49 protein-coding genes (2 of these 49 cut by a window edge) are annotated in these 57,017 nt (G+C 64.9%); 18 read left to right on the top strand and 31 right to left on the bottom strand.

Going from position 1 to position 57,017, the window contains the following annotated elements; all coding sequences use genetic code 11:
• The 3 genes from frr to ACXJ1Z_RS12620 all read right to left on the bottom strand — a co-directional run.
• A protein-coding gene (gene frr / locus ACXJ1Z_RS12630) for a ribosome recycling factor (RefSeq protein ID WP_463777072.1) crosses the window boundary here: on the bottom strand, positions 1-473 show its 5' portion. It extends 85 nt beyond the left edge of the window; the window shows 473 of its 558 coding nt (coding positions 1-473); its start codon is at positions 471-473; its stop codon lies off the left edge, out of view.
• A gap of 2 nt (positions 474-475) precedes the next feature.
• A complete protein-coding gene (pyrH, locus tag ACXJ1Z_RS12625; protein WP_463777070.1) occupies positions 476-1,195 on the bottom strand; it encodes a UMP kinase in 720 nt (239 codons plus the stop codon).
• A gap of 194 nt (positions 1,196-1,389) precedes the next feature.
• Positions 1,390-2,391, bottom strand: a complete 1,002-nt coding sequence (locus ACXJ1Z_RS12620) for an acyltransferase family protein (protein ID WP_463781247.1) — start codon at positions 2,389-2,391, stop codon at positions 1,390-1,392.
• Positions 2,392-2,675: 284 nt separating this feature from the next.
• Here ACXJ1Z_RS12620 and rplO point away from each other — a divergent pair, with 284 nt between their 5' ends.
• From rplO to ACXJ1Z_RS12600, 4 genes are all read left to right on the top strand, one after another.
• Positions 2,676-3,206, top strand: a complete 531-nt coding sequence (gene rplO / locus ACXJ1Z_RS12615) for a 50S ribosomal protein L15 (RefSeq protein ID WP_463777069.1) — start codon at positions 2,676-2,678, stop codon at positions 3,204-3,206.
• A gap of 208 nt (positions 3,207-3,414) precedes the next feature.
• Positions 3,415-4,782, top strand: coding sequence for a preprotein translocase subunit SecY (secY, locus tag ACXJ1Z_RS12610; protein ID WP_463777068.1), 1,368 nt, complete (start codon positions 3,415-3,417; stop codon positions 4,780-4,782).
• A gap of 53 nt (positions 4,783-4,835) precedes the next feature.
• Positions 4,836-5,483 carry an adenylate kinase gene (locus ACXJ1Z_RS12605; protein WP_463777067.1) on the top strand — a complete coding sequence of 216 codons (648 nt, stop codon included), beginning with the start codon at positions 4,836-4,838 and terminating at the stop codon, positions 5,481-5,483.
• A gap of 146 nt (positions 5,484-5,629) precedes the next feature.
• The gene (locus ACXJ1Z_RS12600) at positions 5,630-6,130 is read left to right on the top strand and encodes a CHAP domain-containing protein (protein ID WP_463777065.1); all 501 of its coding nucleotides are present in this window, start codon (positions 5,630-5,632) and stop codon (positions 6,128-6,130) included.
• Between the two features lie 138 nt (positions 6,131-6,268).
• Here ACXJ1Z_RS12600 and ACXJ1Z_RS12595 read toward each other — a convergent pair whose 3' ends face one another.
• Together ACXJ1Z_RS12595 and ACXJ1Z_RS12590 are read right to left on the bottom strand one after the other, a co-directional pair.
• A complete protein-coding gene (locus ACXJ1Z_RS12595) occupies positions 6,269-8,812 on the bottom strand; it encodes a penicillin-binding protein 1A (RefSeq protein WP_463777064.1) in 2,544 nt (847 codons plus the stop codon).
• A 49-nt stretch (positions 8,813-8,861) separates the two neighbouring features.
• Entirely contained in the window at positions 8,862-9,698 is an 837-nt protein-coding gene (locus ACXJ1Z_RS12590; protein ID WP_463777062.1) for an N-acetylmuramoyl-L-alanine amidase family protein, read from the bottom strand.
• Between the two features lie 574 nt (positions 9,699-10,272).
• Between ACXJ1Z_RS12590 and ACXJ1Z_RS12585 the strand changes: the two genes are divergently transcribed.
• Positions 10,273-13,107, top strand: coding sequence for a ribonuclease E/G (locus ACXJ1Z_RS12585; RefSeq protein ID WP_463777061.1), 2,835 nt, complete (start codon positions 10,273-10,275; stop codon positions 13,105-13,107).
• Positions 13,108-13,190: 83 nt separating this feature from the next.
• Here the strand turns inward: ACXJ1Z_RS12585 and ACXJ1Z_RS12580 are convergent, their stop codons facing one another.
• Complete coding sequence (locus ACXJ1Z_RS12580; RefSeq protein ID WP_463777060.1) at positions 13,191-14,345, bottom strand: acyltransferase family protein; 1,155 nt, start codon at positions 14,343-14,345, stop codon at positions 13,191-13,193.
• A 128-nt stretch (positions 14,346-14,473) separates the two neighbouring features.
• The gene (locus ACXJ1Z_RS12575) at positions 14,474-15,202 is read right to left on the bottom strand and encodes an SDR family NAD(P)-dependent oxidoreductase (RefSeq protein ID WP_463777059.1); all 729 of its coding nucleotides are present in this window, start codon (positions 15,200-15,202) and stop codon (positions 14,474-14,476) included.
• A 216-nt stretch (positions 15,203-15,418) separates the two neighbouring features.
• Between ACXJ1Z_RS12575 and ACXJ1Z_RS12570 the strand changes: the two genes are divergently transcribed.
• The 3 genes from ACXJ1Z_RS12570 to zapE are packed head-to-tail and all read left to right on the top strand — an operon-like array spanning position 15,419 to position 17,796.
• Positions 15,419-16,201 (top strand): succinate dehydrogenase iron-sulfur subunit, encoded by a 783-nt coding sequence (locus ACXJ1Z_RS12570; RefSeq protein ID WP_463777057.1) that lies wholly within the window; start codon positions 15,419-15,421, stop codon positions 16,199-16,201.
• Positions 16,202-16,211: 10 nt separating this feature from the next.
• On the top strand, positions 16,212-16,670 hold the full coding sequence (locus ACXJ1Z_RS12565; protein WP_463777056.1) for a PaaI family thioesterase: 459 nt from the start codon (positions 16,212-16,214) through the stop codon (positions 16,668-16,670).
• 10 nt (positions 16,671-16,680) lie between these two features.
• Positions 16,681-17,796 carry a cell division protein ZapE gene (gene zapE / locus ACXJ1Z_RS12560; RefSeq protein ID WP_463777055.1) on the top strand — a complete coding sequence of 372 codons (1,116 nt, stop codon included), beginning with the start codon at positions 16,681-16,683 and terminating at the stop codon, positions 17,794-17,796.
• A 379-nt stretch (positions 17,797-18,175) separates the two neighbouring features.
• Here the strand turns inward: zapE and ACXJ1Z_RS12555 are convergent, their stop codons facing one another.
• The 13 genes from ACXJ1Z_RS12555 to ACXJ1Z_RS12495 form a co-directional block, all read right to left on the bottom strand.
• A complete protein-coding gene (locus ACXJ1Z_RS12555) occupies positions 18,176-20,473 on the bottom strand; it encodes an EAL domain-containing protein (RefSeq protein WP_463777054.1) in 2,298 nt (765 codons plus the stop codon).
• A 247-nt stretch (positions 20,474-20,720) separates the two neighbouring features.
• A complete protein-coding gene (locus tag ACXJ1Z_RS12550; RefSeq protein WP_463777052.1) occupies positions 20,721-22,616 on the bottom strand; it encodes an XrtA/PEP-CTERM system amidotransferase in 1,896 nt (631 codons plus the stop codon).
• An 11-nt stretch (positions 22,617-22,627) separates the two neighbouring features.
• Positions 22,628-24,190 (bottom strand): exosortase A, encoded by a 1,563-nt coding sequence (gene xrtA, locus ACXJ1Z_RS12545; RefSeq protein ID WP_463777051.1) that lies wholly within the window; start codon positions 24,188-24,190, stop codon positions 22,628-22,630.
• A complete protein-coding gene (locus ACXJ1Z_RS12540; protein WP_463777050.1) occupies positions 24,180-25,415 on the bottom strand; it encodes a TIGR03087 family PEP-CTERM/XrtA system glycosyltransferase in 1,236 nt (411 codons plus the stop codon). The genes xrtA and ACXJ1Z_RS12540 overlap by 11 nt, the downstream gene beginning before the upstream one ends.
• Positions 25,416-26,492, bottom strand: a complete 1,077-nt coding sequence (locus tag ACXJ1Z_RS12535) for a FemAB family XrtA/PEP-CTERM system-associated protein (RefSeq protein ID WP_463777049.1) — start codon at positions 26,490-26,492, stop codon at positions 25,416-25,418.
• Positions 26,489-27,358, bottom strand: a complete 870-nt coding sequence (locus tag ACXJ1Z_RS12530; RefSeq protein ID WP_463777048.1) for an XrtA system polysaccharide deacetylase — start codon at positions 27,356-27,358, stop codon at positions 26,489-26,491. Before ACXJ1Z_RS12530 ends, ACXJ1Z_RS12535 begins: the two co-directional genes overlap by 4 nt.
• Before the next feature lie 24 nt (positions 27,359-27,382).
• Positions 27,383-28,558: an XrtA/PEP-CTERM system-associated ATPase gene (locus ACXJ1Z_RS12525; protein ID WP_463777047.1), complete on the bottom strand. Its 1,176-nt coding sequence runs from the start codon at positions 28,556-28,558 to the stop codon at positions 27,383-27,385.
• 19 nt (positions 28,559-28,577) lie between these two features.
• Positions 28,578-30,296, bottom strand: coding sequence for a preprotein translocase subunit YajC (locus tag ACXJ1Z_RS12520; protein WP_463777045.1), 1,719 nt, complete (start codon positions 30,294-30,296; stop codon positions 28,578-28,580).
• 5 nt (positions 30,297-30,301) lie between these two features.
• Positions 30,302-31,348, bottom strand: a complete 1,047-nt coding sequence (locus tag ACXJ1Z_RS12515; RefSeq protein ID WP_463777044.1) for a P-loop NTPase family protein — start codon at positions 31,346-31,348, stop codon at positions 30,302-30,304.
• Between the two features lie 11 nt (positions 31,349-31,359).
• A complete protein-coding gene (locus ACXJ1Z_RS12510) occupies positions 31,360-32,877 on the bottom strand; it encodes an XrtA system polysaccharide chain length determinant (protein WP_463777043.1) in 1,518 nt (505 codons plus the stop codon).
• Positions 32,878-32,896: 19 nt separating this feature from the next.
• Positions 32,897-33,538 carry an XrtA/PEP-CTERM system exopolysaccharide export protein gene (locus ACXJ1Z_RS12505; protein ID WP_463777042.1) on the bottom strand — a complete coding sequence of 214 codons (642 nt, stop codon included), beginning with the start codon at positions 33,536-33,538 and terminating at the stop codon, positions 32,897-32,899.
• 175 nt (positions 33,539-33,713) lie between these two features.
• Entirely contained in the window at positions 33,714-34,940 is a 1,227-nt protein-coding gene (locus tag ACXJ1Z_RS12500) for a pyridoxal-dependent decarboxylase, exosortase A system-associated (RefSeq protein WP_463777041.1), read from the bottom strand.
• Positions 34,937-36,475, bottom strand: coding sequence for an acyl-CoA ligase (AMP-forming), exosortase A system-associated (locus ACXJ1Z_RS12495; protein WP_463777039.1), 1,539 nt, complete (start codon positions 36,473-36,475; stop codon positions 34,937-34,939). Before ACXJ1Z_RS12495 ends, ACXJ1Z_RS12500 begins: the two co-directional genes overlap by 4 nt.
• A gap of 30 nt (positions 36,476-36,505) precedes the next feature.
• Between ACXJ1Z_RS12495 and ACXJ1Z_RS12490 the strand changes: the two genes are divergently transcribed.
• The 5 genes from ACXJ1Z_RS12490 to ACXJ1Z_RS12470 all read left to right on the top strand — a co-directional run bounded on the left by ACXJ1Z_RS12490 (position 36,506) and on the right by ACXJ1Z_RS12470 (position 40,184).
• Positions 36,506-37,525 (top strand): GNAT family N-acetyltransferase, encoded by a 1,020-nt coding sequence (locus ACXJ1Z_RS12490; protein WP_463777038.1) that lies wholly within the window; start codon positions 36,506-36,508, stop codon positions 37,523-37,525.
• A 39-nt stretch (positions 37,526-37,564) separates the two neighbouring features.
• Entirely contained in the window at positions 37,565-37,828 is a 264-nt protein-coding gene (locus ACXJ1Z_RS12485; RefSeq protein ID WP_463777037.1) for a phosphopantetheine-binding protein, read from the top strand.
• Positions 37,825-38,496, top strand: coding sequence for an alpha/beta hydrolase family protein (locus ACXJ1Z_RS12480; protein ID WP_463777036.1), 672 nt, complete (start codon positions 37,825-37,827; stop codon positions 38,494-38,496). The genes ACXJ1Z_RS12485 and ACXJ1Z_RS12480 overlap by 4 nt, the downstream gene beginning before the upstream one ends.
• Positions 38,493-39,308: a hydrolase 1, exosortase A system-associated gene (locus ACXJ1Z_RS12475; RefSeq protein ID WP_463777034.1), complete on the top strand. Its 816-nt coding sequence runs from the start codon at positions 38,493-38,495 to the stop codon at positions 39,306-39,308. Before ACXJ1Z_RS12480 ends, ACXJ1Z_RS12475 begins: the two co-directional genes overlap by 4 nt.
• 315 nt (positions 39,309-39,623) lie before the next feature.
• The gene (locus ACXJ1Z_RS12470; protein ID WP_463777033.1) at positions 39,624-40,184 is read left to right on the top strand and encodes an opacity protein; all 561 of its coding nucleotides are present in this window, start codon (positions 39,624-39,626) and stop codon (positions 40,182-40,184) included.
• 196 nt (positions 40,185-40,380) lie between these two features.
• Here ACXJ1Z_RS12470 and trxB read toward each other — a convergent pair whose 3' ends face one another.
• Positions 40,381-41,352 carry a thioredoxin-disulfide reductase gene (gene trxB, locus ACXJ1Z_RS12465; protein WP_463777031.1) on the bottom strand — a complete coding sequence of 324 codons (972 nt, stop codon included), beginning with the start codon at positions 41,350-41,352 and terminating at the stop codon, positions 40,381-40,383.
• Positions 41,353-41,534: 182 nt separating this feature from the next.
• On the opposite strand from trxB, the gene ACXJ1Z_RS12460 reads away from it, so the two are divergent.
• The gene (locus ACXJ1Z_RS12460) at positions 41,535-42,407 is read left to right on the top strand and encodes an alpha/beta fold hydrolase (protein WP_463777030.1); all 873 of its coding nucleotides are present in this window, start codon (positions 41,535-41,537) and stop codon (positions 42,405-42,407) included.
• A gap of 128 nt (positions 42,408-42,535) precedes the next feature.
• Here the strand turns inward: ACXJ1Z_RS12460 and ACXJ1Z_RS12455 are convergent, their stop codons facing one another.
• Positions 42,536-42,727, bottom strand: coding sequence for a hypothetical protein (locus ACXJ1Z_RS12455; protein WP_463777029.1), 192 nt, complete (start codon positions 42,725-42,727; stop codon positions 42,536-42,538).
• A gap of 199 nt (positions 42,728-42,926) precedes the next feature.
• Here ACXJ1Z_RS12455 and ACXJ1Z_RS12450 point away from each other — a divergent pair, with 199 nt between their 5' ends.
• Positions 42,927-43,310, top strand: coding sequence for a winged helix-turn-helix domain-containing protein (locus ACXJ1Z_RS12450; protein ID WP_463777028.1), 384 nt, complete (start codon positions 42,927-42,929; stop codon positions 43,308-43,310).
• A 97-nt stretch (positions 43,311-43,407) separates the two neighbouring features.
• On the opposite strand, the gene ACXJ1Z_RS12445 is transcribed toward ACXJ1Z_RS12450, so the two are convergent.
• Entirely contained in the window at positions 43,408-44,181 is a 774-nt protein-coding gene (locus tag ACXJ1Z_RS12445) for an enoyl-CoA hydratase/isomerase family protein (protein WP_463777026.1), read from the bottom strand.
• A gap of 290 nt (positions 44,182-44,471) precedes the next feature.
• On the opposite strand from ACXJ1Z_RS12445, the gene ACXJ1Z_RS12440 reads away from it, so the two are divergent.
• Positions 44,472-46,184, top strand: a complete 1,713-nt coding sequence (locus ACXJ1Z_RS12440) for a putative bifunctional diguanylate cyclase/phosphodiesterase (protein ID WP_463777025.1) — start codon at positions 44,472-44,474, stop codon at positions 46,182-46,184.
• 95 nt (positions 46,185-46,279) lie between these two features.
• Entirely contained in the window at positions 46,280-47,206 is a 927-nt protein-coding gene (locus ACXJ1Z_RS12435; protein ID WP_463777024.1) for a hypothetical protein, read from the top strand.
• A 43-nt stretch (positions 47,207-47,249) separates the two neighbouring features.
• Here ACXJ1Z_RS12435 and ACXJ1Z_RS12430 read toward each other — a convergent pair whose 3' ends face one another.
• From ACXJ1Z_RS12430 to ACXJ1Z_RS12400, 7 genes are all read right to left on the bottom strand, one after another.
• The gene (locus tag ACXJ1Z_RS12430; RefSeq protein WP_463777023.1) at positions 47,250-48,197 is read right to left on the bottom strand and encodes a retron St85 family RNA-directed DNA polymerase; all 948 of its coding nucleotides are present in this window, start codon (positions 48,195-48,197) and stop codon (positions 47,250-47,252) included.
• A complete protein-coding gene (locus ACXJ1Z_RS12425; protein WP_463777022.1) occupies positions 48,194-49,141 on the bottom strand; it encodes a retron St85 family effector protein in 948 nt (315 codons plus the stop codon). The genes ACXJ1Z_RS12430 and ACXJ1Z_RS12425 overlap by 4 nt, the downstream gene beginning before the upstream one ends.
• A gap of 393 nt (positions 49,142-49,534) precedes the next feature.
• Positions 49,535-49,750 carry a DUF2283 domain-containing protein gene (locus ACXJ1Z_RS12420; protein WP_463777021.1) on the bottom strand — a complete coding sequence of 72 codons (216 nt, stop codon included), beginning with the start codon at positions 49,748-49,750 and terminating at the stop codon, positions 49,535-49,537.
• Entirely contained in the window at positions 49,750-49,998 is a 249-nt protein-coding gene (locus ACXJ1Z_RS12415) for a hypothetical protein (protein ID WP_463777020.1), read from the bottom strand. Before ACXJ1Z_RS12415 ends, ACXJ1Z_RS12420 begins: the two co-directional genes overlap by 1 nt.
• Positions 49,995-50,162, bottom strand: a complete 168-nt coding sequence (gene relB, locus ACXJ1Z_RS12410) for a type II toxin-antitoxin system RelB family antitoxin (protein WP_463777018.1) — start codon at positions 50,160-50,162, stop codon at positions 49,995-49,997. Before relB ends, ACXJ1Z_RS12415 begins: the two co-directional genes overlap by 4 nt.
• Before the next feature lie 217 nt (positions 50,163-50,379).
• On the bottom strand, positions 50,380-52,182 hold the full coding sequence (lepA, locus tag ACXJ1Z_RS12405; RefSeq protein ID WP_463777017.1) for a translation elongation factor 4: 1,803 nt from the start codon (positions 52,180-52,182) through the stop codon (positions 50,380-50,382).
• Positions 52,183-52,213: 31 nt separating this feature from the next.
• Entirely contained in the window at positions 52,214-54,943 is a 2,730-nt protein-coding gene (locus ACXJ1Z_RS12400; protein ID WP_463777016.1) for an EAL domain-containing protein, read from the bottom strand.
• 202 nt (positions 54,944-55,145) lie between these two features.
• Here ACXJ1Z_RS12400 and ACXJ1Z_RS12395 point away from each other — a divergent pair, with 202 nt between their 5' ends.
• Positions 55,146-56,453, top strand: coding sequence for an FAD-dependent oxidoreductase (locus tag ACXJ1Z_RS12395; protein WP_463777014.1), 1,308 nt, complete (start codon positions 55,146-55,148; stop codon positions 56,451-56,453).
• Between the two features lie 9 nt (positions 56,454-56,462).
• On the opposite strand, the gene uvrC is transcribed toward ACXJ1Z_RS12395, so the two are convergent.
• Positions 56,463-57,017: the 3' end of an excinuclease ABC subunit UvrC gene (gene uvrC / locus ACXJ1Z_RS12390; RefSeq protein WP_463777013.1), read on the bottom strand. Its footprint extends 1,389 nt past the window's final position; only the last 555 of its 1,944 coding nucleotides appear in the window; the start codon falls outside the window, past its right edge; its stop codon occupies positions 56,463-56,465.

The raw sequence follows: 57,017 nt of genomic DNA, 5'->3' as shown, positions 1-57,017 counted from the left end.
GTCTCGGACCGCTTGCGATCGTCCTCGGAGATTTCCTTCTTGCTCTCGTCGGTCTTGAGGTTGTCCATGCCGTCGCGCCGCACGTTGCGCACGGCCACGCGCGCCTTTTCGGCATAGGAGCTGGCCAGCTTGGCAAGTTCCTTGCGGCGTTCCTCGGTCAGGTCCGGGATCGGCAGCCGCAGCGTGGTGCCGTCGTTGATCGGGTTGAGGCCGAGCCCCGCCGAGCGGATCGCCTTTTCCACCGGGCCGACGTTCATCTTGTCCCACACCTGCACCGAGATCATCCGCGGCTCGGGTACCGAGACCGAGGCCACCTGGTTCAACGGCATCTGGCTGCCATAGACGGTCACGGTTACAGGATCGAGCAGGTTGGCGCTGGCGCGTCCGGTACGCAGACCTGCGAGATCTCCGGAAAGTGCCTCCACGGCACCCTTCATGCGACGCTCGAGATCGGCCTTGTCGAACTTGGCCATAGTCAGGCTCCTTTTTGTACGATCGTACGGGTGCCCTGTCCGGCGAGCACGCGGGCAAGATTGCCACGCTCGCGGATCGAGAACACCACGATCGGAATCGCGTTGTCGCGGCACAGCGCCACGGCGGATGCATCCATCACCTTCAGGTTCTGGGCGAGGACGGTGTCGTAGTCTACGTGGTCGTAACGCTGGGCGTCCGGGTTGGACTTTGGATCGCTGTCATAGACGCCATCGACGCTCGTGCCCTTGAACAGCGCATCACACTGCATCTCCGCCGCGCGCAAGGCGGCGCCAGAATCTGTGGTGAAGTAAGGCGCGCCCACTCCGGCGGCGAAGATCACCACCCTGCCCTTTTCGAGGTGCCGTTCCGCCCGACGGCGAATCACCGGCTCGCAGACCTGATCCATCTGCACTGCGGACTGCACGCGCGTATCGACGCCGAGTTGCTCCAGCGCGTTCTGCATCGCCAGCGCGTTCATCACCGTCGCCAGCATGCCCATGTAGTCGGCCTGCGCGCGGTCCATGCCGCGCGCCGCCCCGGCCATCCCGCGAAAGATGTTGCCGCCACCGATAACGAGGCAGACTTCGAGGCCGGTCTCCTTGGCCGACTTCACCTCCTGAGCCAGCTCGGCGACGAAATCGGGATCGATGCCAAACTGCTGGCTTCCCATCAGCACTTCGCCCGAGAGTTTCAGGAGGACGCGCTTGTAGGGGGATGCCATGGAAAGGAGTTCTCGCTTGGGGGGGTCGGCTGCGGCTTTAGAAGCGCGTGCATCGATTGCCAAGGGCGCAGGTTAGGTAAAGGGATCGCGCCAATACCTGGAACAGCACTGACCTTGGACCGAATATCTTGGCAGGCGCATGACTGAGAGCCTCCTCCGCCTATGCGCGATTACAAAGTGCTACAGGACGCTCGTCAAGCAGAGAAGGTGGGTTGAGGAGGTTGGGTCCACGCCATTTTGAATACAGGTCGCCCCAGCAAGAACGCGCCGAGAATGGACGTCACGATTGCAAAAACGAAAGGCACGGGACCCTTGTCGAAATGCGCAAATAACTCGAGAATCGGTAGGTGGATCGCGTAAAGCGGAAAAGACAATGCACCGATCCTTTTTAGCCATTTTTCGGCGCCCGGTGGGACTACCGCGCAAGCTGCCACCCAAAAAAGTGTCGGCATTAGCACGATCGTAGCAAGCATGTCTCCGATGCCCAAAGTTAGCGGTAAGCTTGGCAACACGACTACGCATGTCACCGGCAGTATGAGCGCTGACCTCCAATTAAGGATGGCGACCGGCGGTCGGGCCATCCAGCGGCGAGCGAACCACATCCCGAAAAGGTATGAAAAGGCCACACGAGGAAGCGCCCATTGCCAATTGAAGGCGAAGGGGCCCACTGTATTTGATCCAAAGCGCATGATCATCAAGCCAAGGCCAAGCGCTGACGCTAAGAGCGCTAGTCGCAACTGCGGATCGTTAAGCCGCCGTAAGACCATAGCGTGCAAAACATTGATCATAAGCTCGAAAAACAAGGACCATTGTGGGCCATTGAGTGGGAACAATTGACCTTGACCGATGAAGGCGGGAATCATCAACAGTCCAAGTGCTATGTGGTAAGCCCCGCCCTCAGGCCCGCTCAGGATCAGGCTAATTGCCGCACCCAACGAGGTTCCGACTGCCGACAAAGGCCACAGGCGTTTCATTCGCTCAAACACGAACTTAGTGGCTTCACCGCGCACACAAAACCTATCTCGCGTCGCAAGCGTGAGAACGAAGCCGCTTAGCAAAAAGAAGAAGTCAACGAACAGATAACCACGCGAAAAGGGGCCTTGGATCTCAAAAATTACTTTGGCATGATAAAGCATGACAACCACTGCGGCTATGCCCCGCAATCCGTCAAAAATAGGTAGCCGGTGCGCCGTCATTGCAAATTGCCTGAGGAAATTCGTAGAGGTATTCTCCAATGCTACCCGCGTTTTATTAAGGGGTCGCGAATACCAAATGCGATTTTCATAATCGGGCTGCCACATCCTCACGCTTCGATCGGCCTACAGGCCTCACTGCGACGAAGTCTCACCGATGGTAAAAGTGACAATTTCGGAAAGTGGGTGCAGTTCGGCACCTTCATTATCCAGATGACATCCTGCCCATGATCGCATAAGGGCCGCCGCTTCCATCAGCGCGACAAAAGCGAAAGCGAGTGCACACCATGAAGCTGAACGAACTTAGAGACAACGAAGGCGCCCGTCACCGCCGCATGCGCGTGGGCCGTGGTATCGGCTCGGGCAAGGGCAAGACCTCGGGCCGCGGCCAGAAAGGTGCCAAGGCGCGTTCGGGCGTTTCGGTCAACGGATTCGAAGGCGGCCAGATGCCGCTCCACATGCGCATCCCCAAGCGCGGCTTCAGCAACAAGGCCTTCGCGAAGGACTATGCCGAGGTCAACCTGGGCCTGATCCAGAAGGCGATCGACGCCGGCAAGATCGATGCGGGCACGACCATCGACCACGACGTGCTCAAGGCCGCCGGCCTCGCGCGTGGTGGCAAGGACGGCGTGCGCCTGCTCGGCAAGGGCGAGCTGACCTCCAAGGTCTCGTTCAACGTCACCGGCGTGACCGCCGGCGCACGTTCGGCGATCGAAGCGCTCGGCGGTTCGGTTGCTTTGCCCGAGCCTGCGGTGGTTACCGGCAAGTATGCCGACAAGCCGCGCGGCAAGAACGCCGCCAAGGCCGCCAAGGCCTGATCCGACACGTACATCCTTGGCGCGGTGTCTTCCAGCAGGAAGGCACTGCGCCGGGATTGTGACGGCTCTGGCGCAAACTATATGCGCTGTCTCAAGCTCCATCGGGGGTTCGACAAGCGCTCCGGGCCGCGATAAGGGTTCGGACAAGGTCCGGCTTTGAACGGCACCTCCGTTCGAACGACCCGCAAGTTAAGGCACCATTTCCACAATGGCTTCACGCGCCGACAACATCGCCAGCACTCTCAGCCTGGCCAACTTCTCCAAGGCGACCGAGCTCAAGAAGCGCATCTGGTTCACTGTCGGTGCGCTGATCGTATTTCGTTTCCTCAGCTTCGTGCCGCTGCCCGGAGTCAATCCGCTGGTCCTGCAGTCGCTCTACGAGCAGACGCGCGGCGGCATCCTCGACATGTTCAACGCCTTTTCGGGCGGTGGTCTCGAGCGCATGAGCCTCATCGCCCTGGGCGTTATGCCCTACATCACTGCCTCGATCGTGGTGCAGCTGGCGGCTTCTCTGCATCCCTCGCTGATCGCGTTGAAGAAGGAAGGCGAAGCCGGCCGCAAGAAGATGAACCAGTACACCCGCTACGGCGCGGTGCTGCTGTGTGGCATCCAGGGCTACTTCGTGGCGCAGGGCCTTGAGGCTTACGGTGCTTCCAGCGGACTGCAGGCGGTCGTCGACCCCGGCATGGTCTTCCGCATCGGCGCCGTCATCAGCCTGATCGGCGGCACCATGTTCCTGCTGTGGATCGGTGAGCAGATCACCAGCCGCGGCATCGGCAACGGCGTCTCGCTCATCATCATGTCGGGCATCGTTGCGCAGATGCCGACGTTCGTGTCCAACGTGATGAACCAGTATTCGGCCGGTGATACCGGTTCGCTCACCATCGTGCTGCTGGTCGTGCTGATCGTGGCGATGATCCTGTTCATCTGCTTCATGGAGCGGGCCCAGCGCCGGCTGCTGATCCAGTATCCCAAGCGCGCCACCCAGCGCGGCATGATGCAGGCCGATCGCAGCCACTTGCCGCTCAAGATCAACACCGCCGGCGTGATCCCGCCGATCTTCGCCAGCTCGCTGCTGCTGCTGCCGCTCACGATCACCCAGTTCGCCGGCAAGTCGCTGGCGCCGGAATCGACCGCTGGCCAGATCGTCGTCGCGCTCAACCAGTACCTGGGCCACGGCAAGCCGCTGTACATGCTGCTTTACGCGGCCGGGATCATCTTTTTCTGCTTCTTCTACACCGCGGTCGTCTTCAATCCTGAGGAGACCTCGGAGAACCTCAAGAAGAACGGCGGCTTCATCCCCGGCATCCGTCCGGGCAAGAACACCGCGACTTACCTCGACTATGTCCTCACGCGTATCACCGTTATCGGTGCGATCTACTTGACGATCGTGTGCGTTCTGCCCGAGTACTTCCTTTCGCAGACCGGCCTGCCCTTGTTGTTCATGGGTGGCACCAGCTTGCTGATCGTCGTCAACGTCACCGTCGACACGATCACACAAATCCAGTCGCACTTGCTGGCTCACCAGTATGGCGACCTCATCAAGAAGGCTAAGCTGAAGGGTCGGATGCGCTAGGCGCGTCGATCCATCGGGGCTGATGCCGAAGTAGACGATCGAGGGGACGTGGCGTGAACATCATCCTGCTGGGGCCGCCGGGAGCGGGCAAGGGTACGCAGGCACAGCGCCTGGTAGAGCGGCGCGGAATGCGTCAGCTTTCGACCGGGGATATGCTCCGCGCGGCAGTGAAGGCGGGAACGCCGATCGGCCTGCAAGCGAAGGCCGTGATGGAGCGCGGCGAACTGGTCAGCGATGAGATCGTCTCGGGGCTGATCGGTGAGGAACTCGACGTGATGGGCCCGCAGACCGGCGCCATCTTCGATGGATATCCACGCACAGCCGAGCAGGCGAAGTCGCTCGATGCGATCCTTGCCGATCGTGGCCGGCAGCTCGACCATGTGATCGAGCTGGACGTCAACGAGGATGCGCTTGTCGAGCGGATTACCGGGCGATTCACGTGTGCCAGCTGCGGCAAGGGCTACCACGACACGTTCGAGCAGCCGAAGGTCGCCGGCACCTGCGACAAGTGCGGCAGCCATGAGTTCAAGCGCCGTCCCGATGACAATGCCGAGACCGTGCGTACGCGCATGGCCGAGTATCGTGCGAAGACCGCGCCGATCCTGCCGATCTACGAAGCACGCGGAATCGTCAGCAAGATCGATGGCATGGCCGAGATGGACGAGGTGACGGCGCGGATCGAGACGATCCTCGCCGGCTGATCCTTGCCGATCGCATCGGGGCGCGTCTGGTTGTCAGACGGTAAGTCGACTTCGATGCGGTTTGCGGGACGAAGCGCCCACCCTGGGCGATCAACCTAGGCGGGCGGCAGTTCCCTGCCAATTCCGGCGTGCTAGAACGCCGATCGATGAAAATGGTTCCCGCGCTTCTCGCTTTCGCCGCATTGCTGCCTGGAAGCGCATCAGCCCAGTCCGTCCTGCAATGTGCCCCTTATGCACGCGAGCGATCGGGCATTCCCATCCACGGCAACGCTGCAACGTGGTGGGATCAGGCGCAGGGCGCCTACAGCCGCGGCCAGTCACCCGCCACGGGTGCGGTCCTCGTCTTCAAGGCCAGCAGCACCAATCGGTATGGTCACGTCGCGGTGGTGGATCGCATCGTCGACGAGCGGCATCTTCTGCTCGACCATGCCAACTGGTCGCGCCCCGGCAGGATCGAACACGATGCCTTGGCCGAGGACGTCTCGGAAGCCGGCGACTGGAGCGAAGTGCGGGTGTGGTATGGCCCTTCGGCCGGGCTGGGCCTGCGCAAGAACGCGGCATTCGGGTTTATCTATAGCACCCCGGCTCATGCGGAACCCAGCCCCAGAGTGGTCTTGAACCTCGGCGATACCCCGCCCCCAGGCTGAATGCCGGACGCGGCTCGCATTGGGGGAGAGCGGGCGTCTGTCCGCCCACCGTCCTGCAACGCCTTGTCCCGATCACCAAGGCTAGAGGTCTGCACCCTGTCGGGCATCAAAGCGCCCGGCTGACACCCGCAAGCCCCCTCAGTACAGGCCGCCTTGTTGCTCGGCGAAGTCGGCGGGCACGCCTGCTGCCTCGGCTTGCGATGCCCTGGTGCGATCGACCTGCGCAGCGCGGACTTCCGCGATCAAGGCGTCACGCTTGCGGGTGAACTCGTCCTGCGCGGTGTAGCGCTTGGGTTCAGTGTCGGGCTTGAACGCTTCCCAGATGATCGCGGCCTTGGGATCGGTGCCCGGCTCGGCGCCCATGACCTGCTTGCCGCTCACGCGATCGATGCGGACCATCCGGATACCGGCAGGTGCGACGAATGGCTGATGGTTCCAGCGGTCCTTGGTGGCGAGCACGACCTGCTTGAAGATCGGCGCGGCAATTCGGCCGCCTTGTGCATATCCACCCAACGATCGCGGGTTGTCGTACCCGAGGTACACGCCCGCGACATAATCCTGCGAACCGCCGCAGAACCAGACATCGGTGGGGCCGCTGGTGGTGCCGGTCTTGCCAAACAGCGGCAGGTTGAGATCGCGCAAGGTCACCGCCGTGCCGCGCGTCACCACGCCTTCGAGCATATGCACGACCTGATATGCCGTGGCCGCATCAAGCACCTGTTTGCCGCGCCGGGCGATGCGCGGCATACCTTTGCCGTCCCACTGCGGCATGTTGCATCCCATGCAGCGCCGATCATCCGAGCGCCAGATCACCTTGCCATTGCGGTCCTGCACATAGTCGATGACCGACGCCGGGAACTGGACGCCGTTGTTCGCGAGGGCCGAGTAGGCGTTCACCATGCGCGATACCGTGGTCTCGCCGGCGCCCAGCGCGAATGACAGGTACGGCTTGTAGTCCCCAATGCCGACGTTGTGGAACGTCTTGATCACCCGCGCCATGCCGGTGTCGTTGGCGATCCGCACGGTCATCAGGTTGCGCGATTGCTCAAGGCCCCAGCGCATCGTGTGGGTGCCGCCGCCGCCGCCGCCGAAGTTGCGGAAGCATTTGTTGCCAAGGCCCGCCCCCTGATAGACGCAGAACGTCCCGTCGAGCACCTGGGTCGCCGGCGTCATGCCATAGAGCAGCCCGGTGCCATAGACGAACGGCTTGATCGTCGAACCTGGCTGCCGCATCGCCTGGGTGGCGCGATTGAACGAGCCGAGTCCCGAATCGAAGCCGCCCTGCATCGCCAGGATGCGCCCGGTGGCCGGTTGCTCGATCTCCATGCCGCCCGACACCTCGGGAATGGTGCGCACCGCGTAAGTACCCGATCGCACCGGCGCGGCGGCAAGGACGTCGCCCACCTTCGCCTTGTCTGGCACGTTCGTCAGTTCGGCCACGCTACCGTCGGTAAAGCCGATCTGGCCGGTGCTGCCGCTGCGCGCGATGACCACGCCGATCCGCCAGTCCTTGTAGTCGATGGTGAGATTGGAGACGATCAGTTGCGTCTGCCAGGTATCCATGTCGCTGATGTGCGCCAGCGGGCCGACCCATGGCCTGTTGCCGTGATAGCGCAGCAGCCCTGCGCGCAAGGCGTCGCGCACCGCGGTCTGCATCCCGGGATCGAGCGACGTGCGCACCCACAAGCCACCGGCATAGACGCTCTGCGGGCCGTCCTCGGCGTTCTCGCCAAAGCGGTCGATCAGCCGGCGACGGGTTTCCTCGACGAAATAGCCGATCGACGGATCGTAGCGCTCGGCGCGCCTTGGCTTGAGGCCCAGCGGCATCGCCGCCGCCGCCGCCGCCGCCGATGGCGTGGCCCAGCCGTTCACGACCATCTGGTGAAGAACATAGTTGCGCCTGGCGATCGCCATGTCGAGATACTTGGCGCGGCCATAGCGCTCGGGCGCCTTGGGCAAGATCGCCAGGAACGCCGCCTCGTGCAGGTCGAGCTTGTCGATGTCCTTGTCGAAATAGGCGCGCGCCGCCGCCTGCACGCCGAAGCTTTGCCGGCCGAGCGGGATCTCGTTGAGGTAAAGCTCGAGGATCTGCTGCTTGGTCAGGACCGATTCGATCCGCCGCGCGACGATCATTTCCTTGAGCTTGCGGGTGATCGAATACTCGTCGCCGATCAGGATGTTTTTAGCGACCTGCTGGGTGATGGTCGACCCGCCACGGGCGCGGTCGCCCGATCCGAACTTGGCCGCATAGTCGACCACCGCACCGAGCAGACCGGTGTAGTCGACGCCGCCATGCGTCCAGAAGGTCTTGTCCTCGGCTGCGAGATAGGCGTCGATCACCGGGCGCGGAAAGTCGACGAAGCGCAACTGCACGCGCCGCTCACGCGCATAGCTATAGACGATCTGTCCATCGATCCCACGCACCATCGTCGGCAAGGGCGGCTGATAATCGCCCAGCTTGTCGGTCGAGGGCAGGTCCTTGGTCAGGATCACCCAGAACACGCCCAGGCCGATCAGCCCGGCAAGCACGAGGTACGCAAAACGCCGCAGCCACTTGCGGCGGCGCCAGGCGCCGCGGATCGCGCGGAACGGCCCGCGCCCATCGCGGCGTATGCGATACGTGACGTCGCTGGCGTCCGGGCCGGCGCCCGGGTCGGCTGGGGTTTGTGCCTGATCGCTCATTGCGCCAGCCCTGTAGCATCCAAATTCCGGACAAGGCCAGCGGCGAGGCTCAGGCGCCGGCCTGGCGGGCGAAAAAGACGCGGATGGCCCGCGCCGCCGCGTCCGCGATCGTCCGCCGGCCCTCCTCCGATTCGAGCAGCTGGGCATCCTCCGCGTTGCTGATGTAGCCGGTCTCGAACAGGATCGAGGGGATGTCGGGCGCCTTCAAGACCGCCAGCGCCGCCGATTCCACGCTGTCGTAATGAAGCGGCAGCTTGCCCCGCAGTTCGCGAAGCACCAGTTCGCCCGCCGCCACCGAACTGCCGGTCGCCTCGCGCTGCGAAAGGTCCAGCAGAATCGCGCCGACCGCATCGCTGGTTCCGGCCAGGCTGACGCCATTGACTGTATCGGCCCTGTTTTCGCGGGCGGCGAACCGGGCCGCCGCCTCGCTTGAGCCGCGCTCGGACAGGACATAGACGCTGGCGCCGTGTGCGCCGTCGGCCGTGGCGCTGTCGGCATGGATCGAAACGAACATATCCGCTCCCAGCTGGCGGGCGATCCCGGGACGTTCGGCCAGTGTCACGAAGCGATCGTCGTCCCGCGTCATCGCCACGCGAATACCGCCCTGCTCGAGCAACTTGTCACGCAAGGCGAGCGCGATCTGCAGCGCCACCGTCTTTTCCTTGATGGCACCAAGCCCGGCGCCCGGATCGAAGCCGCCGTGCCCGGGATCGATCACCACCAACGGGCGGCTGGCATCCTGCGGCCCGGCGATCGCCGGCAAATCGCGCGGTCGATCGGGCGTCGGCAGATCGAGGCGCACGACATAGGCGGGATCGGAAGTCGTGCCGAAATACCGAGCGCCCACGACCGCCCCCAGGACCACCAGCGGCAATATCAGAAGCATTGCGAACTGGAGGCCGCGTGACATGGTGGCGACTGGTTAAGTGGCGGATCTCAACAGGGCAATGCCCCAGATCCGCATACCCGCAAGTATCTGCCGGCCTCGACTTGCGCCGGTCTCTGTCGCGTGCAGCCAAGACCTTGCTCCCCGGACGCACAAATGCTAGTTCGTCGCGACCCGGGGCCTGACGCTTCGATCCTCGCCATTCCTCAGACAAGCCACCCGATGGTTTGGGACCGCGACGGATCTGTTCAGAACCCGGTCGTCACGGCCGGAAATCACTTCCGGTATCCGCACAGGTTGACGCGAACCATGAGAATGCAACTGCCGTCCTGCCAGCCGATGCCCGATTGGGCATGGGCGGTCCGGACGCCGCTTGCAGCGCCGCCGATTGCGCCGCGCACTCACACGATCGCAGACACGAAATCCGCTGACGAGGCGTTCGGCCTCGACATGCTTCACCTCGCCGCGCCGGAACGCACGGGCACTCGCCCGAAGCCCGGCCGCGGCACCATCGAACAAAATCGCGCCGCCGCTGCCCTCGAGGCAGAGCCGCGGCGCGTCTGGAGAACATACAATGGCAACGCGCATGCTAATCGATGCGCGCCACCCGGAAGAAACCCGGGTGGCGGTCCTCAAGGGAAATCGCATTGAGGAATTCGACTTCGAGTCGGCCGACCGCAAGCAGATAAAGGGCAACATCTACCTCGCGAAAGTCACGCGGGTAGAACCATCGCTGCAGGCAGCTTTCGTCGATTTCGGCGGCAATCGGCACGGTTTTCTGGCTTTCAGTGAAATCCATCCCGATTATTATCAGATCCCCAAGGAGGATCGCGAGGCACTCCTGGCCGAAGAAGCCGCGCACGCCGAGGAAGAGGCCGCCCTGCGTGCCACCGAAGGCGATGACGAGGACGAGGCGCACGGTTCGGACGAGGACTTCGGCGATGACGAAGGCGGCGTGACCGAAGTCGACACGTCCGAAAAGGACGAAGTCGCGACGATCGAAGCCGGCCAGTTCGAAGACGGCGACGACGATCACGATCACGGTGACGACGAACACGCCGACGATGAGTCCACCTCGGGCGAAGACCGTTCGCAGCGCCGGGGTGGCCGTGGGCGCCGCCAGTCCAAGGGCGGCGGTGGCCGTTCCAAGGAAGCCGACGACTTGCGCGCAAAGCGTATGGCGTTGCGCCGCCGCTACAAGATTCAGGACGTCATCCAGCGCCGCCAAGTGCTGCTGGTCCAGGTCGTCAAGGAAGAGCGCGGCAACAAGGGCGCAGCCCTTACCACCTACCTCAGCCTTGCCGGCCGTTATTGCGTGCTCATGCCCAACTCGAGCCATGGCGGTGGCATCAGCCGCAAGATCAGCTCGGTCGCCGACCGCAAGCGCCTGAAGTCGATCATCTCCGAGATGCAGCTTCCGCGTTCGATGGGCTGCATCGTGCGCACCGCGGGCCTGCAGCGCACCAAGACCGAGATCAAGCGCGACTTCGATTACCTCGCGCGCCTGTGGGACGAGCTTCGCGAAACGACGATGCGTTCGTCGGCGCCGGCGCTCATCCACTCCGACAGCGACCTGATCAAGCGTGCGATCCGCGACATCTACAACCGCGACATCGAAGAAGTCGTGGTCGAGGGCGAAGGGGGTTTCCGCGCCGCCAAGGACTTTATGAAGCTGCTGATGCCCAGCCATGCGGCCAAGGTGAAGCCCTACTCCGACCCCGTGCCGCTGTTCCAGCGCTTCGGCGCCGAGGATCAGCTGACGGCGATGTACGACCCCGTCGTGCAGCTGAAGTCGGGCGGTTACATCGTCATCAACCCGACCGAAGCGCTGGTCTCGATCGACATCAACTCGGGCCGCTCCACCAAGGAGTATGGCATCGAGGCGACGGCAGTGAACACCAACCTCGAAGCCGCGCACGAGATCGCCCGTCAGTTGCGCCTGCGCGACATGGCCGGCCTCGTCGTAATCGACTTCATCGACATGGAATACGGATCGAACGTCCGTAAGGTCGAAAAGGCGATGAAGGACGCGCTCAAGAACGATCGTGCGCGCATCCAGGTCGGACGCATCTCCAGCTTCGGCCTGATGGAGATGAGCCGCCAGCGCCTGCGCACCGGCGTGCTCGAAGCCACCACGCGCGGCTGTCCGCATTGCGACGGCACCGGCCTGGTCCGCACCGCCAGCTCTGCCGGCTTGTCGGCCTTGCGCCTGATCGAGGACGAGGCGGCCAAGGGTCGCGGCGTGGTCGTTTCGGCCTTCGCCAGCACCGAAGCGGCGATCTACCTGCTCAACGCCAAGCGCGCCGACCTTGCCGACATCGAGCATCGTTACGGCGTGAACGTCGAGGTCATCCCCGAGGGCGAGAACGAGGGCGCCAAGATGCGCGTCCTGTCGTCGGGTCCGCGCAACGAGTTCGTACCGCGCTTCGATCCGATCGCCGACGAGGTGGAGGACGACTTCATCATCGAGGACGAGGAAGAAGAAGAGTTCGTCGCCGAGGACGAGCCACGCTCGTCCGATCGGTCCGGTGAGCGCAATGCCGAGGGCGATGGCGAAGGTCGCAACCGCAAGCGCCGCAAGCGCCGTCGCGGCCGCAATCGCGATCGCCGCGAGGACGGTTCCGAGATCGAGGGCAGCGAGCAGGACGCTGAAGGCGATATCGGGCTCGAGGGCAGCGATGTCGACGGTCTGGACGATGGCACCGAAACCGAAGCCGCTGATGTTGGCGACGACGAGCAGCATGACGGTGAGGCGGTCGAAGCCTCCGATGACGCCGATGCGCCGCGCAAGCGTCGCCGTCGCGGTGGTCGCCGCCGTCGCGGTCGCGATCGTGCCGGTGAGGAAGGCGAAGCGCAGGGCACCGAGGCCGATGACGGTCAGGACGATCCTGCCGAAGCCGCTGACGTCGAGGAAGCCGCGCCTGCAAGCGAGCCGGAAGAGGTCGCCCCGATCGCTGCGGTGGCAGTCACCGAAGCGGCCGAACCCGTTGCCGAGCCTGCGCCCAAGAAGCGGACCCGTCGCAAGAAGGCCGATGCCGTCGACGCCGCCGAAGCGAGCGAGCCGGTGGTAGCGCCAGTGGCCGAGGAGCCGGCGGAAGCACCGGCCAAGCCCAAGCGTACGCGCCGCAAGAAGGCCGATGCGGAAGCGCCGGTCGAAGTCGCTGCAGACGTCGCCGCGCAGCCAGAGGTGACGCAGGACGAGGCTCCGGCCAAGCCCAAGCGTACCCGCCGCAGCAAGGCGTCCGAAGCCGCGCCGTCCGCAACGGCGACCGAGGAAGCCTCCGCACCTCAGCAGCCCGAAGCGCCCGTGACCGCTTCGGATGTCGCGAACGAGGATGGCAGCGAAGGCGAGGATGGCTCCGACGGCAAGCCCCGTCGCGGCTGGTGGCAGCGCACCTTCGGCGCCTGATCCAACGCGTCCATAGCGAACACCAGGAACACCCCCCGGCTCGGCGCCGGGGGGTGTTCTTCATTGGAGCCTATTGGTTACGTCTAGGCGGCCAGCACTCGCTTTTGCGGGTATCGCGGCAACATGCCCTCGAACAGGAGCGACATGCTGCGGATACGGCCGATCGCCGACCAAGCCGCGTAGGACAGTCCCAGCGACAGGATCATGATCGCGATCGCCTTCAACAGCGGCGGCACTGGCACCGATTGGCCCAGCCAGACCAGCAGTGCGATCAGCGGCAGGTGAAACAGATAGATCACGAACGACGCATCGGTCATCCGGCGCACCAGCGGCATGGGCCGGTCGAGCAAGGCACGGGCGCCCGCGATCAGCACTTGCGTCATCGTCAAGGCCGCAAAGGCCGCCACGAAGCGCTCGACCATGGGCGCGACCTCCGCATGGCCGATCAGCCACGAGGCGGTGAGAACGAACGCTGCGATAGCCATCGGTAGCGAAAAGCGGGTGGCGCGCTCCAGCGTCGCACGGGCGTGGACCAGCAGGCCGCCCAGCACGAACCACGGCATGAAGATGATGGCTTCATCCAGGCGCAGGATCTGCTGCGGCACGTTCGTGTTCAATCCGGCACGATAGAAGCCCTCAAGCGCCAGCGCCTCCCACGCCCCGATCGTCACACCGACAAGGAACATGGCGGCGGCGAAGTTGCGCGCGCACCAACGGTCGACATCCGTTCGCACTCCGCCCGATTTGAGCCGTGGCCAACGCCGCACCAGCATCGCCGCAGCCGTCGAAAAGTACAGCAGCACGATGATGAACCACAGGTGCCGAACCCAGTAGCCGCCCGATGTCAGCGAGTTTTCCCGCCAGGACTGCACGGCTTCGCGGGTGGGAAGGTTCGAAAGCTCGCACACGATGTTCATGAGCGGCACCAGCGTGACGAGGCACGTCAGCAGCGGCAATCCAAGCCGCATGAAGCGCCCCTTCAGCCAGTCCATCGGTTCGCGGCGGTCCAGCAACAGCAGCGCGAAGTAGCCGGCGATGACGAAAAAGGCCGGCATACGAAACAGATGCACGGCATCCGCGAACTGCGAGAAGCCAAGCACGCCCTCACCCGAATGAACGATGAAGTCCTGCCCCGGCTGGTACGACAGCGCGACATGATAGGGAATGCCGAGCAGCATCAGAAACGCGCGCAAGGCATCCCAGAAGTGCTCCCGCCGCTGTCCGTTCGTGGTTTGCATCGGGTTCCTCTCTCCGCCAACGAGCATGGCTCGCAACACGGGTTTCAGGTCGCCCGGATGAACCTACGATCAACGAATAGGATGCTTGAGGACGAGCCGTGCAAGGCCCCGGATCGTCCAAACCGTGATCAGAACGCGATCGGTTGACCATCCCAGGCAAAGAAGCCGCCGCTCTCAGCAGGCGTCAGTCGATCGATCACGCTCAGCAAGTGATCCGCGGCCTGGGCGGACTGTGTCAGTTGCCCGGCCGGCAGATTGCGCTGGAATGCACGCGACAAAGGCGTGTCGACGGTGCCCGGGTGCAGCGCGGCGATCACGGCCTGGGGGTGGGAGCGCTGCATCTCGATCGCGAAGTTGCGCACCAGCATGTTGAGGGCCGCCTTCGATGCACGATAGCTGTGCCAGCCGCCCAGTCGATTGTCCGAGATCGAGCCCACACGCGCCGAAAGCACGGCGAAGACGCTCCGGCGATCGCGTGGCAGCAAACCGAGCATGTGCTTCGCAATCACCGCCGGGCCGATCGTGTTAAGCGCGAACAGAGCCGCCATGCGCTGAGGATCGATCGCCCGCAGCGACTTTTCCGGTGGCGCTCCGTCCGAAAAGGCCAGCGCGCCCGTCGCCACGATGACGAAGTCGGGCGGCGCATCCGCCATGGCGCCCGCCGCCGCGACGATCGACGCCTCGTCATTCAGATCGAACACGAACGGCCGCACTTTTTCATGCGTGGGCGGCAATTTGCGCGCGCCCGCGTGAACCATCGCGACATCCTCGCGCGACGCCAGAGCCTCGACCAGCGCCGCGCCGATACCCCCGCTCGCTCCGAACACGCATGCGACAAGAGGTGGAGTTGCAACCATCCCATGGCGCTATAGCGTTGCTGCGCCGCTCGCCAGTGCCCTCAATGACGCAGCGATGGCGCACGATGCTCTGGCCTGTGCCGTCCGGCGCAATCGGATCACGCAACCGCCCTTGCGGGAAAGGCATGATCTCGTACTTGCCCCGCGCCGCACAATCGCTAGAGGGTTATGGCAGTCGCGGCTTCAAGCCGCGTGGCATGATCACAGGATACGTCGATGGCGCAGTTCTCCCTCCCGGCCAACAGCAAGATCAAGACCAAGGGCAAGGTCCACAAGGCCGAGGGCGCCACCAAAGTGAAGAAATTCACCGTGTACCGCTACGATCCCGACAGCGGCGAGAATCCACGCTACGACACGTTCGAGATCGATCTCGAAAAGTGCGGCCCGATGGTGCTCGACGCGCTGATCAAGATGAAGAGCGAGGCCGATCCCACGCTGACCTTCCGCCGTTCGTGCCGCGAGGGTATCTGCGGATCCTGCTCGATGAACATCAACGGCCGCAACGGTCTTGCCTGCACCACCGCGATCGAGGATCTCAAGGGCGAGATCCGGATCACGCCGCTGCCGCACATGGACGTGATCAAGGATCTCGTTCCCGATTTCACGCACTTCTACGCGCAGTATGCCTCGATCCGCCCCTGGCTGCAGACGGTATCGACCACGCCGTCCGGCAAGGAGCGGCTGCAGAGCCCCGAACAGCGTGAAAAGCTGGATGGCCTCTACGAGTGCATCCTGTGCGCCTGCTGCTCCACGTCGTGCCCGAGCTACTGGTGGAATTCGGACAAGTTCCTCGGCCCGGCGATCCTGCTGCAGGCTTACCGCTGGCTGGCCGACAGCCGTGACGAGATGACCGGCGAGCGCCTCGACGAGCTGGAAGACCCCTTCCGCCTCTATCGCTGCCACACGATCATGAACTGCGCCAACGTGTGCCCCAAGGGTCTGTCGCCGGCCCGCGCCATCGCCGAGATCAAGAAGATGCAGGCCGAGCGCCACGTCTGAGTACCGCTAGGTGCAGCCGACCACTGCGTTCATCCATCAGCCCGATCCTCAGAACCCGGGCTGGCATACCTGGGACATGGCCGATGCCGAACGGTTCAATCCGGTCGCCATCGGCAAGCTGATCGTCCGCCCCGAAGGCGCCCGATCGGCGCGGGTGCGCATGGTCGATACCGCCGCGCGGCACAGCAACACGCACGGCGCGATCCATGGCGCGGTTACCCTGGCACTCGTCGACATCGGCATATTCGCGACCGTCAACACGGTATTGGGTGGGAACATCGCCGGATCGGTGACGCTGGACCTCAGTTGCCAGTTCATCGGCAGCGGCAAGGTCGGTCAACCGCTCGACATGGTCGGCGAAGTCATGAGGGAGACCGGCAGGCTGGTCTTCCTGCGTGGCACCGTGGAGCAGGAGCATGGCCTGATCGCCAGCTATCTGGGTACCATCCGCAAGCCATCGCAACGATGACCGCCGGGCGATGACCGGCATCCTCGATCGCTACGAAGCGCTTGTCGCCACGGGCGAGCTGCGGGCCGATCCCGATCAGGCCAAGGCGGCCGAGCGACTCGAAGCTCTGCAGCGAGAGCTTGAAAAGAGTCACGCGGCCATCGGCCTGCTGGGGCGGCTGCGTCGCCGCAAGGCGCACAGCCCACGCGGCGTCTACATGTGGGGCGGCGTCGGACGCGGCAAGTCGATGCTGATGGACCTGTTCCACGACACGCTGGCGATCCCGGAAAAGCGGCGGGTGCATTTTCACGCCTTCATGCTGGAAGTGCACGCGCTGCTACGCGAGGAACGCAAGAAGGAAGCGGGCGACCCGATTCTGCCGGTAGCAGCGACGATCGGCCGCAATCTGCGCTGTCTGGCGTTCGACGAGATGGTGGTGAACAACTCGGCCGATGCGATGATCATGAGCCGGCTGTTCACCGCGCTGATCCGTGACCAGAACGTTACCATCGTCACCACTTCGAACCGCGCACCGTCGCATCTTTACAAGGATGGCCTCAACCGCGAGCACTTCCTGCCGTTCATCGCGCTCATCGAGACCGAACTGGACGTGATGACACTGGATGGGCCGACAGATTACCGGCTGCAGCGCCTTGGCGGGATGGATACCTGGCACACGCCGCTGGGCGAGGCGGCAACGGCGCAGACGCGCGAGGCCTTCTATCGCCTGACGGACTACCCTCCCGAGGACGCAGAGCATGTCCCGGCTGCACAGTTGCAACTGGGCGGCGGGCGCCTGCTGCACGTACCCAAGAGCCTGAAGGGCGTTGGCGTATTCAGCTTCAAGCGGTTGTGCGGCGAGCCCCGCGGCGCGGCCGATTACCTTGCGATCGCGCACGCGTACCACTCGGTGATCATCGTCGGCATACCGAAGATGGGCCCGGACAAGCGCAACGAAGCGGCGCGCTTCGTGACGCTGATCGACGCCTTGTACGAGAACAAGGTAAAGCTGATCGCCACCGCCGATGCCGAGCCTGAAGATCTCTACCAGGCCGGCAATGGGCGATTCGAATTCGAGCGGACCGTCAGCCGTCTTAATGAAATGCAGAGCGCCGCTTACCTCGCGCTGGGCCACGGCGAAGACTGAGCGCCCCGGTTTCGGGATGAGCCGAGCGGCGCGTAGCCGCAATCAAAAGCTCTCGGCAATCGCAATCGAGCTTTGATACGCCGAATACGCCGATGATCCGCCAAGCAAAAACGATGAAGGCGCCTCGAGCTTCCGCCCGCGACGCCCTCCTGGTTGTCAATTCAACCAGAAATTGCTCCAGCACTATATAACCGCCGGAAAGGTTTGATCTTAACGCTTACTTTCATCGAGCCGGAAACCCGGATCGAGGAAGGTAAAAGCTAGATCAGAAGTTCTGCCAAGCCCAATGCCACATGCTTCAATTCCCCATGAGATAAATCCGCGATTGTTTCGCGGTCCCTCACGGTTAACAAGTCATTAAGAAAGTGGCAATGATTTTTTAACCGATCGATCGCAACTCCGGTTGGGAAAGACGTTCGACCAGGTCTCGGAATGGGACGGGTCGGCCGATATGATACCCCTGCACCTGATCGCATTTCAGGTGCCGCAGGATCTCTATGGCGCCGCCGGTTTCGGCGCCCTCCGCCACCACTTGCCGACCCAGCGAATGCGCCATTTCGATGATCGACTGCACCAGCAGGTGGTCGCCGGAATTGCTTTCGATGTCGCGGATGAAGACCTTGTCGATCTTCACTTCTGAGGCCGGGAGATAGCGCAGGTAATCGATCGTCGCATTGCCGGTGCCGAAGTCATCGATGGAGATGCGCAAGCCGGCGCTGGTCAAGACTTCCATCATCTCGCGGGTCTTGTCCGACCGGTCGAGCCGATCGGTCTCGGTAACCTCGAGGATCAGGTGCTCGGGCGCGAGATCGTGCGTGGCCAGGGCTTCCATCACCATGCGCGGCAGGCGCGGATTGCGTAACAGCTGCGCCGAGATGTTCACCGAGATCGTGAAGTCGCGCCCATCGCGCACCAGGCTGGCGGCGGCGCGGATGGCCTTGTCGAGTACGAAGCGGGTGATGCGCTCGATCCGGTGGTACTCCTCGGCGATGCCGATGAACTTTTCCGGACTGATCGGACCACGCTCGGGATGGGTCCAGCGTGCGAGCGCCTCCGCACCGATGATGCGGTTGGTGCGCAGATCCAGCTTGGGTTGGAACGCGACCCACACCTCGCCACTGTCGATCGCCCGATCAAGCGAGGTGAGCAGCGAGATCTCCCACTGGACCTCGCCGCGCGCGCCGTCGTGATGGCACACTAGATCGTCCGATCGCACCGCCTCTTCCGCCGACTGCATCGCACTGGCGACACGGTTCGCGAGGGTGAGCTGGATTTCGGAGTCGACACCGCAATTGAACGCCACGTCGACCTCGGTACCTTCGAGCACGATGCCGTTCTGCACGATCCGATGCAGACCCTCCAAGTTTTCGAACACTTCGACGATGTCGCCGAGGTTCGACAGCCAGACGAACATGTCGCCTTCGTGGTGGACGGTCACGTTAGGCTCGCTAATACGTATGCGGCGCTGGATTTCACCGGCCAGATCGGCCTCTACCGCATCGCTGAAGTTGCGGATGATGCCGCCGTAGTTGCGGATCTTCAGCGCCACAAGCAAGGACGGTGACAGCTCGTCCATCCCTCGCAGGGCCTGGAGGCTTGGCAGACCGGAAGCGGCATTTGTTTCGCTGACGTCGCGTATCTTGTCGAGATTGCGGGCGCTGAATACCGCGTAGACCGCCATGATCATCGCCGGCATCACGTCTAGCTCGATTCTGAATTGATCGAGGATCAAAGGCAGGAGAATGAGCACAGCCGCTATCCCGACCATCCGTATCATCTTGAACGAATGGCGGCGACCGACGCCTCTGAAGATAATGGCCGCGACCACTAGAAACGCCGGCAACCAGCCAAGATCGACCGGGACACCACCGGACAACGTCTGAGCCGCGATCACATGGAAATAGACTGCCGGAACGTACTCGCCCAAAGGAAGCGAGCGGATCTCGGTCGTGGATGAGGTCCAGCCGATGACGATTGCACGGCCTTTTACCTTTGCAGCATCGAACGTCCCATGCAGGACATCATGGTAGCTGATTGAAGGAATAGTGGCAGGATCGATGGCGAAGTTCGGGCGGAATGTGCCGTCAGGCCAACTCTTATCTCCCGCGATCGCCGCCGCAAGCGACGGTTGATTGCCTGCTACACTCGGCGTGGAGTAAGGAAAGCTATAGCTCAAATTGAACGGGTTTGTGAAAACGGCCAGGGATACCAAACCGGCATGTCGGACAAACTCGTCCGCCGGCAGTGTATCCGCAGCTTGACTGCCCACCGCGCCCAGCCTGCGTGCGACGCCGAAAAATACGCGTCCCGGGTGCTGCGCCAACTGGCGCGTCAATTCTTCGGCTCCAGCCATGCGCGGCGAGAACGGATAAGTACGGTCAAAGAAAACACGGGTCGCGCCGGCGGCCATCAGGTTTTCAATAACCTTTGCATCGGCCAGCGGGCTGGTATCGTTGTTGTGCAGACCTGTTAGAGTCCGATCGTCGAGCTTGACGATCACGATCGAGCCATCCGCGCTTTCGTGCCGCAGCTTGGATCGCGCCGCGATGAAGAAGTCTTCCAGCGGCAGCGTAACATCCAGGGTACCGCAGAACACGCCGAGCAGCAGCGCGGAGATGACGATGCGCCATCTTCTGTCCTGCCACGCATTGCGCGCCCGGGTGATCGGAGAGATCATAGCCGTCGGTCCAGAGGCGCAGGGCCGCCGAACGCGGATCGTCCATGGCCGGCACGCGGATCTTCGATCCGCATCCCAGGCGCTGGCGATTTCATCATGGTGCGACCGAAGCTGTTCATTGACGCCCTAAGTTGACGCTTGCAGGGTCGGTCTAGGCGCAATGTACTAAGATTGAGTTTAGTTAACGCAGGCCAAAATCGGGCGTGACAAGCCTGCTTCGCAGCTGACGAAGGTTAAAGCTGTGGATTCAGCCGATGCCCAGATGCGCCAACGACTTGTCGAGCATCAGCAGCTGCCACAAGATCCGCGAATTATCGGCCGCGCCCGAATAATGGCTTTCGGCCAGCGCCGTCAACCGCCGGCTATCGAACCAGCCGGTGCGTCCCAGGGTCGCGCTGGTACCGATCGCGCGCGCCGCACCCGCCAGCGGGCCGCGAAACCAGGCCGCGATCGGCGTGACGAAGCCCTGCTTCTGGCGATAGAGGATGTCGTCGGGCAGATAACGACGCATGGCCCGCTTCATCAGCCACTTGCCCTGCTTGCCCCGCAGGCGCACGGATTCCGGCAGGGTCGCCGCGAACTCGATCAGCCGATGGTCGAGCAGCGGCTCTCTCGCCTCGAGGCCGACCGCCATGCTGGCACGATCGACCTTGGTGAGGATATCGCCCGGAAGCCAGACCTTGAGGTCGGCATATTGCGCGCGGTCCAGCCCGGAGCGGGCGGGCGCATCGCGCATCAGGTCGGTCACCATAGCCTCTGCCCGGTAATCGCCGCGCAACCGCCGGAACTCGGCCGAATAGAGCAGTTCTCGTCCCTCGGGCGGGGTGATGCCGATCGCGCGTGCATAGCCGGTGGCGCTGTCTCCCGCGAGCGAGAGCAGCGTCGTCTTGGCGCGCAACGGTCGCGGCGCCCAATCGGCCTTGGGGTAGATCGCACCCAGCGCGCCGAACACCGGCCCACGCATCGCGGCGGGCAGGATGGAGCGCATGCGATCCTCACCATGCTGGAACAGATGCCGGCGATAACCGGCGAACGCCTCGTCCGCGCCATCGCCGGACAGCGCCACCGTGACGGTCTCCCGCGCGAGCTGGCACACTCGCCAGGTGGGCAAGGCGGACGCATCGGCGAAGGGTTCGTCGAACATCGCCGCCAGCGCATCGACCGCCTGGAAATCGTCGGGAGAGACCAGCCGCGCGCGATGATCGGTGTGGAACCGCTCGGCGACTTGCGCGGCATAAGCGCTCTCGTCCAGCGAGGCGACATCGAAGCCGATCGAGCAGGTCTTGACCGGTGCGCCGCTCGCCTCCGCCATCAGCGCCACCACGCTGGAGCTGTCGACCCCGCCCGAGAGAAACGCCCCTAGCGGCACGTCGGCGACCATGCGCGATGTCACCGCCTCGCGCAGGTGATGCAGCAGTTCGGCTTCGAGATCCTCGACCTTGCCCTTGCGGCGGTCCGCGAACGAGACGTCCCACCACTGGCGCGAGGCCGGCATCGGCTGGCCCGATCGCAGCAGCAGCGAATGGCCGGCGGGCAGCTTGGTCACGCCTTTCAGGATCGAGCGGGTATCGGGCACGTAGCCCCAGGTGAGATAGTCCTCCACCGCCAGCGGATCGACTTCACGCCGCAGCAGCGGATGCGCGAGCAGCGCCTTGAGCTCGGAGCCGAAGGCCACGCTGCCATCGCTGAGCGGCGCCAGGAACAGCGGCTTCACGCCCAGCCGATCGCGTGCGAGGAACAGCGTCCGCTCGGCCAGATCGTAGATCGCGAAGGCGAACATGCCGTGCAGCCGGGTGACGCATTCGGGCCCCCACTTCTGCCACGCCGCCAGGATCACTTCGCTGTCGCCATCGGTGCGGAACACCGCGCCGGCGGCGCGCAGTTCGTGGCGCAGTTCGCGGAAATTGTAGATCTCGCCGTTGAAGACCAGGATCGTGCGGCCATCGGGCGAGGCCATCGGTTGCGGCGAGCCGGCGACGTCGATGATCGACAGGCGGCGATGCCCCAGCCCCACCCCCGGCGCCGTCCATACGCCCTGCCCATCCGGCCCGCGATGCGCGATGGCGTCGCACATCCGTTCGATCCGCAAGGGGTCGACCGGCTTGGCGGTTTCGAGGTGAAAGATCCCGGCGATGCCACACATGGCCTGTGCCCCTACTTCACGCCGCCGATGCGGTCCATCCAGGCGCCCAGCGGACCGGTGGACTGCACGAAACTGCGGATCGTCGGATCGGCGCGATTGCCGGGAATGTCCTCGCTCGACACGATCAGCAGCATCGTGGGATGCGCGCGCAGGCGCAGGCGGTCCTTCATCACCGCAAGCTTGAGCCGCGTATTGCTGCCCGACAGCAACGCCCCGTTGCGATACCAGGTCTGCGCGACACGCCCGAGCGTGCCATTGCCCAGCAGGCGCTCGCCATCCGCGTCTGCGATCGGCGCCGCATCGGCCTGCCATGCCCAGTTGGAGCCCGGGGTCAGCGCACCTTCGCCAAAGCCACCCGCCTCACGGCCGTCTCCCTGGCTGGCGTAGAGCGCGAAGAACACGTCGACATGGTGCCCCGCGCGATCCGCATAGCGCCCGAGCAGGCGGTGATCGGCGCCGCTGGCACGCGGCTGCCACCACACTTGCGGGCGGTAATCGACCCGCGTCCAGCCGGGCACCGCCGGCAAGTCGATCCTGGGCGGCAATTGCGCCGAAAGGCGGTTCGCCGCCAGGGCCCAGCCGTGGATGCCAAGCGTGATCGCCAGAAACGCAGCCATCGCCGCACCCGTACCCAGACGCTTGCGCGCCATGCGGGCAAGCAGCGGATCGGCCATGATCGCATCCCCATCGATCAGCGGATCGTCGACCGGGCGATCGAAAAAGCGCCACGACAAGCCGATCACCAGCACGATGACGAAGGCGAAGAAGAACCAGCCATAGACGATGTGATCGAAGCCTGCCGCCGCCTGGATGCCGAACAGTTGCGCCGCATAGATCGTCCCCCATGCGCGCACCCCGTTGGCCAGGATCGGCACGACGATGCACACCGCCAGCAGCGCGGTCCGGCGCCACCGGCTGACGAAGCAGACGTTCGCCATCAGCGCGCCGAATGCGATCATAGCGACCAGGAACTTGATGCCGGAACAGGCCTCCGCCACTTCGAACAGGCCGGCGGGCGTGGCGATGAACACGCCGTCGATGGCCGCCTTCATGCCGCTGAAGTGAACCAGCGCGATGGTGATCCGGGCGGTTAGCGTCTGCAGGATGGTCACGAGTTCCTGCCCCGCGGGGATCAGGAAGATCATGTAGAACAGCGGGAAGAAAAGTCCGGCCAGCACGCGCGGTCCGGCGAGCAGCGGCACCATGGCAGCACACATCGCCACGAGACCCGCCTGTCGCGCGAAATCGAGGCCCGACACCGCCCCCAGCAACCAGATGAACGCCGCGCCGCCGAACGGCAGCAGCCCGGGCCACCATGCGCAGGGCGCGAGCTTGATCACTTCGGCCCGTCGTTGCCATACCATCCAGCCCAGGATCAGCGGCACCAGCAGGATATGGTTGTAGGTGGAGGTGTTCCACCACTGATCGACCATCGCCGCCCAATCGCGCGCGAACAGGACCAGCATCAATGCGGCGGCGGCGGCCAGCCTCACGATGGCGCCGCGCCATGCCATGGGCAGAGCGTGCCAGCGCGACTGCAGCGACCCCGGCAACGCCAAAGTCTCAAGCGGCATCGCGCGCGCCCGCTCCGGCCATTCCGACGATATGAGGCAAGTCGCTCATCGCGGCTTGCCAGCTTGCGTGCGAGACGACGAAATGCCGGGCTGCAGCCCCCATTAAGCGGGCGCGCGGCAGATCGCGCAGCAAGCCGACGCAAGCCTCGGCCAGCTCGGTATCCTCGGCGCCGACCGACATCTCGACCTGATTGCGCGTGCCGATGCCGGTGGCTGCCTCGCGCGTGAGCACGACCGGCAGCGCCATCGCCATCGCTTCGAGCACTTTGTTCTGGACACCGCGCCCGATCTCCAGCGGCACCAGCGCCAGATCGGCGCCGGCAAGCCACGGCTGTACCTCGGGCACGCGACCCCAGACATGCACGCCCTCGCGGCCCGACAAGGCGATCAGCCGCTCGGCCGGGTTGCGGCCGACGACATGCAGGCTGGCTTGCGGAAAGCTTTGCCGGATCAGTGGCAGGATGCGGGTCGCGGCGCGCAGGCACGCATCGATGTTGGGGGCATAATCCATCTGCCCGGTGAAGATCAGGCGCGGAAACGGCAGCGCCGCCAGCTGCGGCTCGGGATCGGTGGCGGCGGGATCGAACGCGGCGCTGTCGATACCGTTGGCGAGCGTGCGCACGGTGACCCGGTCGCGGTCGGTGGCGGGCAGGCGCTTGCGGAACAGCGCCGCCTCCTCGTCGCTGATGAGCAGGCTGACATCGGACCGGCGCGCGATGAGGGCTTCCTGCGCGCGCAGCAGATTCGCCTCGCGGCGTTCGGCCCACCCCTTCACGCCGCCATCGCGAACGGCGTAAGCCTCGAACTTGGCCGAATCGACATCCACGAAGTCGGTGATCACTCGCCCGGCGAAGCCCTCGGGAACGTACTGGCCCATCTGCCCCGAGAAGACGTAGATCGTCGAGATCGGACGGTCTTGCAGCAGCTTGCGGATATACGCCGCCAGCTTGGCCGAGTGGAACGCGGTGAGGCTGATGGGCTTGCCGGTCAGCATCGCCTCGGCGGCGGCGAGTGGCAACGGCTTGGTACGGCGCACGAGGCAGTGGCTTGCCGCCACGTTTGCCAGATCAGGCGCGGCGGCGAAATCGAGCGCATCGTCGGCAAAGGTCGCGACGTGGACCGGCGCCAGCTTCGCGAGATGCCTGAGCACATGATGCGAGCGGATCTTGTCGCCGCGATCGGGCGGGAACGGGATTCGATGCGAGATGAACAGGATCTCGGACACTCAGCCCAGCCCCCGCGCGATCCACGGGCCGATGGTGTTGGCGATCGGCAGGGGCAGCCGCTGCCACAGCGCGATCTGGGCCTGGTGCTTGGCGCTGGTGGGATCGGCATCGCGCTTGTCGGCGCCGGGCGCGGTCCACACCGCATAGCTCAGCGGTTCGGGGGTGAAGCCCCAGTTGCGCTTGAAGTGGTAGGCGCCGCTGTTGGTTTTGGAGCGGCCGAAGTCGAACCGATCGCACCCGCGCCGGCGGGCGTGCAGCATCAGCTCGTAGTACATGCGGTCGTTGGCCCGCAGCCGCCGCGCGTCCCAGGTGCCGCCCCCCCAATAGGGCATCACCGCGCCGCGCCAATACAGCGACAGCACGCTGGCCACCGCGCGGCCTTCGTGGCGGACGGTGAGGATGTCGACGTCGTCGCCGAAGCCGTCGAGCACCGCATCGAACAACGCGCGCGGAAACACCGGCGTGCCGAGATTGCGGACGCTTTCGGCATAGACGGCGTAGTGCTCGGCGCGCATCTCGGGGGACGTGCCGACTTCGATGTGGAAGTCGTTGGCGAGGCTCTTGCGCACCTCGGCGCGCTGCTTGCGCGGGACGGCGGTGAGTTGCGCGTCGTCATCGGCGGCAAGCGGGGTGACGAAGCCACAATGCGATTGCGTGCGCAGCGTCCAGCCCTCGCGCGCGTCGCTGGCCGGGCCGCCGCGCAGTTCGATGGTGGGGCACGAGTGACTCAGCGCGAGGCGCTCGGCGGCGGCGAGCAAGGCGGTGCCGTCCGCACCCTCGGCCAGCAGCATGCCGCCATCGACGGCGAATCCGGTGGAGGCGAGCAGGCGGCCGAAGATGGGCGAGTGAATCTCGTTGAGCGGGAGCACGCCCAGGATGGCGCCGCTTCGTTCCGCCACCAGCGCCATCGCCCGGTTGGCCGTGCCCTGCTCCACCGCGTCCAGCCAGGCCGGCAAGTGGAACGGCGTGCCTTGTGGATGCGCGCGCACGAAATGCGCGATCGCGCGCCGGTCGTCGGGATCGCGCAAGTCGGCCAGCCGCACCGTCGCGTGCATGGGAACGAACGGCGCGTTCACGCCGCGAGCGGCACGGCGCTGCGGGCCTCGCGCATCGCGATTGCGTCCATGCGATCCCAGGCAAACTCGCCGATCAGGTGGCGCAGCTTGTCGGCCATGACGTCGAGGTTGGTGTAGTGCCGCAGCCGCGAGCGCATCGAGGCGTCGGCCACGCGCGGTTGCTCGGGGTCGATCTCCCAGGGGTGGAAGTAGAACACCGCCGGGCGACCATCGCGGTTGACCTGGCGGATCGCCCAGCGCGAAAAGGCGTAAGGCAGCACCCGGAAGAACCCGCCGCCGCCCGCCGCCAGCCGTCGCCCGGCAAACAATGCGGTCGTCACCGGGATCTCGACGAAATCGCTGCCGGGCAAGGGGTTGAAGGCGAACCTTGGCGCTTCACGCCAACCATAGTGGTCGTGCGCGACCGGCGCGACGCTGGACGAATAGGCATAGCCCTGCGCCGCCAGTTCCTCATGCGCCCACGGCGTGCGCGCATCGATCGAGAAGCTGGGTGCGCGGTAACCGGTAACGGCGACCCCGGCGGCGTCCTCGATCGCCTTGCGGCTGACGGTGAGGTCATGCGCGAAGGCGGCGCGGGTCATGCGGAACACGCGGGCGTGATCCCAGCCGTGGCTGGCGATCTCGTGCCCCTGCTCGACGATGCGGCGGATCAGCGCGGGATGGCGTTGCGCGACCCAGCCGAGCGTGAAGAACGTGCCCTTCACGCCAGCCTCGGCGAACATGCCGAGGATCGCGTCGCAATTGCGCTCGACGCGGGTGGTCAGGCCCTCCCAGTCGGCGCGGTCGATCACCGTCTCGAACGCGCCGACCTGGAACCAGTCCTCGACGTCGACCGACAGGCCATTGATGACTTGGGGCGCGTTCATGGGTTTGGTCCTCCGGCGCTGCGATCAGGCGACCGCGCGCTCGCCTTCGCCGCTTTCGATCCATTCGATGATCATCGTCAGCGCGTGGCGGATGGTGCGGTCCTGCTCGCCGATGCGCGCGTTGATCGCGGCGACCTGCTCGTCGATGGCGGCGATGAGTTCGGCGTGCGTGGCCTTGCGGGTCTCTTCGCGCTCCTCGACCGAGTTGGCCAGTTCCACCACCGCCTGCTGCAGCTCCTCGATCTGAAAGTCGCGCTCGGCCATCGCCGCTTCCACCGCGGCCTTGATCGTGCCAGCATCGACGCCGGGTATGTCGACCGCCGGAGCGGCGGCCTGCACCGGGGCCGGCTTCCCCTTGGACTGCTGCGGCGAGACGATGGCGATAGTACCGTCTTGGTTCAGTTCGCCCAGCACATGCGCCAGCATGGCGCCGTCGATGCGGGTCCGCTGCTCGACCGCGCCCAGCAGCAGCAGGCGGTTGACCACCTGGTTGACGCGGCGCGGGATACCGCCGGTGGCGGCGTGGATCTCGGCGAACAGATGCTCGTCGAAGCTGGGGTTGCCCTGCCATCCGGCGCGATTCATCCGGTGCTCGACATAGGCCTGGATCTCGTTCGGCTGCATCGCTTCGAGATGGTGCGTGGCGATCACGCGCTGGCGCAATTGCTCCAGTTCCGGGCTGTCGAGCAGCACTTCGCGGAACTCGGGCTGGCCCAGCAGCAGCGTCTGCAACAGCGGATGCGCACCCAGCTGGAAGTTCGACAGCATGCGCAGTTCCTCGATCGCGCCGATCTCGAGGTTCTGCGATTCATCGACGATCAGCAGGCAGCGGCGACCGGCGCGTGCTTCGTCCTGCAGGAACTGCTCGATCATGCCCAGCGCGGTGGCCTTGTCGTGGCCTTCGACTTCGAGGCCGAAGGCATGCGCGACGACGTGGACTATCTCTTCGCCGTCCAGCGCGCTCGTCACGATCTGCGCCGCGGTGAGGCGTGCGGGGTCGATCGTCGCCATCAGGTGCGCCACCAGCGTCGACTTGCCCGCGCCGACTTCGCCGGTGATGACCACGAAGCCCTCGCCTTGCGCGAGGCCATAACCGAGGTACGACAGCGCCTTGCGGTGCGTCAGGCTCTCGAAATAGAACGCCGGGTCGGGGGTAAGCTGGAAGGGCCTCGCGTCGAGCCCGTAGAAATCGTCGAACATCGTGGTTCTCCCCAGGCGATCAGAAGTTGTAACGCATGCCGACCAGCGCCGAGGCGGTCCAGAAGTCTTCGAACTCCTCGCTCCCCAACGTGCCGTCGATGCCCAGCGCCGCGTGCGCGCGCAAGTGGTTGGTCAGGTTGCGATAGTATGCGGTGGTAAGCCCGACATTGCTGATGTCACCCACCAATTGATCGCTCTTGGTGAGGTTCGCATAAGCGTTGGTATATAGGCCCGAGCGATTGTCGATCGCCCAGTTGAGGTTGGCGGCCAGCCAGTAGTTCTCGTCCACCTGGCCATCGGCGGCGGCGAGCACCGACCCGCGTGCGGCGATGTACTTGCGGTTGTCGTAGCCGATGCCCAGCCCGGCATCGATCGCGCCGAACCGCACCGAGTACGTGGCCGAGATACCGCGCGCCCGAAACACCGAGGAACGCAGCGCGGTGAAGGCGCCGGTCAGGCAGTTGTTGCCCTGCAGCGACGAGACGCAGCCGTTGAGATCGCCGGTGATCGGATTGCGCACCGCCACGAAATCGTCCGGCAGATCGTCGAGCACGCGGCCCAGGTTGCCGCCGAACGCCGAGATGGTGTTGTAGACGCCGATGCTCAGCGTCTGGCGCGCGTTGGGTGCGTAGGAGAACGAGCCCGAATAGTTGGTCCCGCCATAACGCCTGCCGACATGCGCGGTCAGCGACGTACGCCGGCTGGGCCGCCACGACACGCCGACGTCCCAGATCAACCCGTCGGTATCGTAGGCGATCAGGCGCGGGCCGCTCTTGTCGGTGACGTAGCGGCCATTGCGGATCACGGGCGCGCCACTGGCATCGCGGGCCACGTCGCGCGAGGACACCTCGACGTCCTCGTAGCCGATCGCACCGCTGGCCTGCAGCGTCCGGCTCACCGGCACGGTCACGATCGCGCGCGCCTGCATGTCGCGCAGCCGCTGGTCGAGGACGTTGATGTTTTCCTGATAGAAGCTGCCGGCCGCGCCGATTCCCACCGGTAGCACGGTGCCCGGAGCGAAGCCGGCCTGTACGTCGGCGGTCTGGGTCACGCTCTTGTCGAAGATGCCCGGCGCGGAAATGCGGTCGCCGCGCCGGTTCTGGAAATCGCTGTCGACCTTGGTGAAACCGGCCCGATAGTTCGCCAGCACGTCGAGATCGCCAAGCCGACCGACGTAAGAAGGGCCGCCCTGCACCGCATAGACGTTGGCATCGCCGCCGCCGAACGAGGAGACGCTGTTCAGCCCGCCGCCATCGCCGTTGGTACGCACCGCGAGCGCAGAGGCGTTCAGCGTCAGGCCCGGCGCCACCGTGGTGTAACCGTTGACGATGCCCGAGATCGAGTCGCCGTTGCCCGCGCGCTTGCCCCAGCCGTAATGGTATTCGTAGCGCACCGACGCCGACACGCCGGTGTTGCGGCCGGACAGCGCCGCGTCGACGCCCACCGCCGCCTGCGAATAGGTCAGCACGTCGCTTCCCGGCGAAAGCTCGGCGTCGACGATCTGGTTGACCTCGATGTAGGGCTGGATCTGGACGTTCTTGCCACCGCCGCGCCGGCCGCCGCTGCGGCGTTCCCGCCTGGACGAGACGGCATCGCCATCGCCGCCGGTGTCGCCGCTCGATGCGCCATCGCTGCCGGACACGTCGCCATAGTCGACCGCCTGCGCCTGCGCCGCGATCGGGGCCAGCATCGCGGCCAGCGCCGCCAGCGACACCGCGCCGGCGAGATTGCGCGACATACGCATCATCCCTTGTACCCGTAATACGTGCCGAAGCGGCGACCGCTGGGGCTGAACTGCGCCGCGTTGAGCAGCAGCTGGATGTTCGGGCAGGCCGAAAGCAGCGACACGGCATCCTCCAGCGCGCCTTGCCCGGTGCTGTCCGCGCGCACGATCACCAACACCTGGCCGACCAGCTTGGCGAGTTCCGCCGCGGGCGACGCGGCGAGCGCGGGCGGCGAATCGAAGATCACCATGCGATTGGGCGCGTCCTGCGTCAGCCGCTCGAGCACCTTGCCGGTGCGCGAGGACGAGATGTACTCGCTATCGCTGGTCGAGGTGTCACCGGCGGGCAGCACCCACAGGCCGGGGATGTCGGTGGCGATCACGAAGTCGGCGACGTCGGTGCTCTCGTCCATCAGCGCGTCCATCAGGCCGGGGCCGCCAGGCAGGCCCAGCGACGACAGGATCGACGGCTTGGCGAAATCGGCATCGACCAGCAGGACGTCGCTTTCGCGCTCCGTGGCGATCGAAAGCGCCAGGTTCACCGCGCAATAGGTCTTGCCCTCGCCCGAATGCGGCGAGCTGATCAGCACGCGCTGCGCCTTGCTGCCGGCCTTCTGGCGGCGCAGTTCGCCCGCCTGCAACAGCAGCTGGCGCTTGACGATGCGGAATTCCTCGAGGAGCGCGGTGACCGAGCCTTCGGGTTCGATCAGCCCGTTCTGGCGCAGATGCTCGCGGTCGATCGCGATGCGGTTGGTCGAAAACACCGGCGCGGGTGCGACCGGCTCGGCCGCTGGAGCGACGCTCTCGATAATTGGGGCCACGACCGGCTCAGCCGTCGGCTCGATCGTGGCACGCTGGGGCTCGGCGACCGGCATGAACGCCGGCGCGACCGAGGTGGGGCGTGATTTCGGGCGCGCGGCGCGGCGCGGCGGGGGCAGATCGGCCGGCTTGGGACCGGCGATATAGCTGTTGAAGTCGAAGCGCTCGGCCGCCCGCTCGATCAGCGAATCCTGATGCGTTGCACCGTCGTCGCCGCGCGGCAGGGGGATCTTGCTGAGGTCAGTCATGCCATCAATCCTCAAGCGACCATGCCGCGCTGGATGAACTCGACGACCAGCAGCAGGGCGAACAGGCCGCCCAGGGCCGCGGTGCCGCCGAACCAAAGCTTCATCCGCTTGGCGCGAAGGCGGCGGGCGCCATCGGTCAGGTTGTGCGAGATCGCGCCCAGCACGGGCAGTCCGGTCGTGCGCTCCAGACCGGCGGTCGTCGCGAAGGTCGAGCGCAGCTTGCCCATGCCGAAAGCGGCACCGGCGCCACCGCCCAGGCCGGCCATCAGCACGCCCAGCAACAGCAGCGGACGGTTGGGCGCGACGGGCGAACGTGGCGTCGTCGGCGGATCGACCACCTCGAACTTCACCGCTTCGCGCTCGGTCTTGATTTCGCCGCGCAGGCGCAGTTCCTCACGGTCCTGCAGCAGCTTGTCGTACTGTTCCTTGAGCACGTCGTAGTCGCGGTTGATCTTCTGCGCTTCGGCCGCCGCCTCGGGATTGTCGAGCGCGATGGCAGTCAGCTGCGCGATCTCGCCCTGCAGACCGGCGCGGCGCGCGGTGAGCGACTGGACCGTCGCCTGACGATCCGCGCGCAGCGATTCCAGCGAGCTGTAGGCCGGGTTGGGCACGCCGCCGCCGCTGGCCGCTTCCTGCGCCGCCGGGGCTTTCAGCGCGGCGACCTGGTTGCGCGCGGCGATCACGTCGGGGTGGTTCTCGGTCAGGCCGCGCGCACGCATCTGCGCGAGGTTCGACTGGGCGGCGGCCAGCGAGGCCGACGCTCCACCGGCAGCGCCCGCCAGCGAACGCGGGGTGCCGGCCAGCTGGCCGTTCATCGCCGCCAACGCGCTTTGCGCCGCGATCAGGTCCGCTTCGACACCGCGCATCTCGCTGCGCGCGGCATCGAGCCGGGCCGTGCTGGAGGCGCCGCCCTGCGCCATCTCGGGATGCGCCTGCTCGAACACGCGGCGGCGCTGCTCGGCGTTCTCAAGCTCCTTTTCGCGCGAGGCGAGCTGGCCGTTCACGAAATCGAGCGTCTCGACCATGTCGCCGCGGTTGCCGGACAGGTTCTCTTCCTTGAAGATGTCGATCAGCTTCTGCGCGATCTGCTGCGCGACTTTTGCGTTCTCGGCATCGGAGAACGAGCTGTCGTTGGACACGGCGGTGATCGCGAACAGGTTCTCCTGCTCGCTGACGACCTTGATGTTGTCGGCCAGCTTGAGGACGGCGGCTTCCATCGCCTTGGGCGATTCGATGCGGTCGCCAAGCTCGGTGGCGCGCACCACCTTCTCCAGGTTGATCGCGCTCGTCAGCGTCTGGCGGATACGCTCGATGTCGCGCTTGCGGTCGTTGACGTCGATGCCGACCTGCTGCGCCAGCGGGTCATCGAGCTGGATGAAGATGCGCGCCTGCGATTCGTAGCTGTTGGGGATCAGCGCCACCACCAGCCAGCCGAGCAGGCAGATCGCCCAGGCGACGGCCAGCGCCAGCCAGCGCCGGTGCCAGACCGAGTGGATCGCCGCGAGCGCTTCTTCGTAGATCGAACCCATGCCCCTGCCCCCTGCTAGCTCAGAACATGCTTTCGGGGATGATGATCACATCGCCGGGCCTGAGCATCACGTTGGCCTTGCTCTCGCCTTTCTTGAGCAGATCGCCCAAGCGCAGCGCGAACTCGGTCTGCTTGCCGGTCGACTTGTCGAAGCGCACCAGCCGCGCCTTGTTGCCCGCCGCGAACTCGGACAGGCCACCCACCGCGATCATCGCGTCGAGCAGCGTCATGTTGGCGCGGTACGGGATCGAAGCCGGCTTCTCGGTCGCCCCCACGACGCGGATCTGCTGGCTGAACGTGCCCGCGAACTTGTCGACCATCACCGAGACGAGCGGCTCCTGGATATACTGCGACAGCTGCAGACGGATATCCTCGGCCAGCATCGAGGGCGTCTTGCCCACCGCCGGCATGTCGGTGATCAGCGGTGTGGTGATGCGCCCGTCGGGCCGCACCTGCACCTTGGAGCCGAGCTCGGGGTTGCGCCATACGAAGATGGTCAGCTCGTCCAGCGGGCCGATCACGTATTCCTCGCCCGGACCTTCCTGCATCGACACGAACGCGGCGGGCGGCAGCTGCGGTCCGCTCGATGTCGAGCAGCCTGTCAGCACCAGGCTCACCATCGCGCTTCCGGCCATCAGCGGGGCGAGGCGTAGGTTCGGCATGGACACATCCTGCGTTGCGCCAAGGCTCGACCGCGCGACGTCAGCGCAGCCGAAGACCTGGCAAAATCCAGCGTTGGCTATCGCCGCAAAGGGTGAACATTCGGTTAGGGAAACCACGGAGTCCGCACCGATCCCGCAATGGGACGGTGCGGCGTACGAAGGTTAAGGGTGTTTACTAGACCAGCATCTCCAACGCTGGACCCTGCCCCAGGAACGCCGCCGGGCTGGCACTGGCGCCATAGGCTCCGGCGCAGAACACGGCGACGAGATCGCCGGCTTCGGCGCGTGGGAAGCCGGCCTTGTCGGCCAGCCGGTCGAGCGGGGTGCACAGGCAGCCGACGACGCTGGCCTCCTCTTCCACCGCCGATTCGTAGCGGGTGGCGATGGCGACCGGGTAGTTGCGGCGCACCACGGTGCCGAAGTTGCCCGAGGCGGCAAGCTGGTGGTGCAGGCCGCCATCGGTGATCAGGAACACCTCGCCATGGCTGATCTTGCGGTCGAGAATGCGCGTTACGTAAACGCCCGCCTCGCCCACCAGATAGCGCCCCAGCTCCAGGCAGAACTGCGTGTCGCGCAGTTCGTCGGGCAAGCCGGCGAACTGTTCGCCAAGCCGCTCGCCGACGCGGCCCACATCGACCGGTTTATCGCCCGGAAAATACGGAATGCCCATGCCGCCGCCCAGATTGCAGTGCGGCACGGCGACGCCGCTTTCGCGGGCCAATTGCGCGGCCAGCGCCAGCGCCTGCGCCTGCGTATCCGCGATGGCCTCCGCGTCGAGTGCCTGGCTGCCGGCAAAGATGTGGAAGCCGCGCCATTCGGCACCGCCGCCCACCACTTCGCGCACGAGCGCCGGCACCCGCTCGGCATCGATGCCGAACTGCTTGGCACCGCCGCCCATCTTCATGCCCGAACCCTTGAGGTCGAACGCGGGGTTCACGCGGATCGCCAGACGCGGCGTGCGCCCCAGCTTGTCCCCGATCGCGAGCGCGCGATACGCCTCGGCCTCGCTCTCGAGGTTGAGCGTCACCCCCACCGCGATCGCCGCCTGTAGTTCGCGGTCGCGCTTGCCGGGCCCGGCGAAGCTGATGAGGCCGGTGTCGATCCCCGCCGCCTCGACCAGCGCGAGTTCCCCGCCCGAGGCGATGTCGAAGCCGTCGACCAGCCCCGCGAACAGTTCGAGCACCGGGCGAAACGGATTGGCCTTGACCGCATAATGCAATGCCAGCCGCTCGGGCATCGCCGCACGCAGCAGCGCCACCCGTTCGCGGATCAGCTCGGCCGAATAGAGGAACAGCGGCGTCTCGCCCACTTGCGCCACCCAGTCGGTCACCGGCCGTCCGGCCACCGCCAGCACGCCATCGATCGCGGGATAGCCGGCGGGAATGGGGCCGAGCGCCTTCATGCCGCCAGCTCCGCCGCCAATTGCGCGGACAGTTCGAGCGACAAGCCATTGCGGTCGATCTTGCCGTTCGGTCCGATCGGCATCGCCTCGCGCCAGTGGATCGCACGCGGCTGCATGAAATTGGGCAGATCCTGCGACAGGCGTTTGGGCAGCGAATCACGCGCATCGGACGCACCGGCAGACGGACGCACGATCAGATGCACCGCCTGCCCCAGCCGCGCATCGGGCACGCCCAGCGCCACCGCTTCGGCCACCAGCCCGCTCGCCAGCGCCGCCTCCTCGATCTCCTGCGGACTGATGCGATTGCCAGCGCTCTTGATCATCGCATCGCGCCGTCCGACGAAATAGAGTAGGCCGTCGGCATCGCGCCGCACCCGGTCGCCCGACCACACCGCCATCCCGCCATACCGCGAGGCTGCGGGCGCCGGCCTGAACCGCTCGGCCGTGCGCTCCGCATCCTGCCAATAGCCCTTTGCGACCAGCGGACCGCAGTGCACCAGTTCGCCCTCTTCGTTGTCCGCGGCGAGGTGGCCGGCATCGTCGATCACCAGGATCTCGGCATGAGGGATCGCGCGGCCCATCGAAGCGGGATGCGCGTCGACCAGCGCGGGGTCGAGATAGGTCGAGCGAAACGCCTCGGTCAGGCCATACATCGGGAACAGTCGCGCCTTCGGGAACAGCGCGCGCAGGCGCCGCACCAGATCGACGGTCAGGGCGCCGCCGCTGTTGGTCAACCGCCGCAGCCGTGCCGCGGTCTCGACCGGCCAATCCAGTTCGGTAAGCTGCACCCACAACGGCGGCACGGCGGCGAGCGTGGTGACGCCATGCTTCTCGACCGCCTTGATCACGTCGCGCGGCACCAGATAGTCCAGCGGGATCACGCAGCCCCCGGCGAACCAGGTGCTGAGCAGCTGGTTCTGGCCATAGTCGAACGACAGCGGCAACACCGCCAGCGTGCGATCGTCCGCCGCCAGCCCCAGATATTGCGCCACGCTTTCGGCTCCCAGCCACATGTTCGCATGGCTGAGCATCACCCCCTTGGGCCGCCCGGTCGAACCGCTGGTATAAAGAATCGCCGCCAGCGCGTCGGCATCGCCCGATGATGGCGGCAGAGCGAGCGCCAGCGCCCTGGCCGCGTCCAGCGCCGCCGCGTCTTCCACCACGACGCACCGCGCATCGCCCGGCTCCAGCGTCCTGAGGCGTGCGGGCGTGCCGATCAGCAGCGCGGCGCCGCTGTCGGCCAGGATATGCGCCACTTGCGCACGCTTGAGCAGCGGGTTCACCGGCACATGCACCAGTCCCGCGCGCGCGGCGGCGAGCGGCATCAGGCACGTCAACTCGCCCTTCGCGGCCCAACTGGCGACACGCGCGCCCTTGTCCGGCACCTGGCGTTCCAGCCACCCGGCCAACACGGCGACACGCGATCTTAAGGTCTCGTAGTTAACCGGACCATCACGCAGGACCAGCGCTGGCGCTTCGGCCTCGCCGCATTCGGCAAGGTGATCGAGTGGCCGGGTCGGGCTCTGCGCAGACATGAAATGCAACTCCGAAGGCGGGTTTGAGTGGTGAACGTCGATTATCACGACGATCTTAAGGAAGTGCAATCCGATGCCGTACTGGCACGGCTGCTCTCCGCCGAGATGCAAAGCGCGCCGTTCGATCGGCTCGACTGGTGGCAGTTGCTCGCCGAGCATTGCCAGGTCAAGCCGCGCCTCGCGATCGCGCGCGACGCCAGCGGCAGCGCGGTCCTGCCGCTGGCCGGCACCGGCCCGCACCTGACCCAGCTTTCCAACTGGTACACCTTTCGTTTCCGCCCGATCGTCTCTGCGGGTGCCGACGCGCCCGCCCTGTTCGCCGCGATCGCCCGCGACGTGCCGGCCAAAGCGCGGCGCATCACGTTGACCGGCCTTCCACAGGATGATGCCGACCTGCTGGTGATCGCCTTTCGCACGGCTGGCTGGCTGGTCCGGCGCGCGCAGAGTGACGTCAACCACGTCCTCACGCTTGGCGGGCGCGACTATGCCGCCTTTCTCGCCGATCGCCCGGGCAAGCTGCGCACGACGCTCAAGCGCAAGTCGGGCAAGGTCACGACGCGCGTGCTCACCCGGTTCGACGAGGCCGTCTGGGCCGCTTACGAGGACATCTACACCGAAAGCTGGAAGCCGGAAGAAGGCTCGCCCGCGTTCTTGCGCGCTTTCGCGATCGAGGAAGGCGCAGCCGGGCGCCTGCGCCTCGCCATCGCCCACGATCCCGACGGCACCGCGGTCGCCGCGCAGATGTGGACCGTGGAAGGTGGAACCGCCTTCATCCACAAGCTCGCCCATCGCGAAAGCGCTAAGCCGCTCTCCCCCGGTTCGGTGCTGAGCGCCGCGCTGTTCCGCCATGTCATCGACGTCGACAAGGTGGCCATGATCGACTTCGGCACAGGTGACGATCCGTACAAGCGCGACTGGATGGAGGAAGTGCGGCCACGATACCGGCTCGATCTGATCCGCCCGCAAGTCCTTGCAAACTGGCCGCTCATCGCGCGTGGCGCGGCACGTTCGCTTCGCGTGGCTCTTGCCGCTCGTGCGAAGCGCGGCTAGAGCGCGGCTCCTTTCAGCATGTTAACTCGCGAGAGCATCATGTCCGACGATACCGACTTGCTGCTGCGCCGCATCCTCACCGATGTTCTGGGGCTGAAGCCGAACCAGGCGGCCGAATTCGACGCCGACACCGGCCTGTTCGGCCACCTGCCCGAACTGGATTCGATGGCAGTCGCCGGATTGCTGACCGAGCTGGAAGACCGGCTCGACATCGTGATCGACGACGACGAGATCGACGGTGAGATGCTGGAAACCTACGGCGGCCTCCTCGCCTTCGCCAGGGCCAAGCGCCAGACGGCATGACCCCGCTGACCTGGCCCTGCCCGCTGCCCGGCGGCGGCATGGCCGAGGAATATGCGCTCGTCTTCGATCGCAAACGGGCGCGGCGGTTGCTGATCGTCCCCGCGCTGTTCGACGAGGCCAACCGCCTGCGCCGCCTGACCGTCGAGGTCATGCGCCGGCTCGACGGTGCCGGGATCGACGTGTTCCTGCCCGACTTGCCCGGTACCCACGAGAGCCGCCAGCCTCTCGATGTGCAGGAACCGCACGACTGGAGCGACGCGATGGCCGCCGCTGCGGGCCTGTTCGGGGCCACCCACGTCCTGGGGATACGCGGCGGCTGCCTGTTCACGCCGGCCCGGCTGCCCACCCTGCACTACGCTCCGGTCAAGGCCACCGCCGTGCTGCGCCAGATGCTGCGCGCGCGGACGCTAGCCTCGCGCGAGGCGGGGCGTGAGGAAACGCGCGAAGGGCTGATGGAGGCGGCGCTATCACACGGGATCGAACTTGCCGGCTATCGCCTCGGCGCCGAGTTCGTCCGCCTGTTCGAGCCGATGCTGCCGGTGCCGGGCGTCAACACGATCACGCAGGATACGATCGCCGGTTCCGGGTTGTGGCTGCGCGCCGAACCGGGAGAAAGCATGGCCCAAGCCGATGCGCTGGCCGCCGCCGTCGCGGTGATGCTGGCATGACGCGGCGCCACTTCACCTTTGCCTGCGAAGGGGATCGCCTGGTCGCCACGCTCGACGCCGCGAGCGGCACTACCGGCCTGTTGCTGGTGACGGGTGGCAACGAAGTGCGCTCGGGCGCGTGGGCCGGGCAGGCGCTGTTCGCGCAGGCCGTCGCGGCGGCAGGCCATCCGGTGCTGCGTTTCGACCGGCGCGGTTGTGGCGACAGCGAGGGCGACAACGCGGGCTTTCGCGGGAGCGCCGACGACATCGGCGCCGCGCTCGCCGCCATGCGCGCCGAGTGCCCGCAGCTCGCGCGCGTGGTCGCGATGGGCAATTGCGACGCCGCCAGCGCGCTGATGCTGGCACGTGGTGCCGGGGCGGACGGGCTGATCCTGTCCAACCCCTGGACCTTCGAAAGCGACGACACCGCCGAGGTACCGCCCGAAGCAGTGCGCAACCATTACCGCAATCGCCTTGCCGACTGGGGCGCGATCCGGCGGCTGCTGACCGGCAAGATCGCGCTTGGGCCCCTGGTGCGCAGCCTGCTGTCCGCCGCGCGTCCCGCCGGACCGCCAAGCTCCCTGGCCCAGCAGATCGCGGCGAGCATCGGCGCTTTCAGGGGGCCGTTGCGGATCCTGATCGCGGGGCGCGACCGAACCGGGCTGACGTTCCTGGCGGGCTGGGACAAGACCGACCCACGCATTCGCCAAGCCGATGCTGCAACGCACAGCTATGTCGAGCCGGACGCGCGCGAATGGCTGGTAAAGCAGACCTGCGCGTTTCTGGAGGACGTGGGCCGTGCCAGCCGCAACAGTCTGCCAGCCGGGTTATGATCTACAGCGGCGCAGTGGTGCTTCAAGACTAGCACAATAGTCACAGTTGCGCCCTATTCGACCGTCATCCCCACCTGATACGGTATATTACACGCGCCGGAACTCCCGAATGCTGTACGGGGCCGGTGACATATGCACCTGTAATGCGGCAGCACATGAAGTCCCTGCGGGGATCTTTGGCCATCGCTGGCAGTACGGTGCAAGAATGTCACACCACGGACAAATCCATGGTGCGCTGCAACTGAACGGCATCCAGCCGCATTCAGGAGGTCCATCGGCACTGCTGATGACGAAATTTGTATCGGAGTTCTACTAATGAAGAAGTTTCTGTTCGCCGCGGCTCTCGCCGTATCCATGCCGGCAGTCGCCGTGGCGCAGGACGCTGGGACCGAGACCGCACCCGACGGCACCCCCGCATTCGGCATCGAGCCCTATGTCGGCGTTCTGGGTGGCTGGACGCAGTTCGACCGGGACAGCGAATTCGGCAGCCCGCGCGGTGGCCGCTTCGATGGCGCCCTTCTCAGCGGCGTTGCCGGTGTGAACGTTCCGCTCGGGCCGGTATTCGTCGGCGCCGAAGGCAACGCAACCAAGGGCTTTGGCGACGTTGACTGGGCATACGGCGTCAAGGGCCGCGTCGGTGCACGCGCTGGCGACAGCGGCATGATCTATGTGTCGGGTGGCTACCAGTGGATCAACGGTCGTCGCGCTTATGGCGATCGTCAGGACTGGATCTACGGCGTCGGCGTGGAAGTCGGCCCCAAGGACATCGGCCTGGGTGGCATCACCACCAACAGCGGTATCCGCCTGCGCCTTTCGGCCGAAACCTATGACTTCGACAGCATCCAACCGATGGCTGGCGTAATCGCACACTTCTGATGATGACTTGGAGCCGGTCATGCCGGCTCCGACCATCGGACGACGTCTGATGCTGAACTGTTATCCGGGGCAAAAATCCGCTTTTGGAAATGAGCCACCGAGAACCGGATAACAGTTCAGCGATTACCTTGTGACAGCTTCGGCACGGCAGCCGCCCTTACCCAAGGCAAAGCCAGCCACCCGCGCGCGTCGAGAACTACTCCGCCGCTACCTTCTCAGCTTCGGCGAAATCCTTTTCCTGCAGATAACGTTCGGCATCCAGCGCCGCCATGCAGCCGGTTCCCGCCGCGGTCACCGCCTGGCGATAAGTGTGATCCATCACGTCGCCGCAGGCGAACACACCCGGGATCTTCGTCTTGGGCGTACCCGGCTCGACCTTGAGATAGCCGCTGTCGTCCACGTCGAGCTTGTCCTTGAACAACTCCGTCGCCGGCGCATGGCCGATCGCGACGAAGGCGCCGTCCGTGCCGATCTCGCTCTCCTCGCCCGTCTCGGTGTCGATCACCGCGACGCCGCTCAGTTGGCCGGTCGCATGGTCGGCGACGAAGCGCTCGACCCGCTTGTTCCACACCACCGTGACGCCGGGATGCGCGAACAGGCGATCCTGCAGGATCTTCTCGGCGCGTAGCGAGCCGCGGCGATGGATCAGGGTGACGTCGTTCGAGTGGTTGGTAAGGTACAGCGCCTCTTCCACCGCGGTATTGCCACCGCCGATCACCACCACCTTCTTGCCGCGATAGAAGAACCCGTCGCAGGTGGCGCAGGCCGAGACGCCCTTGCCCGAAAGCTCCATCTCGCCCGGCACGCCCAGCCACTTGGCCTGCGCGCCGGTGGCGATCACCAGCGTATCACCTTCGTACACGTCGCCGCCATCGCCGATCGCGCGGAACACCGGGCCATCCATTTCGACCGACACGATCGTGTCCCACAGCATCCGGGTGCCGACATGCACCGCCTGCGCCTCCATCTCCTGCATCAGCCAGGGCCCCTGGATGACGTCGCGGAAACCGGGATAGTTTTCGACGTCCGTGGTGATCGTCAGCTGGCCGCCGGGTTGCAGCCCCTGCACCACGATCGGCTTCATGCCGGCCCGTGCGCCATAGATCGCGGCCGAGAGCCCGGCGGGGCCGGAGCCGATGATGAGCATGCGGGTGGTGTGCGTAGCCATGGAAAAAATACCTCCGCCAGGCGATGTGAGACGTTGGCGCCGCTTTGCCAAGGATGGTCGCACGATGGAAATCATTCTTGCCGATAAAGGTGATCGCGCGCGGCATGACACCGAGATCGGCCGGCAGCGCCGATAGCGGCGGGGCGATTGACGTGCCGCGCCCTCGTCGCCACTCATGAAGGATGGACACTTTCCCCGGACCGACTTCGAACCGCTTCGTCTCGCAGCGCCTGCGCCTCAACTATGTCGACTGGGGCAATCCGGATGCGCCACCGTTGATCCTCCAGCATGGCGGGCGCGATCACTGCCGCAGCTGGGACTGGGTGGCGAACGAACTGCGCCACGACTGGCATGTCATCGCCCCCGACTTGCGCGGTCATGGCGACAGCGACTGGTCGCCCGAAGGCAACTATGCCGGCGACGCCTTCGTCTACGATTTCGCGCAGCTGGTGCACACGCTGGGTTACGAGCAGGTGACGATCGTCAGCCATTCGCTGGGCGGCAACATCGCCACGCGCTTCACCGGGCTTTACCCTGAGAAGGTCCGCAAGCTGGTCAATATCGAAGGGCTGGGCCCCTCGCGCGAACTGCAGCTGCAGATGGATGGCGGCGGCACCACCGAGCGCCTGCGCAAGTGGATCGACGACAAGCGCAAGGCGGCCGGCCGCAGCCCGCGCCGCTATGCCAGCCTGCGCGATGCCTACGAACGGATGAAGACCGAGAACGGTTTCCTCTCCGACGATCAAGCGCGTCACCTGACCGTCCACGGCGCCACCCGTAACGAAGATGGCACCTGGAGCTGGAAGTTCGACAACTACCTGAACGTGTGGAGCGCAAGCGATATGGCGTTCGACGAGAAAGCGAAGCTCTGGTCCGCGATCACCTGTCCGGTCCTGCTGCTATGGGGGAAGGACAGCTTTGCCGCGAGCCCGGCGGGTGATGGCCGGCTGGACTATTTCGCCAATGCTACGTTGAAGGAATACGAAAACGCGGGACACTGGCTGCATCATGACCAGTTCGACCGGTTCATGGCGGATATCCGCGCGTTTCTATAGGTTTCACACCAGGCCGGGTCTTGCAGGCGTCTTTGTGGCGCGCCTCTCGACCCGAACTTTCCGGAATCGACAGACCTTCCCGTAAGCGCGTGCTCTCCGGAAGGGCGTCGCGGGACCGGCTCAGCCGGTCAAAGCAGGAACGCGAGGCCCACACCGGCCCAGCAGGCGGCGCTCATCAGGATGGCGATCACCAGACCGCGGGCGTTGTGCAGATCCTTGGTCGGATCTTCATGCAACTGGCTGGCCATGGCGCGTGCGTGGCGCGAGACCGGGGAGCGCATCGATGTGGCGAAGTTTGCCGAGGAATTATAGGCGTTCATGTCACATCCTCTCACAGTTGTGGACGACTTTTATGTCTGCATCATGAACGTTAGGCAATGGCGCTGGTTCCATGCCAATTTGGGACGTCTTGCAATTATCGTTGATATCTCGTGGCTTACGGCGAACCGGTGCGTCGGCCGTCAACAACAATATTTGTCGGCCTTGCCGCCTGGGACTGACGCGGCCTACGATGACGCCATGCCAGACCGAGACGCCCTGAAGCTCAAGATCCAGCTGCTCTGCGGTGACGAGATCGCGATGGGGCCGGGCAAGGCCGACTTGCTCGATGCGATTGCCGCGCAGGGATCGATCAGTGCCGCCGCGCGCGCGATGGGCATGAGCTATCGGCGTGCCTGGCTGTTGGTCGACGCGATGAACCGCTGCTGGAACGCGGCGCTCGTCGACACCTCTCCCGGACGGGCCAAAAGCAGCGGCGCCACCCTGAGCGAGGCGGGCCGCCGCGTGCTGGACCGCTATCGCCGGCTACAGGCCGTGTTGGATGATACCGCGCATGGCGATCTGCTGGCCGGGCTCGCCGGCGAACTGCGCCGGCAACCGCGATCGCGCGCGGGCGATGCCTAGTCGGGCGCGATCGCGCGCGGGCGATGCCTAGTCGGGGCTTAGTCCGGGTCTAATCCAGCGCTGTCAGGTCGCACGCCCTCTTCGGGCCGACCCGGCCTTAGCGGCCTTGCCATATAGCTTCGCGCCGCTCGAACACCGAAGCGACGCCCTCGGCATAGTCGGCGCTCGGCCGCAAGCCGGTCTGCGCGGCATGCTCGCGCCGCATCGCCGCTACCACTTCGTCGGCCAGGCCCGTCATCACCGTCTTGCGCACCGCCAGCAGCGCCAGCGGTGCGTTGGCCGCGATCTCGGAGGCCATCGCCAGCGCCGCGTCCCGTTCGTCGCCCTGCGCGACCAGCCGGTCGACAAGCCCCCAGGCCAGCGCGTCGTCCGGCTTCACTCGTTCGGCCGAAAGCGACATCCACGCCGCCCGCTGTACGCCGATCAGGCGCGGCAACGTGCACGTGAGTGCAAAGCCGGGATGGAACCCCAGCCGCACGAAATTGCTGGATAGGCGGGCGCCGGGTCCGGCAACGCGAAAGTCGGCGGTCAGCGCCAACCCCAGCCCTGCGCCGATCGCGGCGCCCTGCACCGCCGCCACCATCGGCTTGGCGCGGCGGAAAATACGCTCCGCCTGCACATAGAGGCCGCCGATCGCATCCATACCGCTGTCGCCGGCGATGCTCTCGTCCCCGGCAAGATCGGCACCGGCGCAAAACGCCTTGCCTTCCGCGACGAGGACGCTTGCCCGCACTTGGCTGTCGGCGTCGAAAGCGTCGAGTGCATCGGCGATCCGGCGCAGCAGTTCGGGGCACGCGAAGTTGTGCGGCGGCTTGGCGAAGCGAATTTCGCCGACGTGGCCGTGAATCTGGGTCTGTATAGAAATCGCCATGACGCACCCCTCTCCCGCCGCGACCCGGGATCATGGGCACGACCGCGCGCTCGCCATGCCCGCGGCGCCGCGCCAAGGCAACGCTCGCCTGTCGACACCGGTGCCACGAACGCCCTCCAGTCCCCGCGCGGCGTCGAACCCTGGCTTTGCTGCGACGGAATGCGTCCCTGTCCTTCGGGGCCGATTCTAGCTTGAGAGGTTGTTAACCGACGCTCACGTACATCCTCGCCATGCCGTCTCGCCCCCTATCGTCCCGTGCTGCCGCCTTTTCGCGACGAAAGGACGACATCGTGTCTCCGGCGGCGACGCGCGACCGATCCGCCTTGCATTTCGGCTCGGTCCGCGGGCGGATCACGGCGATCCTGACGGCGCTGTTCGGCTTGCTGATGGGCACGTTGATGATCCTGTTCGCGCTGGGCATCGTGCGCGTGGACGACGACGCCTTCGACGGCACGATCTCGCACTTCGGTGTGCTGGTGGTCGCGATCGCATTGGGCGAACTGGCCCTGGTGGTCGCGCTCAGCCGGGCGCTTACGCGGACCATCACGCGACCGCTGAACGAACTGCTGCACGCGACGCGCAGCATCACCAAGGGCGGCAAGGCGCGCGTCGTGGTCGATTCGGGCGACGAGATCGGCAAACTCGCGGCCAGCTTCAACACCATGGTCGACGCGATCGAAACGCGCGAACGGCGCATCACCCACGTCGCGCTGCACGATGCGCTGACCGGCCTGCCCAACCGCCAGTATTTCGTCGAGCAGCTCGACCAGGCGTTGCAGCGGCGCACCGCCAACGCGCGGGTGCTGGTCGCCTACATCGACCTCGACGATTTCAAGCTGGTCAACGACACGCTGGGCCACGCCGCGGGTGACCGGCTGTTGTGCGATGTCTCGGACCAGTTGCAGGCCGAGTTTCCCGACGCCCTGATCGCCCGGCTGAGCGGGGACGAGTTCGCGGCGATGATCCGCGACCTGCCGCTCAACGCGAACCTCGCCGCGATCGCCAACCGGCTGCAGGGCTGCTTCGCGCGCGGGCTCGTGCTGGAGGGCGACAACGCGGAGGTGTCCGCCAGCATCGGCATCGCGGTGGCGCCGGAGGACGGCGGCGACGGCGCCGAACTGCTCAAGAACGCCGACCTCGCGCTGTATCGCGCCAAGCAGCACGGCAAGGCCAGCCACCACTTCTTCGAGCAGGCGCTGGACGAACGCGCGCGCGAACGCCGCCAGCTCGAGCGCGACTTGCGCACCGCGATCCAGCACGGCGGGTTCCAGTTGCACTTCCAGCCGCTCTACAGCCTGACCGAGGACCGGCTCAAGGCGTTCGAGGCGCTGGTGCGCTGGCCGCATCCCACGCTGGGGATGATCGCCCCCAACGACTTCATCCCGCTGGCCGAGGAGACCGGCCTGATCATGCAGATCGGCGAGTGGGTGATGCGCGAGGCGTGCCACCAGGCGCAAGGCTGGCCCGAGCCGCTGTCGGTCGCGGTCAACCTGTCGTCCAAGCAGTTTCTCAGCCCCGCGCTGCCGGCGATGGTGGTGCAGGCGCTCGCCGCGTCGGGCCTGCCGCCGCAGCGGCTGGAGCTGGAGATCACCGAGAGCGCCTTCATCGACAACGTCGACAAGACGCTGGAGACGCTGCACGCGCTGCAGGCGCTGGGCGTGCGGATCACGCTGGACGACTTTGGCACCGGCTATACCTCGCTGGGCCACTTGCGGCTGTTCCCGTTCAACAAGCTCAAGATCGACCAGACCTTCGTGCGCGACCTCGCCCCGCAGGGCAACGCGCATGCGGTGATCCGCGCGATCGTGACCCTGGCCGACGCGCTGGGGATCGAGACGCTGGCCGAGGGGGTCGAGGAACCCTCGCAGCTGGCGGTGCTGCGCCAGGAAGGATGCCAGCAGATCCAGGGCTTCCTGCTCAGCCGCCCGATCGTCGGCCACGCGGTGGGGCCCTACATCGTCGGCCAGCTCGCCCAGACCGAAGGCATCCGCCTGCGCGCCTGATCCGACCGGCGACGCCAGGAACAAAAAAAGAACTTTCCTACACCCACCCGCTTGCGCCATGCCCGGTGTCCTTCGCCAGAAGGAGCCATCCCACCATGATCGACAAGTCGCACAATGCCCCCGGAAAGCGTAACGGCGCCCGCCCCTCGGGCTCGTACTTCCGCCGGCGCAAGAGCCTGCCCGACTTCACCCCCGTGCCCCGCCAGACCACCCGCCACGACGGCTGGACGCCCGAGCGCCAGCGCGGGTTCATCGCCGCGCTGGCCGACACCGGCAGCGTCAAGGCCGCGGCGCACGCCGTGAACATGACGCCGGAGGGCGCCTACCTGCTGCGCCGCCACAAGGAGGGCGCAGGCTTTCGCAAGGCGTGGGAGGTCGCGCTCAGCCTGGGCGTGCAGCGGCTGGAGGACGTCGCCATGGAGCGCGCGCTCTACGGCGTCGAGCAGCCGGTCTACTCCTATGGCAAGCTGATCGGCACCCGCCGCGTCACCAACGACGCGCTGCTGATGTTCCTCCTGAGGAACCGCGCGCCCCACCGCTTCGCCGCCGACAGCATCAACACGCTCGACGGCGCGACCCAGTCCAGCCTGAACCGCCTCAAGCGCGAGTGGCGCGCGGAGTGGGAGCAGGAGCACGCCGCGTCCAATCAGAAACTTGGCGATCCAAAACCTGGCGACCCGCAGTCCGACACCGACCCGATGGACCGCCTCAACGCGCGCATCGCCCAGATGCACACGTCATGGGTGCAGGAGATGAACCCGGAGACGCGCCGCTACTACCTGGCCTTCCGCGTCGCCCTCGCCGCGCAGGACAAGGGGCTGTCGCTGGCGGAGCTCGAGGTCGACGCCCTCGCCCCCGACTTCGACGCCGCCGCCGTGCTGGGCGTCACGCCGAAGGAGCCGACCCAACCGCGCGAGCAGCTGCGGGAGCTGGGCGGCGACATGGACACGGCGAAATCGTATTGCGCGCCGAAGCTGGATTGGCGGAGTGACGAGGCGGATGGGGATGAGGAGGAGGAATGAACATCCTCTTCCTTCGTCATTCCCGCTAAGGCGTAAATCCGTCTCATGATCCATCGCCTTGGATAAACGGTTCTTTCTTGATCCGATCAATTACTTCATCGCCATATTTGGCACGCAGTTTGTCTATGAACTGCGGTTCTGCAACATTCGCGAACGCCAACTCGCCCGCGAGCTTAGCCACTTCATGGCCATGAAGTTTGCCCGTTAGTACGTGGTGCACTTTCGCACTGAGTATTCTCTTCCGATCATGACCTAAGCCAGTTGATCCATCATTCGCGAGTACGACGCCAGTCACCGTTCGACGGGCGGCTGCCGTGACAAATGTCGTCTTTGTTTCATTTACACGAAGTCGAGGGCGCTTGATCCGACGTGCGACAGCCGGAACAACCTGCAACATATCCTTAAGCATTCCGATCCGCTGCCCAGAGAAAGTTAGATCATCGGCATACCGCGTGTAGCGTATGCCTCGCTTCCTCGCTTCATCCGTGACTAAACTGTCAAATTCGAACAATAGAATATTTGATATCATGGGTGATGATGGAGCACCGATGGATAACTTCAGAAGGCGCTCACCTTTGGCTCTTCTAAAAAACAAGTTGCAAGAGATGAGTGCGTTCCTCTCATCCATGACCTCATTAGCCCGGCAATAGGCGAACCAGTCCGTTCCTTTGATAGATGGGAAGAAATCTTTGAAATCCATTTTCAACAGCGGGCCCAAACCCGCATGTTCCGCCGCATTATCTTTTACAGACATGCCTGTCCTGTAAGCCTTGGCAGCATCATGCACAGGCAGATCCTTGAGAAGAACTTCCACAAGAACTCGTTGGATAAACTTAAGCTCTCTGGCAGGCTGCGCAATTTCACGCATTCCACCTGTGCGCTTCGGAATTTCGAATGTCTTATAGCGCCTTGGAGCCGAGTGGATGATACGCACAAGGTCATCTAGCGCCAGTCCTGTAGCCAGAGACAAAGTCGACAAGATATCAATCATGCGGACTGCTCATGCGACGTTAAAACGTCCGATATGGCGCGAAGACGTGATCTGTCGTTAGCAGCCCAGTAGGCCCTTACGTCGGTCCGCCAACGAACCTTATCATGTGGCTTATCAGGAGCATCAATAGAATAGTCGATTGCAGGGTCGCCGCCTGTAGCGACATAGAAGATGTGATGACCCTTCCGAATCTTTCGGAGCCAACCGAGTAGTTCGGCGCAATAAGTAAAATTTGTAAGTCGAGGATCTTCGACACCAAGAGACTTTAAATACAACCTTATTTCACTAATTGTGAGAGCCCCGTACTCCTGACAGAGCCCCGTCATTAGCAAAATGACGTGACCAGCATTAAGCGCGTCGAACTTTTCCCAGCGAGGATTTGCAGCTAGGCGCTTGGTTATGACTGGAAGTATGCTTGCAGAAAGTATAGCAGGATCAATATTATCAATTGATCCGTCAGACGCTATCCCAACCTCATTACGCTCTAGAACCGTGATCCATTCTTCACCGTACTTATTCTCCAAATACTTCACTGGTCCATTACGAATGAAGGAGACCTGACCATAGTAGAAATCATCTAGAATAGCTAACAATCGCGGCGAAACCGTTTCAAGCGCTGCAAATGCGCCAAGCTCTGCAAGGCTTCCGGCACTTTCAGCAAAAAGAACAATAAGGCCAACAATTTGGGCTATATCTGACTCGAACTGGAATAGGTCTGTGTAACCGGCGTCGGCTTCAAGCGGCTTAGCATCTTCAGCAAGTATTACGGAGAAGCTACGCATAGCGCCCTGAAGGCTGCGGTGGAATGCATCTCTTAATGCTGTTGGCGGCTGCGCTTCGACCATGGCGCCGCCGCATAGAAAGACGACAACCTTTGGCGCGTGCACACGAAGACTGCCCGCCTTGATCTTTTTGATCAGGCCCTCGGGTTGAAAATCGTTCACTTACCTAGAAGGTGAGGAAGGCGGCGATGTCTTATCGAGCGTAGCGCCCTCGCAGGGGCGAGGCGATGAGACATCGCCGCCTTCCGCACCGATAAGAATGCACAATCAACTGAAGTCTGGCGAAACGCCGGACTAGCGCTCGCTAGAGCGCTTAACGCGTAAGTGAGTTGAGAATGTGACACGGCTATCCTTTGAAGTCAATCAAAGTCCCATGTCAACGGGGCCCTCTTTTGGTGTGCTGGAAAGCCAACTTGTCTCACAAAGTTCATGGCGAATAGCATAGCCAGTTTCCGGGAGCGCGAGGGCGATGGCCCTCGCATCTTCTCTTTTCCTACCGTAGCGCGGTGGCGCTTCTTTCCTGGGAAAATGTCGCCTAGGCGGCTTCGGCTGCTCTTAGGCTGCTTTGAGCGAAGCGAATGGAAGAGCGGTCGTCTCCAGTGATCCGAGGTCGAGCTTGCTCGAAGCACCGTCAATGTCGAAGCCGACGATATTGCCCTCGTCGTCGAAGTCGGCATTCACCCCTTCCGCCACTTCGCGCGTCTCCATCGACGCCGCGTCGCGCAGTTCGATATAGAGGCTGTCCGTCTCTGGATAGTAGTGCAACTTCATCACGCGTCCTTGCGAAAGCCTCGGTCGAGGAAGGCGTTGTGGATGGTCTCGCCGTCTTCGAGAGTAACTACGCGCAAGATGCGCGTTGTGGGTTCGTCTGGCAAGGTGACCTCGCCCCAGTGGCGGATGCGGTCGTCGGGCTGCACTTCACGGCGGATCGGGTTTGCCATTACGGTGCGGCAGAGTTCGACGGTCAGGTAAGTGCGCTTGCGCAGGACCTGCTCCTCGAAATAGCGGGTCGTGCTCATCCGTGCTTTTGCGCTTGCCTGGCCCGTTCAATGATCTGTCGCACCATGGCCATCGCCTCGGCATGTGGAACGCCCGGCCGTTCATCGGCAAGCGAGGCGGCGACCTTCGCTCTAAACCATGCGTCGTATCCGGCCTCGTCGGTGGGTGGCAGAAGCTCGAACATGCTGGCGATCTTACCGCAGGCTCGCTCCGCAGCAAGTCGGGTTAGGGCCAAAGCCGAGGTAGCCAATTCCCGGGAGCGCGAGGGCGATGGCCCTCGCACTTTCTCTTCGTGCCTTGTGTCGCGCCGATCAGGCGTCAGGCCTTCTGGTGAAATGGATGCTGAAACAAGTTCAGCATGACGAAGTCGGGACAGGATGATCAAGCCCGTAAGGGCGTGATCATTCTTCACCCATCCGCAGCGCCGCAATAAACGCCTCCTGCGGGATGGACACGTTGCCATACTCCCGCATCCGCTTCTTGCCTTCCTTTTGCTTGTCGAGCAGCTTCTTCTTGCGGCTGATGTCGCCGCCGTAGCACTTGGCGGTCACGTCCTTGCGCATGGCGCTGATGGTCTCGCGGGCGATCACCTTTGCGCCGATCGCGGCCTGGATGGGCACCTTGAACATGTGCCGGGGGATCAGTTCCTTGAGGCGCTCGACGAGGCCGCGGCCGCGGGCTTCGGCCTGGCTGCGGTGGACGATCATGCTCAGCGCGTCGACCGGCTCGTTGTTGACCAGGATGTTCATCATGACGAGGTCGCCCTCGCGCAGGCCGATCTGCTCGTAGTCGAAGCTGGCGTAGCCGCGGCTGATCGACTTGAGGCGATCGTAGAAGTCGAACACCACTTCGTTGAGCGGCAGTTCGTAGGTCACCTGGGCGCGGCCGCCGATGTAGGTGAGGTCGATCTGGATGCCGCGACGGTCCTGGCACAGCTTGAGGATCGAGCCCAAGTATTCGTCGGGCGTGTAGATCGTCGCCTTGATCCAGGGCTCTTCCATCTCGGCGATCTTGACCGGGTCGGGCATGTCGGCCGGGTTGTGCAGTTCCTTGATCGTGCCGTCGGTCATCAGCAGGCGGTAGACCACGGATGGCGCGGTGGTGATGAGGTCGAGATCGTATTCGCGGCTGAGGCGTTCCTGGATGATCTCGAGGTGGAGCAGCCCCAGGAACCCGCAGCGAAAGCCGAAGCCGAGTGCGGCGCTCGATTCCATCTCGAAGGTGAACGACGCGTCGTTGAGGCGCAGGCGGCCTATCGATTCGCGCAGCTTGTCGAAGTCGGCGGCGTCGACCGGGAACAGGCCGCAGAACACCACCGGCTGCACTTCCTTGTAGCCGGGCAGCGCCTGCGTCGCGCCGCCCTTCACGGTGGTGACGGTGTCGCCGACCTTGGCCTGTTCGACTTCCTTGATCTGTGCGGTGATGAAGCCGATCTCGCCGGGGCCGAGTTCGGGCAGGTCTATGCGCTTGGGGGTGAAGGCGCCGACGCGGTCGATCAGGTGCTCGGTGCCGCCTTGCATGAACTTGACCTGCAGGCCCTTGCGGATGACGCCGTCGATCACGCGCACGAGGATGACGACGCCCAGGTACGGGTCGTACCATGAATCGACCAGCATGGCGGTGAGGGGCTTGTCGCGCTCGCCCTTGGGCGGCGGGATCTTGGTGACGATGGCTTCGAGCACTTCGTCGATGCCGATGCCGGACTTGGCGCTGGCCATGACCGCGCCGCTGGCGTCGATGCCGATGATGTCCTCGATCTCGGCGCGGACCTTTTCGGGCTCGGCGGCGGGGAGATCGATCTTGTTGATGACGGGGACGATCTCGTGGTCGTGCTCGATCGACTGGTAGACGTTGGCGAGCGTCTGCGCCTCGACGCCCTGTGCTGCGTCGACGACGAGGAGCGCGCCCTCGCACGCGGCGAGGCTGCGGCTGACCTCGTAGGCGAAGTCGACGTGGCCGGGGGTGTCCATGAGGTTGAGGGCGTAGGTCAGCCCGTCCTTGGCGGTGTAGTTCAGGCGCACCGTCTGCGCCTTGATGGTGATCCCGCGCTCCTTCTCGATGTCCATGTTATCAAGGACTTGCGCCGACATCTCGCGCGCGGTCAGCCCGCCGGTGCGCTGGATCAGGCGGTCGGCGAGGGTCGACTTGCCATGGTCGATGTGGGCAATAATGCTAAAGTTACGGATCAGGCTGAGTTCGGTCATGGCGCGCCGTTAGCACCCAGCCACCAACATGTCAGCCTGCCTTGCGAAACGCCCCACCCTCCGCAACCTCCCGCACGACCCGAGGCGGCACAAACAGCACCGATCCGCTGGCGTCTACGGGCAGAGGCCTGTCGAGTTCCACGCCCATGCGGTCCTCGTCACACCAGCGGCAGGTCGCGAGGACCTGCAGCCCATCGGCCAGTTGAACCTCGAATACCGTACCGGGAGGCACGTTCCACAATCCCTCGATCATCGCACCATTACGCGAGATGTTGCGCACCGTGCCTTCGTATTCCTGCCCTTCGCAATCGAGCCGCACCTTGCGCAACATCGTCTGGCGCGGCGCCCGGGCAGAGCGCGGGCCTGTGGCCTTCGCGGAAAGCCCCGCCGCGAGACGAACCATGGTATCGGCGCTGCTCAGCGGCTTTTCATAGATGTAGCCTTGCACGTGGCTGCAACCAAGAACGCGCACAAGGTCGAGTTCGTCCAGCGTCTCGACGCCTTCGGCGGTGGTTTCCATCCCCAGCGCTTCCGCAAGGCTGACGATCGAGGCGATGATCGCACCATTGCGACTACCTTCCACCGTCGCACCGCGCACGAAGCTCTGGTCGATCTTGATCTTGTCGAACGGAGCGCTCTTGAGATAGCCAAGCGAGGAATAACCGGTTCCGAAATCGTCCAGTGCCAGTCGCACACCCACACGCTTGAGGGCGGCAAACATGGGTTCGGTCGCCTTTTCTTCCCCAAGGAATACGCTTTCGGTAATCTCCAACTCGAGCCGGTGCGGCAAGACACCGGCCGCCGCGAGCGCGCTGGTGACGATGGACGGCAAGGCCGGATTGGCGAATTGCAATGGCGAGACGTTCACCGCCACGCGTACCTCGTCGGGCCACTGGGCCATGTCATGGCAGGCGGTTCGCAGCGCCCACTCGCCAATCTGTGGGATGAGCCCCGCCTCCTCTGCCACCGGCACGAACTTGGCCGGCGAGAGGTAGCCGAAACGAGGGTGGTTCCAGCGCAATAGCGCCTCCAATCCGGTGATCCGCTCGGTGGTGACGCGGACTTGCGGTTGATAGTAGAGTTCCAGGCTACCCTGCGCGATCGCGTCACGCAGATCCTGCTCCAGTTGCTGGCGTTCCTGCGCATCGCTGTGCAGATCGTGGGCATAGAAGTGATGGCGCCCTCGCCCCCCGTCCTTGGCGGCATAAAGCGCAAGATCGGCGTTGCGGATCAGTTCTTCGCAGGTGCTACCATCGTCCGGGGAGAGAGCGACACCCAGCGAGGCGCCGATGCTGATGCGCGCGCCGTCGATCGAATATGGCTGCGACAGGTTCTCGATGATCCGGCGCGCCAGGTTCGCCAGTTCGTCACGCGCGCGGCGGCCCGGCAGGATAACCTTGAACTCATCGCCACCCAGCCGCCCCACTTGTCCGCTGGTGCCTACGGTGCTGCGCAGGCGATCGGCCACTTGTTTTAGCAGCGCATCACCGGCGGGATGGCCCATCGTGTCGTTCACCTGCTTGAACCGATCGAGATCGAGCAGGAACACCGCGCATGCCTTGTTCTCGACCCGTGGCGCTTCCAGGATCTTCTCAAGCCACTCGGCCATCTGAAAGCGGTTTGCCAACTTGGTCAGCGAATCGGAGCGTGCCAGTTCGACGACATGGCGCTGCGACTTGCGGGTTTCGGTCAGATCGGTGCCCGATCCGCGAAAACCCAGAAAGTTGTTGAACTGGTCGATCACCGGCCGCCCGGTGATCGACCACCAGCGTTCCTCTGCCTCGGACGTCGCTGCGCGAACCGGCAGCTCGTGAAAAGATGAGCGGGTGGACAAGTGAAACACCAAGGTGCGTTCGCTTTCCATCTGCTGGTTCTCGAGTACGAAGATTTCGGTGAAGGGCCTGCCCTCGAGCGTGGCTTGCGATTTGCCGAGCAGCTTGGCGATGCGATGCGAAACGTAGGTCAGGTGGCCACGCCGATCCGTTTCCCAGAACCAGCCTTGTCCGGTATCCTCGTATTCGGCCAGCAGCTCCTCGGCGCGGCGTTGTTCATGCTGGCGCTCGGCACGCGCCTGGGTCTCGAATGCCATGCGGCCGATGTCGCGCCAGGAGACGAAAAGGCCGATGGCGATACCCAGGATCAGCAAGCCCGGGGCGGCAAGGCTGCCGCTCAATACGCAAGGGCCGAGCCACAATCCGAGGGTAGCGGCGACGTTCGAAGTCAACCGGCCATCGAGCAACGCCATCGCGACGACCGACAGGATTGCAATCGCGCCAAGCGATACGACCCAGTTGCCGCCATCGGGCAGAACCGCCCAGTGTGCCGCACCGATCCCGAACAGCGCGGTGGGCAAAGCGATCGTCGCAACGACAAGCGGATAGCGCCACCATTCGCTGCCCTGACCCGCCGCCTGCACCTGGGTTATCACAGGCACGGCGCCGCAGATGCCGATCGCAGCGACCATCGAGACCAGCGACGTCCAGCCCGGAAGCGACCAGGATGCCAATGCGATCAGCAGAAGCGCTGCAATAAAGGCCGGGCCCATCAGCCGCCACTTGCCGGGAACCAGGTCGCGCAGGGGATCCTCGATTCGCTTGATTGCCGGCTTGAGTGCACCCATACGTGGTTTGCGACGGCGATCCGCCTCAGCGCGTGCGATCGTCGGCGTCTCGGTCGCCGGCGTTGCGGCGGTTTTTGCATGCACTGCAGGCGCGACAAGGCGCTTTCGGATCGAACTGGAGCCATCGCCATTCATCGTCATGGATTGCACCATGCACTGGTTGCGCTTGCCAATCGGTTAAGCCTGCATCGGGCCGACGCGCCCGCCGGTTCGCCACACCACCGTCAGGTCACACCCGTGAACGCTTTGCGCTTGCCAGACCGTCGGGCACCATGCTTGCTAGCGTCCTAGAGCGCCAAAAAAATGGGCGCCAAGGGAGAACTCACGCCATGGCATCACACGCATGAGGCAGATCGCGATCGTCGGCTCAGGTCCGGCTGGATACTATACCGCCGAAGCCGCGCTCAAGCTGTGGGGCGAACAAGTGCGGGTCGACGTCTACGATAGCCTGCCGGTGCCGTTCGGGCTCATCCGCAGCGGCGTGGCGCCCGATCACCAGTCGATCAAGGCGGTCTCGCGCCGCTATGAGACGACCGCATTGACGGGCAACGTCCGGTTCCTGGGTAACGTCAAGATCGGCAGCGACCTCACCATTCCCGAACTGCAGGACCTGTACGACGCGGTAATCCTCGCCACCGGCGCACCGCACGACCGCAAGCTGGGGCTACCCGGCGAGGAGCTGACCAACGTGTTCGGCAGCGCCTCGTTCGTCGGCTGGTACAATGGGCATCCAGGCTTCGCCGGGCTCGATCCGCATCTGGCGCATCAAACCGCGGTGGTGATCGGCAACGGCAACGTCGCGCTCGACGTGGCGCGCATCCTGGCGAAGTCGCAGGACGAGTTTGCCGGCAGCGACATCGTCGCCCACGCGCTCGACGCGCTGGCCAAGGCGAAGATCGAGCGGATCGTCGTGCTCGGCCGGCGCGGCCCGCACCAGATCGCAATGACGCCCAAGGAGCTTGGCGAACTGGGTCATCTGTCTCGCGCCTGCCCCATCGTCGATCCGGCGGACCTGCCTGACTTGGCCGAGGATGCCGCGCTCGATCCCGGCCAGCGCAAGTCGGTCGCGCATCTGCGTGCCTTTGCCGATCGGCCTGTAGAGGAATGTTCGGCAAAGGCGGTGCGGGTCGAGTTCGACTTCTTCGCTTCGCCCGTGGCCATCACCGGCACCGACCGGGTGGACTCGATCACCGTCGAGCGCACCGAACTGGTCGAGGGCCGCCCGGTCGCAACCGGCGAGACTTACGACATCCCCGCCGGGCTGGTGGTCGCCTGTATCGGCTATCAGACTTCGCCGATCCCCGACGTGCCGTTCGACGACAAGGCCGGACGCTTCGCCAACGAGGATGGGCGCATCCAGCCCGGTCTCTACTGCGTCGGCTGGGCGCGGCGTGGCCCCACCGGAACCATCGGCACCAACCGCCCGGACGGCTACGCGATCATCGAGAAGGTGGCCGAGGATATCGGCGCAGGTGCGGACAAAGCCGGCGGCAAGGGCTTCGACGCGATCGCCGCCGCCCGCGACCTCAAGATCGTGCGCTTTCGCGACTGGAAAAAGATCGAGGAGGCCGAAATCGCCAACGCTCGCGCCGGCTCCCCGCGTGAGAAGTTCGTGCTGGTCCAGGAGATGATTGCCGCGACACAGGGTTGAACGGCGCCCTCACCCACTTGGATGGTAAAAGTCGTAAATCGCCTGCGCCACCGCCGCACTCACACCCGGAGCATGCTGCAAGTCCTGCAGGCTCGCCGCGCGCACCCTTCCCGCCGTGCCGAAATGCAGCAGCAGCGCCCGCTTCCGGGCCGGGCCAATGCCGGGAATCTCATCCAACGGGCTGGCGGTGATCGCGCGGCTGCGCTTGGCGCGGTGGGCGCCGATGGCGAAGCGGTGGACCTCGTCGCGCAGGCGCTGGAGGTAGAACAGCAGCTGTGAGTTCTCCGGCAGCATCTTCTCGCGTCCGTCGGCGAAGTGGAACACCTCGCGTCCCTCGCGGCCGTGGTGCGGGCCCTTGGCGATGGCGATCAGCACGATGTCCTCGATCCCGAGCTCGTCGATCACGCTGCGCACCGAGCTCATCTGCCCCTTGCCGCCATCGATCAGCACCAGGTCGGGCCAGGTGCCGCCCTCGCGATCCGGGTCCTCCTCCATGATGCGGCCGAAGCGGCGGGCCATGACCTCGCGCATCATCGCGTAGTCGTCGTCGGTCTGTGCGCTCTT

This window comes from Novosphingobium sp. TK46 (genome assembly GCF_055361525.1).
Note: the sequence above shows the minus strand (reverse complement) of the source record. Positions and strands in the feature narration are given on the sequence as shown.

What these genes read in the sequence shown, in the direction of transcription:
- ACXJ1Z_RS12590 (WP_463777062.1), bottom strand. Translation starts at nt 9,698, where the DNA reads ATGCTTCTGATATTGCCGCTGGTGGTCCTGGGGGCGGTCGTGGGCGCT.
- ACXJ1Z_RS12505 (WP_463777042.1), bottom strand. Translation starts at nt 33,538, where the DNA reads ATGCCGAACCTACGCCTCGCCCCGCTGATGGCCGGAAGCGCGATGGTG.
- ACXJ1Z_RS12445 (WP_463777026.1), bottom strand. Translation starts at nt 44,181, where the DNA reads ATGGCGATTTCTATACAGACCCAGATTCACGGCCACGTCGGCGAAATT.
- ACXJ1Z_RS12455 (WP_463777029.1), bottom strand. Translation starts at nt 42,727, where the DNA reads ATGAACGCCTATAATTCCTCGGCAAACTTCGCCACATCGATGCGCTCC.
- ACXJ1Z_RS12420 (WP_463777021.1), bottom strand. Translation starts at nt 49,750, where the DNA reads ATGAAGTTGCACTACTATCCAGAGACGGACAGCCTCTATATCGAACTG.
- lepA (WP_463777017.1), bottom strand. Translation starts at nt 52,182, where the DNA reads ATGACCGAACTCAGCCTGATCCGTAACTTTAGCATTATTGCCCACATC.
- ACXJ1Z_RS12510 (WP_463777043.1), bottom strand. Translation starts at nt 32,877, where the DNA reads ATGGGTTCGATCTACGAAGAAGCGCTCGCGGCGATCCACTCGGTCTGG.
- ACXJ1Z_RS12550 (WP_463777052.1), bottom strand. Translation starts at nt 22,616, where the DNA reads ATGTGTGGCATCGCCGGGATCTTTCACCTCGAAACCGCCAAGCCGGTC.
- ACXJ1Z_RS12470 (WP_463777033.1), top strand. Translation starts at nt 39,624, where the DNA reads ATGAAGAAGTTTCTGTTCGCCGCGGCTCTCGCCGTATCCATGCCGGCA.
- ACXJ1Z_RS12620 (WP_463781247.1), bottom strand. Translation starts at nt 2,391, where the DNA reads ATGACGGCGCACCGGCTACCTATTTTTGACGGATTGCGGGGCATAGCC.
- ACXJ1Z_RS12480 (WP_463777036.1), top strand. Translation starts at nt 37,825, where the DNA reads ATGACCCCGCTGACCTGGCCCTGCCCGCTGCCCGGCGGCGGCATGGCC.
- ACXJ1Z_RS12520 (WP_463777045.1), bottom strand. Translation starts at nt 30,296, where the DNA reads ATGTCGCGCAATCTCGCCGGCGCGGTGTCGCTGGCGGCGCTGGCCGCG.
- ACXJ1Z_RS12600 (WP_463777065.1), top strand. Translation starts at nt 5,630, where the DNA reads ATGAAAATGGTTCCCGCGCTTCTCGCTTTCGCCGCATTGCTGCCTGGA.
- relB (WP_463777018.1), bottom strand. Translation starts at nt 50,162, where the DNA reads ATGTTCGAGCTTCTGCCACCCACCGACGAGGCCGGATACGACGCATGG.
- ACXJ1Z_RS12435 (WP_463777024.1), top strand. Translation starts at nt 46,280, where the DNA reads ATGATCGACAAGTCGCACAATGCCCCCGGAAAGCGTAACGGCGCCCGC.
- pyrH (WP_463777070.1), bottom strand. Translation starts at nt 1,195, where the DNA reads ATGGCATCCCCCTACAAGCGCGTCCTCCTGAAACTCTCGGGCGAAGTG.
- rplO (WP_463777069.1), top strand. Translation starts at nt 2,676, where the DNA reads ATGAAGCTGAACGAACTTAGAGACAACGAAGGCGCCCGTCACCGCCGC.
- ACXJ1Z_RS12430 (WP_463777023.1), bottom strand. Translation starts at nt 48,197, where the DNA reads ATGATTGATATCTTGTCGACTTTGTCTCTGGCTACAGGACTGGCGCTA.
- ACXJ1Z_RS12530 (WP_463777048.1), bottom strand. Translation starts at nt 27,358, where the DNA reads ATGAACGCGCCCCAAGTCATCAATGGCCTGTCGGTCGACGTCGAGGAC.
- ACXJ1Z_RS12555 (WP_463777054.1), bottom strand. Translation starts at nt 20,473, where the DNA reads ATGATCTCTCCGATCACCCGGGCGCGCAATGCGTGGCAGGACAGAAGA.
- zapE (WP_463777055.1), top strand. Translation starts at nt 16,681, where the DNA reads ATGACCGGCATCCTCGATCGCTACGAAGCGCTTGTCGCCACGGGCGAG.
- ACXJ1Z_RS12495 (WP_463777039.1), bottom strand. Translation starts at nt 36,475, where the DNA reads ATGTCTGCGCAGAGCCCGACCCGGCCACTCGATCACCTTGCCGAATGC.
- ACXJ1Z_RS12515 (WP_463777044.1), bottom strand. Translation starts at nt 31,348, where the DNA reads ATGACTGACCTCAGCAAGATCCCCCTGCCGCGCGGCGACGACGGTGCA.
- ACXJ1Z_RS12415 (WP_463777020.1), bottom strand. Translation starts at nt 49,998, where the DNA reads ATGAGCACGACCCGCTATTTCGAGGAGCAGGTCCTGCGCAAGCGCACT.
- ACXJ1Z_RS12575 (WP_463777059.1), bottom strand. Translation starts at nt 15,202, where the DNA reads ATGGTTGCAACTCCACCTCTTGTCGCATGCGTGTTCGGAGCGAGCGGG.
- ACXJ1Z_RS12570 (WP_463777057.1), top strand. Translation starts at nt 15,419, where the DNA reads ATGGCGCAGTTCTCCCTCCCGGCCAACAGCAAGATCAAGACCAAGGGC.
- ACXJ1Z_RS12500 (WP_463777041.1), bottom strand. Translation starts at nt 34,940, where the DNA reads ATGAAGGCGCTCGGCCCCATTCCCGCCGGCTATCCCGCGATCGATGGC.
- secY (WP_463777068.1), top strand. Translation starts at nt 3,415, where the DNA reads ATGGCTTCACGCGCCGACAACATCGCCAGCACTCTCAGCCTGGCCAAC.
- ACXJ1Z_RS12450 (WP_463777028.1), top strand. Translation starts at nt 42,927, where the DNA reads ATGCCAGACCGAGACGCCCTGAAGCTCAAGATCCAGCTGCTCTGCGGT.
- ACXJ1Z_RS12485 (WP_463777037.1), top strand. Translation starts at nt 37,565, where the DNA reads ATGTCCGACGATACCGACTTGCTGCTGCGCCGCATCCTCACCGATGTT.
- trxB (WP_463777031.1), bottom strand. Translation starts at nt 41,352, where the DNA reads ATGGCTACGCACACCACCCGCATGCTCATCATCGGCTCCGGCCCCGCC.
- ACXJ1Z_RS12525 (WP_463777047.1), bottom strand. Translation starts at nt 28,558, where the DNA reads ATGTTCGACGATTTCTACGGGCTCGACGCGAGGCCCTTCCAGCTTACC.
- ACXJ1Z_RS12400 (WP_463777016.1), bottom strand. Translation starts at nt 54,943, where the DNA reads ATGACGATGAATGGCGATGGCTCCAGTTCGATCCGAAAGCGCCTTGTC.
- xrtA (WP_463777051.1), bottom strand. Translation starts at nt 24,190, where the DNA reads ATGCCGCTTGAGACTTTGGCGTTGCCGGGGTCGCTGCAGTCGCGCTGG.
- ACXJ1Z_RS12395 (WP_463777014.1), top strand. Translation starts at nt 55,146, where the DNA reads ATGAGGCAGATCGCGATCGTCGGCTCAGGTCCGGCTGGATACTATACC.
- ACXJ1Z_RS12595 (WP_463777064.1), bottom strand. Translation starts at nt 8,812, where the DNA reads ATGAGCGATCAGGCACAAACCCCAGCCGACCCGGGCGCCGGCCCGGAC.
- ACXJ1Z_RS12460 (WP_463777030.1), top strand. Translation starts at nt 41,535, where the DNA reads ATGGACACTTTCCCCGGACCGACTTCGAACCGCTTCGTCTCGCAGCGC.
- ACXJ1Z_RS12580 (WP_463777060.1), bottom strand. Translation starts at nt 14,345, where the DNA reads ATGCAAACCACGAACGGACAGCGGCGGGAGCACTTCTGGGATGCCTTG.
- ACXJ1Z_RS12475 (WP_463777034.1), top strand. Translation starts at nt 38,493, where the DNA reads ATGACGCGGCGCCACTTCACCTTTGCCTGCGAAGGGGATCGCCTGGTC.
- ACXJ1Z_RS12585 (WP_463777061.1), top strand. Translation starts at nt 10,273, where the DNA reads ATGGCAACGCGCATGCTAATCGATGCGCGCCACCCGGAAGAAACCCGG.